Source organism: Rahnella sp. RcJ3, assembly GCF_009498575.1.
GTDB lineage: Bacteria > Pseudomonadota > Gammaproteobacteria > Enterobacterales > Enterobacteriaceae > Rahnella > Rahnella aceris.
In genome coordinates, this window is sequence record NZ_QSNX01000018.1 from 42549 (window position 1) to 96672 (window position 54124).

50 protein-coding genes and 1 tRNA gene are annotated in these 54124 nt (G+C 51.4%); 35 read left to right on the forward strand and 16 right to left on the reverse strand.

What is annotated here, in order from left to right; translation table 11 throughout:
* Positions 1-59 precede the first annotated feature (59 nt).
* A tRNA-Gly gene (locus DXU84_RS20100) sits at positions 60-135 on the forward strand.
* A gap of 314 nt (positions 136-449) precedes the next feature.
* Here the strand turns inward: DXU84_RS20100 and queG are convergent.
* Positions 450-1604 carry a tRNA epoxyqueuosine(34) reductase QueG gene (queG, locus tag DXU84_RS20105; RefSeq protein WP_153376576.1) on the reverse strand — a complete coding sequence of 385 codons (1155 nt, stop codon included), beginning with the start codon at positions 1602-1604 and terminating at the stop codon, positions 450-452.
* On the opposite strand from queG, the gene nnr reads away from it, so the two are divergent.
* The 15 genes from nnr to DXU84_RS20180 all read left to right on the forward strand — a co-directional run bounded on the left by nnr (position 1603) and on the right by DXU84_RS20180 (position 19952).
* Positions 1603-3117: a bifunctional ADP-dependent NAD(P)H-hydrate dehydratase/NAD(P)H-hydrate epimerase gene (nnr, locus tag DXU84_RS20110; protein WP_153376577.1), complete on the forward strand. Its 1515-nt coding sequence runs from the start codon at positions 1603-1605 to the stop codon at positions 3115-3117. The two genes, queG and nnr, sit on opposite strands and share 2 nt — an antisense overlap.
* 10 nt (positions 3118-3127) lie before the next feature.
* Positions 3128-3595: a tRNA (adenosine(37)-N6)-threonylcarbamoyltransferase complex ATPase subunit type 1 TsaE gene (gene tsaE, locus DXU84_RS20115; protein ID WP_013573759.1), complete on the forward strand. Its 468-nt coding sequence runs from the start codon at positions 3128-3130 to the stop codon at positions 3593-3595.
* Positions 3596-3602: 7 nt separating this feature from the next.
* Positions 3603-5369, forward strand: a complete 1767-nt coding sequence (amiB, locus tag DXU84_RS20120; protein ID WP_119261158.1) for an N-acetylmuramoyl-L-alanine amidase AmiB — start codon at positions 3603-3605, stop codon at positions 5367-5369.
* Positions 5370-5400: 31 nt separating this feature from the next.
* Entirely contained in the window at positions 5401-7320 is a 1920-nt protein-coding gene (mutL, locus tag DXU84_RS20125) for a DNA mismatch repair endonuclease MutL (protein WP_014411561.1), read from the forward strand.
* On the forward strand, positions 7313-8254 hold the full coding sequence (miaA, locus tag DXU84_RS20130; RefSeq protein ID WP_013573762.1) for a tRNA (adenosine(37)-N6)-dimethylallyltransferase MiaA: 942 nt from the start codon (positions 7313-7315) through the stop codon (positions 8252-8254). Before mutL ends, miaA begins: the two co-directional genes overlap by 8 nt.
* Positions 8255-8368: 114 nt before the next feature.
* A complete protein-coding gene (hfq, locus tag DXU84_RS20135) occupies positions 8369-8677 on the forward strand; it encodes an RNA chaperone Hfq (RefSeq protein ID WP_013573763.1) in 309 nt (102 codons plus the stop codon).
* Between the two features lie 98 nt (positions 8678-8775).
* Positions 8776-10080 (forward strand): ribosome rescue GTPase HflX, encoded by a 1305-nt coding sequence (hflX, locus tag DXU84_RS20140; RefSeq protein WP_013573764.1) that lies wholly within the window; start codon positions 8776-8778, stop codon positions 10078-10080.
* Between the two features lie 33 nt (positions 10081-10113).
* The gene (gene hflK, locus DXU84_RS20145; protein WP_013573765.1) at positions 10114-11412 is read left to right on the forward strand and encodes an FtsH protease activity modulator HflK; all 1299 of its coding nucleotides are present in this window, start codon (positions 10114-10116) and stop codon (positions 11410-11412) included.
* 2 nt (positions 11413-11414) lie between these two features.
* Positions 11415-12413, forward strand: a complete 999-nt coding sequence (gene hflC / locus DXU84_RS20150) for a protease modulator HflC (protein WP_013573766.1) — start codon at positions 11415-11417, stop codon at positions 12411-12413.
* A 98-nt stretch (positions 12414-12511) separates the two neighbouring features.
* Positions 12512-12712, forward strand: coding sequence for a DUF2065 domain-containing protein (locus DXU84_RS20155; protein ID WP_013573767.1), 201 nt, complete (start codon positions 12512-12514; stop codon positions 12710-12712).
* A gap of 144 nt (positions 12713-12856) precedes the next feature.
* Positions 12857-14155, forward strand: coding sequence for an adenylosuccinate synthase (locus DXU84_RS20160; protein WP_013573768.1), 1299 nt, complete (start codon positions 12857-12859; stop codon positions 14153-14155).
* Between the two features lie 227 nt (positions 14156-14382).
* Positions 14383-14808: a nitric oxide-sensing transcriptional repressor NsrR gene (gene nsrR / locus DXU84_RS20165; RefSeq protein ID WP_013573769.1), complete on the forward strand. Its 426-nt coding sequence runs from the start codon at positions 14383-14385 to the stop codon at positions 14806-14808.
* Between the two features lie 41 nt (positions 14809-14849).
* Positions 14850-17348, forward strand: coding sequence for a ribonuclease R (gene rnr / locus DXU84_RS20170; protein WP_112152034.1), 2499 nt, complete (start codon positions 14850-14852; stop codon positions 17346-17348).
* A gap of 92 nt (positions 17349-17440) precedes the next feature.
* Positions 17441-18184, forward strand: coding sequence for a 23S rRNA (guanosine(2251)-2'-O)-methyltransferase RlmB (rlmB, locus tag DXU84_RS20175; RefSeq protein ID WP_014411562.1), 744 nt, complete (start codon positions 17441-17443; stop codon positions 18182-18184).
* A gap of 136 nt (positions 18185-18320) precedes the next feature.
* Entirely contained in the window at positions 18321-19952 is a 1632-nt protein-coding gene (locus DXU84_RS20180) for an isovaleryl-CoA dehydrogenase (RefSeq protein WP_013573772.1), read from the forward strand.
* Here DXU84_RS20180 and bsmA read toward each other — a convergent pair whose 3' ends face one another.
* Both bsmA and DXU84_RS20190 read right to left on the reverse strand, forming a co-directional pair.
* Positions 19953-20264, reverse strand: coding sequence for a biofilm peroxide resistance protein BsmA (bsmA, locus tag DXU84_RS20185; protein ID WP_112152036.1), 312 nt, complete (start codon positions 20262-20264; stop codon positions 19953-19955). It abuts the gene before it with no gap.
* Between the two features lie 96 nt (positions 20265-20360).
* Complete coding sequence (locus tag DXU84_RS20190; protein WP_153376579.1) at positions 20361-22310, reverse strand: methyl-accepting chemotaxis protein; 1950 nt, start codon at positions 22308-22310, stop codon at positions 20361-20363.
* Between the two features lie 279 nt (positions 22311-22589).
* On the opposite strand from DXU84_RS20190, the gene yjfP reads away from it, so the two are divergent.
* The 5 genes from yjfP (at position 22590) to rplI (ending at position 24929) form a co-directional block, all read left to right on the forward strand.
* Positions 22590-23339: an esterase gene (gene yjfP / locus DXU84_RS20195; RefSeq protein WP_153376580.1), complete on the forward strand. Its 750-nt coding sequence runs from the start codon at positions 22590-22592 to the stop codon at positions 23337-23339.
* Between the two features lie 150 nt (positions 23340-23489).
* Positions 23490-23882 (forward strand): 30S ribosomal protein S6, encoded by a 393-nt coding sequence (gene rpsF, locus DXU84_RS20200; protein WP_013573776.1) that lies wholly within the window; start codon positions 23490-23492, stop codon positions 23880-23882.
* A gap of 5 nt (positions 23883-23887) precedes the next feature.
* The gene (priB, locus tag DXU84_RS20205) at positions 23888-24205 is read left to right on the forward strand and encodes a primosomal replication protein N (RefSeq protein WP_013573777.1); all 318 of its coding nucleotides are present in this window, start codon (positions 23888-23890) and stop codon (positions 24203-24205) included.
* A gap of 4 nt (positions 24206-24209) precedes the next feature.
* Positions 24210-24437: a 30S ribosomal protein S18 gene (rpsR, locus tag DXU84_RS20210; protein ID WP_002210155.1), complete on the forward strand. Its 228-nt coding sequence runs from the start codon at positions 24210-24212 to the stop codon at positions 24435-24437.
* A gap of 39 nt (positions 24438-24476) precedes the next feature.
* The gene (rplI, locus tag DXU84_RS20215; RefSeq protein ID WP_013573778.1) at positions 24477-24929 is read left to right on the forward strand and encodes a 50S ribosomal protein L9; all 453 of its coding nucleotides are present in this window, start codon (positions 24477-24479) and stop codon (positions 24927-24929) included.
* An 87-nt stretch (positions 24930-25016) separates the two neighbouring features.
* On the opposite strand, the gene DXU84_RS20220 is transcribed toward rplI, so the two are convergent.
* Entirely contained in the window at positions 25017-25727 is a 711-nt protein-coding gene (locus tag DXU84_RS20220; RefSeq protein WP_013573779.1) for a LysM-like peptidoglycan-binding domain-containing protein, read from the reverse strand.
* 255 nt (positions 25728-25982) lie between these two features.
* Here DXU84_RS20220 and fklB point away from each other — a divergent pair, with 255 nt between their 5' ends.
* A complete protein-coding gene (gene fklB, locus DXU84_RS20225; protein ID WP_037034256.1) occupies positions 25983-26603 on the forward strand; it encodes an FKBP-type peptidyl-prolyl cis-trans isomerase in 621 nt (206 codons plus the stop codon).
* A gap of 65 nt (positions 26604-26668) precedes the next feature.
* Here fklB and ytfE read toward each other — a convergent pair whose 3' ends face one another.
* Together ytfE and DXU84_RS20235 are read right to left on the reverse strand one after the other, a co-directional pair.
* Positions 26669-27334 carry an iron-sulfur cluster repair protein YtfE gene (ytfE, locus tag DXU84_RS20230; RefSeq protein ID WP_013573781.1) on the reverse strand — a complete coding sequence of 222 codons (666 nt, stop codon included), beginning with the start codon at positions 27332-27334 and terminating at the stop codon, positions 26669-26671.
* 123 nt (positions 27335-27457) lie between these two features.
* Entirely contained in the window at positions 27458-29407 is a 1950-nt protein-coding gene (locus tag DXU84_RS20235) for a bifunctional 2',3'-cyclic-nucleotide 2'-phosphodiesterase/3'-nucleotidase (RefSeq protein WP_153376581.1), read from the reverse strand.
* A gap of 198 nt (positions 29408-29605) precedes the next feature.
* Between DXU84_RS20235 and cysQ the strand changes: the two genes are divergently transcribed.
* The gene (gene cysQ / locus DXU84_RS20240) at positions 29606-30352 is read left to right on the forward strand and encodes a 3'(2'),5'-bisphosphate nucleotidase CysQ (protein ID WP_013573783.1); all 747 of its coding nucleotides are present in this window, start codon (positions 29606-29608) and stop codon (positions 30350-30352) included.
* A gap of 35 nt (positions 30353-30387) precedes the next feature.
* Here the strand turns inward: cysQ and DXU84_RS20245 are convergent, their stop codons facing one another.
* Positions 30388-30945, reverse strand: coding sequence for a YtfJ family protein (locus tag DXU84_RS20245; protein WP_121020152.1), 558 nt, complete (start codon positions 30943-30945; stop codon positions 30388-30390).
* A 309-nt stretch (positions 30946-31254) separates the two neighbouring features.
* Between DXU84_RS20245 and DXU84_RS20250 the strand changes: the two genes are divergently transcribed.
* The gene (locus tag DXU84_RS20250) at positions 31255-31461 is read left to right on the forward strand and encodes a DUF1107 domain-containing protein (RefSeq protein ID WP_013573785.1); all 207 of its coding nucleotides are present in this window, start codon (positions 31255-31257) and stop codon (positions 31459-31461) included.
* 113 nt (positions 31462-31574) lie between these two features.
* Here the strand turns inward: DXU84_RS20250 and DXU84_RS20255 are convergent, their stop codons facing one another.
* Complete coding sequence (locus DXU84_RS20255; protein ID WP_013573786.1) at positions 31575-32924, reverse strand: hemolysin family protein; 1350 nt, start codon at positions 32922-32924, stop codon at positions 31575-31577.
* A 228-nt stretch (positions 32925-33152) separates the two neighbouring features.
* Positions 33153-33788 carry a peptide-methionine (S)-S-oxide reductase MsrA gene (gene msrA, locus DXU84_RS20260; protein WP_014411565.1) on the reverse strand — a complete coding sequence of 212 codons (636 nt, stop codon included), beginning with the start codon at positions 33786-33788 and terminating at the stop codon, positions 33153-33155.
* A 329-nt stretch (positions 33789-34117) separates the two neighbouring features.
* On the opposite strand from msrA, the gene DXU84_RS20265 reads away from it, so the two are divergent.
* From DXU84_RS20265 to DXU84_RS20275, 3 genes are read left to right on the forward strand one after another with little or no spacing between them, the layout of a single operon-like run.
* Entirely contained in the window at positions 34118-35797 is a 1680-nt protein-coding gene (locus DXU84_RS20265) for an autotransporter assembly complex family protein (RefSeq protein WP_153376593.1), read from the forward strand.
* Entirely contained in the window at positions 35794-39609 is a 3816-nt protein-coding gene (locus DXU84_RS20270; RefSeq protein WP_153376582.1) for a translocation/assembly module TamB domain-containing protein, read from the forward strand. The genes DXU84_RS20265 and DXU84_RS20270 overlap by 4 nt, the downstream gene beginning before the upstream one ends.
* A gap of 31 nt (positions 39610-39640) precedes the next feature.
* Positions 39641-39994, forward strand: coding sequence for a gamma-glutamylcyclotransferase (locus tag DXU84_RS20275; RefSeq protein WP_013573790.1), 354 nt, complete (start codon positions 39641-39643; stop codon positions 39992-39994).
* Positions 39995-40095: 101 nt separating this feature from the next.
* Here DXU84_RS20275 and ppa read toward each other — a convergent pair whose 3' ends face one another.
* Positions 40096-40626, reverse strand: coding sequence for an inorganic diphosphatase (gene ppa, locus DXU84_RS20280; protein WP_013573791.1), 531 nt, complete (start codon positions 40624-40626; stop codon positions 40096-40098).
* 316 nt (positions 40627-40942) lie between these two features.
* Here ppa and DXU84_RS20285 point away from each other — a divergent pair, with 316 nt between their 5' ends.
* Positions 40943-42514 (forward strand): methyl-accepting chemotaxis protein, encoded by a 1572-nt coding sequence (locus tag DXU84_RS20285; RefSeq protein WP_153376583.1) that lies wholly within the window; start codon positions 40943-40945, stop codon positions 42512-42514.
* 123 nt (positions 42515-42637) lie between these two features.
* On the opposite strand, the gene fbp is transcribed toward DXU84_RS20285, so the two are convergent.
* The gene (gene fbp, locus DXU84_RS20290; RefSeq protein ID WP_013573794.1) at positions 42638-43642 is read right to left on the reverse strand and encodes a class 1 fructose-bisphosphatase; all 1005 of its coding nucleotides are present in this window, start codon (positions 43640-43642) and stop codon (positions 42638-42640) included.
* A gap of 167 nt (positions 43643-43809) precedes the next feature.
* Between fbp and mpl the strand changes: the two genes are divergently transcribed.
* Positions 43810-45195 (forward strand): UDP-N-acetylmuramate:L-alanyl-gamma-D-glutamyl-meso-diaminopimelate ligase, encoded by a 1386-nt coding sequence (gene mpl / locus DXU84_RS20295; protein ID WP_112152041.1) that lies wholly within the window; start codon positions 43810-43812, stop codon positions 45193-45195.
* A 297-nt stretch (positions 45196-45492) separates the two neighbouring features.
* Here the strand turns inward: mpl and yhcN (DXU84_RS20300) are convergent, their stop codons facing one another.
* The 3 genes from yhcN (DXU84_RS20300) to argR all read right to left on the reverse strand — a co-directional run bounded on the left by yhcN (DXU84_RS20300) (position 45493) and on the right by argR (position 47142).
* Positions 45493-45756 (reverse strand): peroxide/acid stress response protein YhcN, encoded by a 264-nt coding sequence (gene yhcN / locus DXU84_RS20300; RefSeq protein ID WP_014411566.1) that lies wholly within the window; start codon positions 45754-45756, stop codon positions 45493-45495.
* A gap of 201 nt (positions 45757-45957) precedes the next feature.
* Positions 45958-46221: a peroxide/acid stress response protein YhcN gene (gene yhcN, locus DXU84_RS20305; protein ID WP_153376584.1), complete on the reverse strand. Its 264-nt coding sequence runs from the start codon at positions 46219-46221 to the stop codon at positions 45958-45960.
* A 450-nt stretch (positions 46222-46671) separates the two neighbouring features.
* Positions 46672-47142 carry a transcriptional regulator ArgR gene (argR, locus tag DXU84_RS20310; protein ID WP_013573799.1) on the reverse strand — a complete coding sequence of 157 codons (471 nt, stop codon included), beginning with the start codon at positions 47140-47142 and terminating at the stop codon, positions 46672-46674.
* A gap of 464 nt (positions 47143-47606) precedes the next feature.
* On the opposite strand from argR, the gene mdh reads away from it, so the two are divergent.
* Positions 47607-48545 (forward strand): malate dehydrogenase, encoded by a 939-nt coding sequence (mdh, locus tag DXU84_RS20315; RefSeq protein WP_037034246.1) that lies wholly within the window; start codon positions 47607-47609, stop codon positions 48543-48545.
* Positions 48546-48588: 43 nt separating this feature from the next.
* On the opposite strand, the gene DXU84_RS20320 is transcribed toward mdh, so the two are convergent.
* A complete protein-coding gene (locus DXU84_RS20320) occupies positions 48589-48861 on the reverse strand; it encodes a helix-turn-helix transcriptional regulator (RefSeq protein ID WP_013573801.1) in 273 nt (90 codons plus the stop codon).
* 659 nt (positions 48862-49520) lie between these two features.
* Between DXU84_RS20320 and DXU84_RS20325 the strand changes: the two genes are divergently transcribed.
* Entirely contained in the window at positions 49521-49880 is a 360-nt protein-coding gene (locus DXU84_RS20325; RefSeq protein WP_013573802.1) for a DNA-binding protein, read from the forward strand.
* Positions 49881-49933: 53 nt separating this feature from the next.
* Here DXU84_RS20325 and ispB read toward each other — a convergent pair whose 3' ends face one another.
* A complete protein-coding gene (ispB, locus tag DXU84_RS20330) occupies positions 49934-50905 on the reverse strand; it encodes an octaprenyl diphosphate synthase (RefSeq protein ID WP_013573803.1) in 972 nt (323 codons plus the stop codon).
* A 259-nt stretch (positions 50906-51164) separates the two neighbouring features.
* Between ispB and rplU the strand changes: the two genes are divergently transcribed.
* From rplU to cgtA, 4 genes are all read left to right on the forward strand, one after another.
* Positions 51165-51476 carry a 50S ribosomal protein L21 gene (gene rplU, locus DXU84_RS20335; RefSeq protein WP_013573804.1) on the forward strand — a complete coding sequence of 104 codons (312 nt, stop codon included), beginning with the start codon at positions 51165-51167 and terminating at the stop codon, positions 51474-51476.
* A gap of 18 nt (positions 51477-51494) precedes the next feature.
* The gene (gene rpmA, locus DXU84_RS20340; protein ID WP_013573805.1) at positions 51495-51752 is read left to right on the forward strand and encodes a 50S ribosomal protein L27; all 258 of its coding nucleotides are present in this window, start codon (positions 51495-51497) and stop codon (positions 51750-51752) included.
* Between the two features lie 85 nt (positions 51753-51837).
* Positions 51838-52794 carry a DMT family transporter gene (locus DXU84_RS20345; protein ID WP_153376585.1) on the forward strand — a complete coding sequence of 319 codons (957 nt, stop codon included), beginning with the start codon at positions 51838-51840 and terminating at the stop codon, positions 52792-52794.
* A gap of 33 nt (positions 52795-52827) precedes the next feature.
* The gene (cgtA, locus tag DXU84_RS20350; protein WP_013573807.1) at positions 52828-54000 is read left to right on the forward strand and encodes an Obg family GTPase CgtA; all 1173 of its coding nucleotides are present in this window, start codon (positions 52828-52830) and stop codon (positions 53998-54000) included.
* The last annotated feature ends 124 nt before the right edge of the window (positions 54001-54124 follow it).

The window sequence follows — 54124 nt, forward strand, 5'->3', positions numbered from 1 at the left end:
GTTTCAAAGGCTGTGCATTTATAGCAAATGCCAGTACAGCAGATGTCAGACATCTCAATGCGGGAATAGCTCAGTTGGTAGAGCACGACCTTGCCAAGGTCGGGGTCGCGAGTTCGAGTCTCGTTTCCCGCTCCAGTTTTCTTCTTCAGTTCAAAATCATTTCTTAACGCTTTCTTCCTGCATTTTCTGTGCATAAATGACGTGATCATTACACGATTTGTAGTAATGTTTTAAACAGACTTATCCACAGGTTTAGTTGTTTTTTTACACTGTCTGTTTTTTGCGCCCGCCATATTGCCAAAATATAACTTGTTGATTTAAATCAATATAAATTTATAAAGAAACGTTATGACGATCACTTGCTCTTTTTTTTGCACTTGATTGGCAAAGCATTTTTATTTTTATGCACAGAAAATATCGCTTTTCTCATGCATTGCTTTGGGGAATGGTTATGCATCCCTTGGCAAACCCTTTTCCACTGCGCGGATCAGGCGTTTTTGCTGTGAAGTTTGCACTTCTATCCGATGTTCATTCCTTCTTTCTGTCTGCTGTGCGATTGCCCAACTGATATGTTCATCCAGCAACGCATTTTCCCCTTCCCGCGACTGTAAGGCATTAAGCACGTCTTCCGAATAGGGCGCATTGCCCAGCGCCACTGCAATATTGCGCAGCCAGCGCAGATGTCCGATACGCCGGATCGGCGAACCTTCCGTGATACGCAAAAATTTTTCTTCCGCCCAGCTAAACAATTCAATCAGCTCTGGTGCATGCAGCGCGGCGCGCGGGCTGAAATCTTCTTCATCCGTCAGTTGCGAATAGCGATTCCAGGGGCAAATCAGCTGGCAATCATCGCAGCCGTAGATACGGTTACCCATCAGCGCGCGGAATTCTTCCGGTATTGCGCCTTCCAGCTCAATGGTCAGATAGGAAATACAGCGGCGGGCATCGACGGTATAAGGCGCAACAATGGCACCGGTCGGGCAAGTGGTGATGCAGGCTACGCACTTTCCGCATTTCTCTTCCTGCGGCTGATCGACAGGCAGGGGCAAATCAATCAGTAGTTCGCCAAGAAAGAACCATGAACCGGATTCACGGTTAAGAATGAGTGAGTGTTTACCAACCCAGCCAAGACCGGCTTTCTCCGCCAGCGGGCGTTCCATCACGGGGGCGGAATCGACAAAAGGGCGAAAGGTGACGGTCTGATCAGCGTGTTCAGTACAATGCGCCTGAATCATATCGCCGAGTTTTTTCAGACGCTGGCGCAAGACTTTGTGATAGTCACGTCCAAGGGCATAGCGGCTGACGTAGCCGAGTTGCGGATTATTCAGGATTTTGGCAAAGGCCGCTTTGGCGGGTAAATAATTCATGCGCACGCTGATCACCCGCAATGTGCCGGGCAGAAGTTCATGCGGCCGTGCGCGTAACATGCCGTGGCGCGCCATCCATTCCATCTCGCCATGATATTGTTTATCAAGCCAGTCTTGCAGTTTAGGCTCTTCGGCAGATAAGTCTGTATCGCAGATGCCAACCTGCTGGAAGCCTAGCGATTGGCCCCATTGCTTGATATGTTGAGCCAGTTGAACGAGATCGAGAGGGAGTGTCATGACGAACCAACGTGAAAAACGAAACGAGGCGAGTTTACCACATTCTGTGTTTTCTGCTGACTGGCTGCGACAGGCTGAACGCCAGGCGGCGCAGGAAACGGGGATTTCTCTGTTTACACTGATGCAACGTGCGGCAAAAGCCGCTTTTTTACTGGCGCAGCGTGAGTTTCCGCAAACCCGCCACTGGCTGATTTTGTGTGGCCACGGTAATAACGGTGGCGACGGTTTTGAAGTTGCGCGTCTGGCGAAAACTGCAGGCATAAGCGTGACGCTGCTGGCCGTGGCAGGCAGCAAGCCGCTGCCAGAAGAGGCAGAAACAGCGCGGCAGGATTGGCTGAAAAGCGGCGGCACGGTTAACCCTGCGGACTTTGCATGGCCGCAGGACGCTGATCTGATTATCGATGGTTTGCTTGGCACCGGTTTATCTTCCGCGCCGCGAGCACCTTATGACGGGCTGATTGAAGCCATGAACTCGGCGTCTTTGCCTGTCATCTCTTTAGATATCCCTTCCGGTCTTGATGCGCAAACAGGTCAGACTGCGGGGAAGGCGGTTCACGCCACGCATACGATCAGTTTCATCGCCCTGAAACCCGGTTTACTGACCGGGCAGGCGCGCGACTACACCGGCAAATTACACTGCGATGCGCTGGGGCTGGAAAGCTGGCTGGGCGGGCATCTTGCTCCCTTACAACGGCTGGATGCGTCACAATTAGGCGCATGGCTGCACCCGCGTCGCCCTTGTTCTCACAAGGGCGAACACGGGCGTTTGCTGGTAGTGGGCGGCGATACCGGTTTTGCGGGGGCGATCCGCATGGCTTCGGAAGCCGCGTTGCGTAGTGGAGCCGGGCTGGTGCGAGTACTCACTCACAAAGAACATGCCGGACCGTTACTGACCGCGAGACCTGAGCTGATGGTGCAGGAACTCACCGCAGAGTCGCTCGATGAAGGGCTTGAATGGGCGGATGTGTTAGTCATCGGTCCCGGTCTGGGTCAGAAAGAATGGGGCAAACAGGCGGTAGAACGCGCAGAAAATTGGGATAAACCGGCCTTATGGGACGCTGATGCGCTTAACCTGCTGGCAATCAATCCGCGGAAACGGCAAAATCGTGTGCTGACGCCCCATCCGGGCGAAGCGGCACGTTTGTTAGGTTGCAGCGTGAACGAAATTGAAAGTGACCGCTTACTTTCAGCGAAGAAACTCACGGAGCGATATGGCGGCGTGGTGGTGCTCAAAGGTGCCGGCACTCTGATTGCCAGTGAGCGTGGCGAGATGGCGGTCGCGGATGTCGGCAATGCCGGTATGGCATCCGGCGGCATGGGCGACGTACTTTCTGGTATTATCGGCGGCCTGCTGGCTCAGAAACTGAATAGTTATGATGCGGCCTGCGCGGGCTCAGTAGTGCATGGTGCTGCCGCAGACGAAATTGCCCACCGGCAGGGAACTCGCGGTATGCTGGCAACTGATCTTTTAGCGGTGATTGCCCCGTTAGTTAATCCAGACCTGAAGAAATAGATATCACTGAATGAATCAACTTAATATCTCTTTACCCGACGAAGCGGCAACGTTGCAACTAGGTGCTTCCCTGGCGAAAGCCTGTGAAGGTTCAACGGTTATCCATCTTTATGGCGATCTGGGAGCCGGTAAAACAACCTTTAGCCGGGGATTTCTTCAGGCATTAGGGCATCAGGGCAATGTGAAAAGCCCGACCTACACACTGGTCGAGCCTTATCAGCTGGAAAAGATTGCCGTGTATCATTTTGATTTATATCGCCTTGCTGATCCGGAAGAACTGGAGTTTATGGGGATCCGCGATTATTTCGCACAGGACGCTATTTGTCTGGTGGAATGGCCACAGCAGGGGGCAGGTGTGTTGCCAGAACCGGATATTGAACTGACGCTGGATTATTCCCTGACCGGTCGCACCGCGAAGCTGGTGGCGGTTTCTGAATCTGGCATAAAATTGCTGCATCGTGTTCAACAGCAAGGATGATCACGCGATGAACTCACGTTTTACCTCTCTTTATATTTCAGCCGCGATGTTGTTATCGACGCTGATATTGTTTGCTGTGCTCGCCTCACCGGTTTTTGCAGCAGGCATGAAAAACATCAATGTTTCCAACGGTGCCACGCAATCTACCGTTACGATTACATTTGATGGCTCACCGGATTACTCTTTTTTCCCTCTGCACAACCCTGAACGCGTAGTGATGGATATCCGTCAGGACGGCGTGATGAAAGGCTTGCCGTTGAATTTCAACGGTCAGAATCTGGTGACGCGTGTGCGTGCCAGTACGCCGCCCAATGCGCAGAGTCAGCGTCTGGTATTTGAACTGAATCAGAAAGTCAGAACCAACGCCACTAAACAAAAAGACGGCGGCCAGTACACCGTGGTGCTGACCATGAACGCCTCTGCTCCGGCACGTCAGCGTGCACCGGTTGCCGTGGCGACCAACACGCCATCGCCAAATGCGGGCAAAATGATTACGCCTTCCGAAAAATCAAACCCGTTTACCAATGATCAGACTAAAGTCGTAGCTACTACGGTGGCGCCGGATAACTCACGCTCTTCTACCGTGTCGACCAGTGACAGCAGGATAATTGTCGCGATTGACGCCGGTCATGGCGGGCAGGATCCTGGCGCAATTGGCGCGGGCGGGCTGAAAGAAAAAAATGTCACCATCTCTATCGCCCGTAAATTACAGGCGATTCTGAATGCCGACCCGATGTTCCAGCCGGTCTTGACCCGCGACGGTGATTACTTTATTTCCGTCATGGGACGTTCCGATGTGGCGCGTAAGAAAAACGCTAATGTGCTGGTTTCCATTCACGCAGATGCCGCGCCAAGCCGCAGCGCGCGTGGTGCATCAGTCTGGGTGCTGTCGAACCGTCGTGCTAACAGCGAAATGGGTAACTGGCTGGAGCAGCACGAGAAACAATCAGAACTGCTCGGCGGCGCCGGGGATGTGCTGGCGAATACCGCTTCAGACCCGTATCTCAGTCAGGCAGTGCTGGATTTACAGTTCGGTCATTCACAACGTGTGGGTTATGACGTCGCGACCCGTGTTCTGCGCGAACTGCGATCCGTTGGCTCTTTGCATAAAGCGAAGCCTGAGCACGCCAGTTTAGGCGTGTTGCGTTCGCCGGATATTCCTTCCCTGCTGGTGGAAACCGGCTTTATCAGTAATTCAACTGAGGAGCGGCTGCTGGGCAGCAGCGCGTACCAGGATAAAATTGCGAGGGCTATCCACATCGGCCTGCGTAATTATTTCCAGTCGCATCCGATACAAAACGGCCCAAAGGTCGAAAACCGTCCGCTGCTGGCCTCATCAGCAGCGGCGGCAGACAGTAGTGCGACAACCCGCTCTGCCGTGAGTCAGCCAGGTCCGATTGAAGTGACTGCCGGGGCAGCCGGTGCCACGCAGATCCATAAAGTGACACGGGGTGAAACCCTGACCGGGATCGCGAACAGCTATGGCACGACAAATGCGGCACTGCGCGACCTCAATAAGTTGAAAAAAGACGGCGTCTGGGTCGGCCAGCGATTGAAAGTCCCTGCGGGAACCCGCACATCTTCAATAGCCGCAGCACCGGATTCGACAGCAAAAACGGCGAAGAAACCCGCGAAACATAAAGTGAAACGCGGCGATACGCTGTCGGCGATCGCCAGTAAATATGGTGTCAGCATGAACGACATCAGAACCGCAAATCATATGAAGTCTGGCGAGGTACAGCTCGGCCAAACCTTAACTATTCCACAGTCATAGGCGGGAATAACCGTCTGCCACAGGAGCCGCTATGCCGATCAAGGTACTGCCGCCGCAACTTGCTAACCAGATAGCAGCGGGCGAAGTTGTCGAAAGACCGGCTTCCGTGGTGAAGGAACTGGTGGAAAACAGCCTTGATGCGGGCGCGACGCGTATTGATATTGATATCGATCGCGGTGGCGCCAAGCTTATCCGCATTCGCGACAACGGCTGCGGGATTGGCAAAGACGATCTGGCGCTGGCGCTGGCACGTCATGCCACCAGTAAAATCACCTGTCTTGATGATCTGGAAGCAATCCTGAGCCTCGGATTTCGTGGCGAAGCGCTGGCCAGTATCAGCTCGGTATCGCGCCTGATTCTGACATCGCGCACCGCAGAGCAGAATGAAGCCTGGCAGGCCTATGCCGAAGGACGGGATATGGCGGTGACGATCAAACCGGCGGCGCATCCGCAAGGCTCGACGGTTGAAGTGCTGGATCTGTTTTACAATACGCCCGCCCGCCGTAAATTCATGCGTACTGAGAAAACCGAATTCACCCATATCGATGAAGTTGTCCGGCGAATTGCGCTGGCGCGCTTTGACGTTTCCGTCAATCTCAGCCACAACGGCAAACTCATCCGTCAGTATCGCGCGGTGAAAGACCGTTCACAGTTCTCCCGCCGTCTGGCCAGTATTTGTAGCCCGGCGTTTGTCGAGCACGCACTGGAAGTGGAATGGAGCCACGGTGATCTGGCGATCCGTGGCTGGGTCGCCGATCCGGCGGGTTCGCGCAGTCTGACAGATATGCAGTATTGCTATGTGAACAACCGCATGATGAAAGATCGCCTGATTAATCACGCGATCCGCCAGGCGTATCAGGATCAGCTCAAAGATGATCAGCAGCCCGCGTATGTGCTTTATCTGGATGTCGATCCGCATCAGGTGGATGTGAATGTGCATCCGGCAAAACACGAGGTGCGTTTCCATCAGTCGCGGCTGGTACATGATTTTATTTATCAGGCGGTGATGTCCGTATTGCAGCAGGCCGGGGCACCCGTTCTTGACGAGCCACAGCTTCAGGAAGATACGCCGCGCTGGCAGCAGGAAAATCGTCAGGCGGCGGGTGGCAATCATTTCTCGCAGCCGGCAGAACGCAAAGTGCCGGCATCGCGGGAAAACAATTCCCCGCGCGAAAATGTGTTTCCTCAAACTGCCCGCGCCAGCCAGCCACGTGAATCTGCTTATCGCAGCACGGAACCTGCTTACAATCCTTCAGAAAGCAAAGCTTACGGACGTTTGTTGCAGCCCGCGCCGGAGTCGTTTTCCTTACAGGAACCGGCACCTGCTGTGGCACAGCCCGCTAAGCCCGCCGTTTCAGTGGCCCGTACACTGACGGAACCGGCGCTGGAATCGCACAGCCAGAGTTTCGGGCGCGTTCTGACGGTATGTTCCGCGGAATATGCGTTACTTGAGCGCGGCAAACAACTGGTGTTGCTGGCGTTACCGGTGGCCGATCGCTGGCTGAAATGGGCGCAGCTGACACCACCCGAAGAAGGATTGCGGCCGCAGCCGTTATTAATTCCGCTGAAGCTGACAATGCAGAAAGAAGAGACCGCCGTGCTGGCGCGCCATCAGGCGTTATTACAGCATTTTGGTTTAGAAATGCTCAGTGAGTCACAGCGTGTGACGGTTCGCGCGGTACCTTTACCATTACGCCAACAAAATTTACAAAAGTTGATACCTGATCTGTTAGGTTACCTTGCTGTTCAGCAGGAGGTGACTTCTGATGCGGTAGCTATGTGGTTTGCCCGCCACTGCGGCTGCGAGCATGAGGTCTGGACGATTTCGCAAGCCATACAATTACTCACGGATGTTGAGCGTCTTTGCCCGCAATTGGTGAAATCGCCCCCGTCCGGCCTTCTGCAACCTCTTGATTTACAGTCCGCGCTGGCGGCTTTTAAGCATGACTGATTCTGAAAACAACGCACTTCCCCCGGCAATCTTTATTATGGGGCCGACCGCCTCAGGTAAAACAGCATTGGCGATGTCGCTGCTGAAACACCTGCCTGTCGAGCTTATCAGTGTCGATTCCGCCCTGATTTATCGCGGGATGGATATTGGCACGGCGAAACCCACGGCAGAAGAGCTGGCTGAAGCACCGCACCGGTTGATTAATATTCTTGACCCGACGGTGGCTTATTCGGCGGCTGACTTTCGTCGAGACGCATTACGCGAAATGGCAGAAATAACCTCGCGCAATAAGATCCCGTTATTGGTAGGTGGGACTATGCTTTATTTCAAGGCATTGCTTGAAGGTCTTTCCCCTTTGCCACCTGCTGATCCTGTCGTGCGCGAGCGTATCGAAAAGCAGGCTGCAGAACAGGGTTGGGAGGCGTTACATGACCAGTTGCGCAAAATAGATCCCGTTGCGGCTATGCGAATTCATCCGAATGATCCGCAGAGACTGTCCAGAGCACTGGAAGTTTTTTTTATTTCGGGTAAAACTTTAACGGAACTGACTAAAATTTCGGGTGAAACATTACCCTATCGCGTACATCAGTTTGCGATTGCGCCGACCCGCCGGGAATTATTACATGCGCGGATCGAGGAACGTTTTAGTCAGATGTTGTCCAATGGTTTTGAAGACGAAGTCAGAACGCTGATAGCCCGGGGCGATTTGCATACAGATTTGCCTTCCATTCGTTGTGTGGGTTATCGCCAGATGTGGTCATATTTGTCTGGTGAATTCGATTACGATGAAATGGTTTATCGTGGTGTTTGCGCGACACGACAGCTGGCCAAACGTCAGATGACCTGGTTGCGAGGTTGGGAGAGTGTCGAATGGCTCGATTCTGAGAAGCCAGAAGAGGCCTTAAACCGTGTAATTCAGGTTGTTAGTGCATAGGTTGGGTGATTGTGTACAATTGATCAGTACTCAGCGCGCAAATTTTTTATGTGATTTATTTTCGAGCCGATAGGCTCAAAGTTACAAACAACAAACTAATAAGGAAAAGATAGAATGGCTAAGGGGCAATCTTTGCAAGATCCGTTCCTGAACGCATTGCGTCGTGAACGTGTTCCGGTTTCTATTTACTTGGTGAATGGTATTAAGCTGCAAGGCCAGATTGAGTCTTTTGACCAGTTTGTCATTCTGTTAAAAAATACGGTTAGCCAGATGGTGTATAAACACGCTATCTCCACCGTAGTGCCTTCCCGCCCGGTGTCACACCATAGCAATAATCCAGGTTCGGGCAGCACCAACAATTATCACCAAGGTAGCACTCCGTCTGCGCAACAGCCGCAGCAGGAAAACGATGACGCTGAATAAAGCGCAACGTTGGTCAACCACGAAGGGGTTCATAAGTATTCCGATTATGCTTATGCACCCCCGGCTGGCGAATTTTTCCCAAATGAGAGGTCGCAAGCTTGTTTGACCGTTATGAAGCCGGTGAGCAGGCCGTACTGGTTCATATCTATTTCTCGCAGGACAAAGACACGGAAGACCTGAGCGAATTTGAATCGCTGGTATCTTCTGCAGGTGTAGAGGCGTTGCAAGTCGTCACCGGGAGCCGCAAGGCACCGCACCCAAAATACTTTGTCGGTGAAGGAAAGGCCCAAGAAATCGCAGATGCCGTCAAAGCAACGGGCGCCTCTGTCATCCTGTTTGATCACGCCTTGTCTCCCGGCCAGGAAAGAAACCTGGAAGCCTTATGCGAATGTCGAGTTGTCGACCGCACCGGATTGATATTAGATATTTTTGCCCAGCGGGCCCGAACACATGAAGGTAAGTTACAAGTAGAACTGGCGCAATTACGCCACATTGCTACCCGACTGGTTCGCGGCTGGACGCACCTTGAGCGGCAGGGCGGCGGCATTGGCGCGCGTGGCCCAGGTGAAACCCAGCTCGAAACTGACCGCCGTTTGTTGCGGGACAGAATCACTTTGATCCTCAGCCGTCTTGAAAAAGTGGCTAAGCAGCGTGAACAGGGGCGTCGTTCACGCGTTCGTGCGGATATTCCGACGGTGTCTTTGGTTGGGTATACCAACGCCGGGAAATCCACACTCTTTAACCGTATTACTCAGGCCGATGTCTACGTGGCCAATCAGTTGTTTGCTACGCTGGATCCTACGCTGCGCCGTATTATAGTGGCAGATGTCGGGGAGACGGTTTTGGCGGACACCGTAGGGTTTATTCGTCACCTGCCCCATGATTTGGTTGCGGCTTTTAAAGCAACGTTGCAGGAAACCCGACAGGCATCTCTGTTACTCCATGTGATTGATGCAGCGGACATCCGTGTTCAGGAAAATATTGACGCGGTGAATACGGTGCTGGCAGAGATCGAAGCAGATGAAATTCCTGCGCTGTTAGTGATGAACAAAATAGATATGCTGGATGACTTTGTTCCGCGTATCGACCGCAACGAGGAGAATTTGCCGGTCAGGGTCTGGCTCTCAGCCGTGACAGGTGAAGGTATTCCGTTGCTTTTCCAGGCATTAACGGAGCGACTCTCTGGCGAGATTGCGCAGCATGAATTGTGCTTACCGCCGGAAGCAGGCCGACTTCGTAGCCGTTTTTACCAGCTTCAGGCCATTGAAAAAGAATGGATTGAAGAGGATGGCAGTATTGGTCTGATGGTGCGAATGCCCATCGTTGACTGGCGTCGCCTCTGCAAACAAGAGCAGGAACTGGAAAGCTATGTCCGCAACCAGAGTCTGTCTGATTTGGCCTGAAGAACACCAATCATAGAATAATGGAGCTATAACATGGCGTGGAATCAGCCCGGTAATAACGGACAGGACCGCGACCCCTGGGGCAGCAGCAATAATAATAGCGGCAACTCTGGTGGAAATTCTGGTGGAAATAACGACAACAAAGGCGGCCGCAATCAGGGGCCACCTGATCTGGATGATATCTTCCGTAAACTCAGCAAAAAGCTGGGGGGCTTCGGTGGAAAAGGTTCAGGCAACAACAATAACAGCAACAATGGCGCACCAACGGGTTCCGGTCATGGGATGAGTGGTGGCCGGATTGTTGGCATCGCGGTCGCAGCGGTGGTGGTGATCTGGGCAGCAACGGGTTTCTATACCATTAAAGAAGCCGAGCGTGGCGTTGTGACCCGTTTTGGTAAGTTCAGCCATCTGGTTGAGCCTGGCCTGAACTGGAAACCGACCTTCATCGATCAAGTTCGTGCAGTAAACGTAGAATCGGTACGTGAACTTGCTGCGTCTGGTGTAATGCTGACGTCTGATGAGAACGTTGTGCGCGTTGAAATGAACGTGCAGTATCGCGTGACGGATCCTGAAGCTTATCTGTTCAGCGTCGCCAACCCTGACGACAGCCTGAGCCAGGCGACTGACAGCGCATTACGTGGCGTTATCGGCAAATACACGATGGATAAAATCCTGACGGAAGGCCGTACTACCGTGCGTAGCGATACCCAGCGTGTACTGGAAGAAACTATTCGTCCGTACAAAATGGGTATTACCATTCAGGACGTCAACTTCCAGACCGCGCGTCCGCCGGAAGAAGTGAAAGCTTCCTTCGATAACGCGATCGCCGCCCGTGAAAGAGAACAACAGTCTATTCGTGAAGCAGAAGCTTACGCGAACCAGATTCAGCCTCTGGCAAACGGTGAAGCACAGCGCTTACTGGAAGATGCTAAAGCCTATAAAGATCGTACGGTTCTGGAAGCGCAGGGTGAAGTGGCCCGTTTCTCCAAACTGTTACCTGAATATAAAGCCGCGCCGGAAATTACCCGCGAGCGTCTGTATATCGAAACCATGGAAAAAGTCCTCAGCCACACCCGTAAAGTGCTGGTGAGTGATAAAGGGAATAACCTGATGGTCTTGCCGCTGGATCAAATGCTGCGTGGAAATAACGCAGCAGCCAACGACACCAGCAAAAATGATGAAACAGGTTTGTTGCCTTCCGTTCCAGGTTTAACCAGCAGTAACAGTAAAAGCAGTGCCGATAACAGCAGTTCCCGTTCGTCTGGCAGTGTCATGGACCAGCGCCGTGCAAATGCACAGCGTGACGATACACTTCGCGTAGGGAGAGAATAACAATGCGTAAGTCATTTTTACTTATCGTCGTTGTGGTGCTGGTGGCGCTTTATGCTTCACTGTTTGTTGTTCAGGAAGGTCAGCGCGGTATTGTGCTGCGCTTTGGTAAAGTCCTGCGTGACAGCGATAATAAACCGCTGGTGTATGCGCCGGGCCTGCATTTTAAAGTTCCATTCGTGGAATCCATTAAAATGCTCGACGCGCGTATCCAGACCATGGATAACCAGGCTGACCGCTTCGTCACCAGCGAGAAGAAAGACTTAATCGTCGATTCTTACCTGAAATGGCGTATCAGTGATTTCAGCCGCTACTACCTGGCAACAGGCGGTGGTGATGTATCTCAGGCAGAAATTCTGCTGAAACGTAAATTCAGTGACCGTCTGCGTTCTGAAATTGGTCGTCTTGATGTGAAAGATATCGTGACCGATTCCCGTGGCCGTCTGACGCTGGATGTGCGTGATGCCCTGAACACCGGTAGCGTAGGCGATGAGCCTGAAGCGACCACCGAAGCCGATGATGCGATTGCCTCTGCAGCAAAACGTGTTGAGCAGGAAACTAAAGGTAAACAACCTGCGGTGAACCCGAACAGCATGGCGGCATTGGGGATCGAAGTGGTGGATGTACGTCTGAAACAAATCAACTTGCCGGAAGAAGTGTCCAGCGCGATTTACGATCGTATGCGTGCTGAGCGTAATGCGGTGGCATTGCGTCACATCTCTCAGGGTAAAGAAGAGGCGACCAAAATTCAGGCTGCTGCGGATTACGAAAGAACCCGTACCGTTGCTGAAGCAGAGCGTACTGCCCGTATCACCCGCGGTGAAGGAGATGCCGAAGCGGCGAAACTGTTTGCTGATGCGTTCAGCCAGGATCCTGACTTCTACGCATTCATCCGTAGCCTGCGAGCTTACGAGGCCAGCTTTAAGAGCGGCAACGACGTCATGGTGTTAAGCCCTGACAGCGATTTCTTCCGCTTTATGAAGTCACCTGAAAAAAATAAATAATTGCTTCTGCAATTTCCAAAAGGCCCTTCAGGGGCCTTTTGTCTTTTCTGAAATCCTTCTTTCTTTTTAGGGAAGGGATGTAATGAGAACGATTCATCATGAATGCGACAATCTGGCTGGCGCTGGCATTAGTTTTGGTTCTTGAAGGCCTGGGGCCGATGCTTTATCCAAAAACATGGCGAAAAATGATCCTCTCGCTGGCGAATCTTCCGGACACGGTTTTACGCCGTTTTGGTGGGGGTCTTGTGGTCGCAGGCTTCGTAATTTACTACATGTTGCGTAGTCGTCTGGGTGGATGAGGGTTTGTTACGCCGGGCTTGTCACGTCTCGCTGAGACCGGTAGCACGCAATTAAAATTTTTCCCGCAAACGTGTGCTAAAAGTGCTGGAAAGCACAGAATGAGATGTTAGAATCCTTTTTTAAGCAACCTGGTGATTCTTGAGATGGGTAAGAACGTCGTCGTACTCGGCACTCAATGGGGTGATGAAGGGAAAGGCAAGGTCGTAGACCTGCTTACTGAACGGGCTAAATATGTTGTGCGCTATCAGGGCGGTCACAACGCCGGTCACACTCTGGTTATCAACGGTGAAAAAACCGTTCTTCATTTAATTCCTTCTGGCATTCTGCGTGAAAACGTGACCAGCATCATCGGCAACGGTGTTGTACTGGCGCCTGACGCGTTGATGAAAGAAATGGGCGAACTTGAAGCTCGTGGCATCCCTGTACGCGAACGTCTGTTACTGTCTGAAGCTTGCCCGCTGATCCTGCCTTATCATGTCGCACTCGACATGGCGCGCGAAAAAGCGCGTGGCGATAAAGCGATCGGCACCACCGGTCGTGGCATCGGCCCGGCTTATGAAGATAAAGTAGCCCGTCGCGGTCTGCGCGTAGGCGATCTCTTCAACAAAGAAACTTTCGCTATCAAGCTGAAAGAAATCATCGAATACCATAACTTCCAGCTGGTGAACTACTACAAAGTAGAAGCCGTTGATTTCCAGAAAACGTTGGATGATGTGATGGCGATTGCCGACATCCTGACCGCAATGGTTGTTGACGTCTCTGAGCTGCTGGATGGCGCGCGTAAGCGTGGCGATCTGATCATGTTCGAAGGCGCGCAAGGCACGCTTCTGGACATCGACCACGGGACTTATCCGTACGTAACCTCTTCCAACACCACTGCTGGCGGCGTCGCTACCGGTTCAGGTATTGGTCCACGTTATGTTGATTATGTGCTCGGCATCGTGAAAGCCTACTCTACCCGCGTGGGTGCAGGTCCGTTCCCGACTGAACTGTTTGATGAAACCGGCGAATTCCTGCGCAAGCAAGGTAACGAGTTTGGCGCGACCACTGGCCGTAGCCGTCGTTGTGGCTGGCTGGACATCGTGGCGGTTCGCCGCTCTGTGCAGATCAACTCCCTGTCTGGTTTTTGTCTGACTAAACTGGATGTGCTGGACGGTCTGAAAGAAGTGAAGCTGTGTGTCGGTTACCGCATGCCTGATGGCCGTGAAATGACGACTACACCGCTGGCTGCTGAAGGCTGGGAAGGTATCGAGCCAATCTACGAAATCATGCCCGGCTGGACCGAAACCACCTTTGGGGTGAAAGAAGTCGAAAACCTGCCGCAGGCAGCGCTTAACTATATCAAGCGTATCGAAGAGCTGACTGAAGTGCCGGTTGATATTATCTCTACTGGCCCGGATCGTAGCGAAACGATGATTCTGCGTGACCCGTTTGATGCATAACAGTCAGAGCTGATTGTGTAAAAACGTCATAACCGGGCAAAATTGCCCGGTTTATTTTTTTCTGAATCCCTTCACTTGTTTACTTTCCATAAACCATCCACTATCTAAATGATTAGCTGCAAAGTTCGCGGCTGGTTTATCATCAAAGTGTCATAATAAACAATCATCTTCACCCTGTTGTCATTGCTGGTGTGGAAAGACCGGGTAATAGCTACCCAGAGGTATGTGTGCAGTTAACGAGTTTTACTGATTATGGTTTGAGAGCGTTGATTTATATGGCTTCGTTGCCTGACGATCAGATGACCAACATTTCGCAGGTCACCGAGGTTTACGGTGTATCGCGCAACCACATGGTGAAAATCATTAATCAGTTGAGCCGTGCTGGTCTGGTCACTGCCGTTCGCGGAAAGAACGGAGGTATTAAACTGGGCAAGCCCGCAGAGACCATTCGCATTGGCGACGTGGTGCGCGAACTGGAACCTCTTTCGCTGGTCAATTGCGCCAGCGACTTTTGTCACATCACGCCTGCATGCCGACTAAAACAAGTCCTGCACACTGCTGTAGAACATTTTCTTGATGAGCTGAATCAGTACACTCTGGCCGATATGGTCAAAGACAACTCAACGCTCTATAAATTATTGCTTGTTGAATGAAAGACTTTCAACAAACTGCTGATGACAACGGAGGAACCGCTATGTCACAAGATCCATTCCTGGAACGAGAAGCAGAAAAATACGAATCACCTATTCCCAGCCGTGAATTTATTCTGGAACATCTCGCGAAACGTGAAACCCCAGCCAGCCGGGAAGAAATTGGTAACGAACTGAATCTTTCCGGAGAAGAAGCGCTGGAAGCCCTGCGTCGCCGTTTACGCGCCATGGAGCGTGACGGCCAGTTAGTCTTTACCCGCCGCCAGTGCTACGCGCTGCCGGAGCGTCTGGACTTGCTGAAAGGCACGGTTATCGGCCATCGTGATGGTTACGGTTTCCTGCGCCTGGAAGGCGTGAAGAAAGACGATGTGTATTTGTCTGCTGAACAAATGAAAATGTGCATCCACGGTGACGTGGTCCTGGCACAACCAGTTGGAACCGACCGTAAAGGCCGCCGTGAAGCGCGCATCGTGCGTGTTCTGGTGCCTAAAATGAGCCAGATTGTGGGCCGTTACTTTACCGATGCGGGTGCCGGTTTTGTGGTACCCGACGACAGTCGTCTGAGCTTTGATATTCTGATCCCGGCCGATGCCATTAACGGCGCACGCATGGGATATATGGTGGTGGTCGAGCTGACACAGCGTCCGACCCGCCGTACCAAAGCGGTCGGTAAAATCGTTGAAGTCCTCGGCGATAAAATGGGCACCAGCATGGCGGTAGATATCGCCCTGCGTACCCATGAAATCCCGCACGTCTGGCCGCCACAGGTTCTCAAACAGGTCGAAGACCTGAGCGAACAGGTGCCGGAAGAAGCGAAAAAAGGTCGCGTGGATTTACGCAATCTGCCGCTGGTCACCATTGATGGTGAAGATGCCCGTGACTTCGATGACGCCGTGTACTGTGAGAAAAAACGTGGTGGTGGCTGGCGCCTGTGGGTGGCAATCGCCGACGTGAGCTATTACGTCCGTCACGGCACCGCGCTGGACGATGAAGCCCGCAGCCGCGCTACGTCGGTGTATTTCCCGTCACAGGTTGTGCCGATGCTGCCGGAAGTGCTGTCTAATGGCCTGTGTTCGCTGAACCCGCAGGTAGACCGCCTGTGTATGGTCTGTGAGATGACTATCTCCGCGCAGGGTAAACTGACCAGCTCTAAATTCTACGAGGCCGTGATGAGCTCTCACGCGCGTCTGACATACAACAAAGTCTGGCGCATCATCGAAGGCGACCCGGAACTGCGCGAGCAATATTCGCCGCTGGTTAAGCATCTGCTTGAACTGCACACCATGTACAAAGTGCTGGATCAGGCGCGTGCAGAACGTGGCGGTATCGCGTTCGAAACCGAAGAAGCGAAATTTATCTTCAATGCTGAGCGTCGTATCGAACGTGTCGAACCGACCGTACGTAACGATGCCCACAAACTGATCGAAGAGTGCATGATCATGGCGAACATTGCTGCGGCGCGTTTTGTTGAAAAACATAACGAACCGGCGCTGTTCCGCGTGCATGACCGTCCAAGCGATGACCATATCTCCGCGCTGAAAAGCGTGCTGGGTGAATTGGGTCTGGTGATGGGCGGCGGCATGAAACCTGAGCCGAAAGATTATGCTCAGATCATGGATGAACTGGCCGATCGTCCTGACCGCGAAATGCTGCAAACTATGTTGCTGCGTTCAATGAAACAGGCGATTTACGATCCGGAAAACCGTGGCCACTTTGGTCTGGCATTGCCTTCTTACGGGCATTTTACGTCGCCAATCCGTCGTTATCCGGATCTGGCATTGCACCGCGCGATCAAGTATCTGCTGGCGAAAGAGCACGGCACGTTGAAAGATCGCTGGACGCCAACCGGCGGCTGGCACAGTGATTACGAAGATATGTTGCAGCTCGGCGAGCATTGTTCGATGGCAGAACGCCGCGCGGACGAAGCCACCCGCAACGTGGCGGACTGGCTGAAGTGCGACTTCATGCAAGATCATGTGGGTGAAGTCTTCACCGGCATTATCGCCAGTGTCACCGGCTTTGGCTTCTTCGTCCGCCTCAACGATCTGTTCATCGACGGCCTGGTGCACGTGTCATCGCTCGACAATGATTATTACCGTTACGATAACATCGGTCAGCGTCTGGTGGGTGAATCCTCCGGTGCGGTTTATCGCCTGGGCGATACGGTAGAAATTCGTGTTGAAGCCGTGCATATGGACGAACGTAAAATCGATTTCGCGCTGGTTTCCAGCACCCGCAAAGCACGGGGTGAAGGCAAAACCGCGCGTGACCGCGCGAAAAAAGGTGGCGAACGTACCATGCGTTCTGCCGCGCCAGCTAATGCTGGCCGTCGCCGTACTGCTAAGAAAAACGTGAATTTTGAGCCGGACAGCGCGTTCCGCAAAGATGACGCAAAACCAGCCAAACCGAAGAAAGAGAAAGCGGTCAGTGCTGTGGGTAAAGACGGTAAACCGAAGAAAGCCAAAAAGCCTTCTGACAAAACTGCAAAAATTGCGGCGGCCACCAGAGCCAAGCGCGCGAAGAAAAAGCAGTCTGACAGCTAGTCCTTTCTGACGATTCTTCTATGATAGAATCGTCTGTAACCTTACTAAATTGCGGACAGCTTGCTGTCCGCAAGTCTATTTTAAAGAGCATCATGAGCGAAATTATCTACGGTATTCACTCCGTTAAAGCCTTACTCGACAACGATCCGCAACGCTTTCTGGAAGTCTTTATCCTGAAAGGCCGTGACGATAAACGCCTGAAACCGCTAATCGACGAGCTGGAAGCCAGCGGTATCGTGATCCAGGTGGCGAGCCGGCAGTGGCTGGATGAGAAATCCGAAGGTGCTGTGCATCAGGGGATTATTGCGCGTGTGCGCGAAGGCCGCCAGTATCAGGAAAATGACCTGCCTGCGTTGCTGGAAAGCCTCGATTGTCCGTTCCTGCTGGTGCTGGATGGCGTAACGGATCCACATAACCTGGGTGCCTGTCTGCGTACCGCGGATGCGGCGGGTGTTCACGCGGTGATTGTTCCGCGCGACCGTTCCGCGAAACTGAACGCCACCGCCAAAAAAGTTGCCAGCGGCGCCGCTGAAAACGTGCCGTTGATCAACGTGACCAATCTGGCGCGTACGTTGCGCGTATTGCAGGAACATAATGTCTGGATCGTCGGCACGGCCGGTGAAGCGGATCATGACCTGTTCCAGAGTAAAATGACCGGCCCGATGGCGCTGGTGATGGGCGCAGAAGGCGAAGGTATGCGCCGTCTGACCCGCGAACATTGCGACGAACTGATCAGCATCCCGATGGCGGGGAGCGTCTCTTCCCTGAATGTTTCCGTAGCCACCGGTGTTTGCCTGTTCGAAGCGGTACGTCAGCGCGGCCTGAAGAAAAGCTGATTGTCGTTTATTGATCCGCTGATTAAACGGGAGCCTCAGGGCTCCCGTTTGCATTTCTGCCTTTGTGATCTGTCCGCCTGTTAATTCCCCGTTTTTTACCATACTTACGCCATATCCTTTTAACAGGGAGCAGGCGATGGACTGGGAAACACACCGGGTTTTCAATCAACCCAAACCACTGAGTAACAGCAATTTATTCCTTTCCGACACCCCGTTGCGCGAAGCGGTTTCCCGCCAGCAGGCGGGCTGGGATGCCGATGTCCTGGCGTCCCTCGGGCAGCAGTTAGGCTCTGCAGAATCGCTGGAGCTGGGAAGGCTGGCGAATACCAATCCGCCCGATCTTTTGCGTTATGACACCACCGGTGAACGTCTTGATGACGTGCGTTTCCATCCTGCGTGGCATCTGCTGATGCAAGGGTTGATCGCCAACCGCGTGCACAATTTACCCTGGCAGGAAGATGCGCGTATCGGTTCGGTGGTGGCGCGTGCGGCGCGTTTTATTCTTCACGGTCAGGTTGAAGCGGGGACGTTATGCCCGGTGACGATGACATTTGGCGCGATCCCGTTGCTGCAAAAATATCTGCCGCCGGAGTTCAGTGGCTGGATGAAACCGCTGTTATCTGACCGTTATGATCCGCATCTGCAATCTGGCGATCAGAAGAAAGGCGTGCTGATCGGCATGGGCATGACGGAAAAACAGGGCGGCTCTGACGTGCTCAGCAACACCACGCGGGCGACGGCGCTGGAAGGACGCGGCAGCGGAAAACCTTATCATCTGGTGGGCCACAAATGGTTCTTCTCCGTGCCGCAAAGCGATGCGCATCTGGTGCTGGCGCAGACTGATGGCGGACTGTCCTGCTTCTTTCTGCCGCGCGTATTGCCAGACGGAACGCGTAATGCGATCCGCATCGAACGCCTGAAAGACAAACTGGGTAACCGTTCGAACGCCAGCAGCGAAGTGGAGTTTCAGAATGCCACCGGCTGGCTGCTGGGCGAAGAAGGCGAGGGCGTCCGCCATATCCTGAAAATGGGCGGTCATACGCGCTTTGACTGCGCGCTGGGCAGCCACGCTATGATGCGCCGGGCGTTGTCGGTAGCGCTTTACCACGCCTTCCAGCGGCAGGTTTTTGGTAAACCTCTTATCGAACAACCGCTGATGCGCCAGACGCTGAGCCGGATGGCACTGTTGCTGGAAGGGCAGACGATGTTGCTGATGCGTCTGGCTGCGGCGTCGGATGCGCAGGATAATCCGGCGGAAAAATTGTTATGCCGCCTGATGACGCCCGCTGCAAAGTTCGAAGTGTGCCGCCAGGGAATGCCGTTTGTGGCAGAGGCGATGGAAGTGCTGGGAGGGATTGGCTATTGCGAAGACAGCGAGTTGCCGCGTTTGTACCGTGAAATGCCGGTCAACAGTATCTGGGAAGGATCGGGAAACGTTATGTGTCTTGATGTGCTGCGCACGCTGAAAAAACTGCCTGCCAGCGCGGAAATGGTTCAGCAGATTTTGCATCAGGCGCGCGGACAAAACCGCGTCTTTGACCGGGCGTCGCGCCAGTTTTTACAACGGTTGCGCAGGCCGGAAGAAGCTCAGGGGCGCTGGCTTACCGGTCAGCTATTTAACCTGCTGACCGCGACGCAAATGCTGGAGTTTGCGTCGCCACCGCTAGCAGACGCCTGGTGCCGCCTGGTGCTTGATCCGCGTGGAGAAACGCTGTTGCCGGAACGTTTGTGCCAGTTGTTGCTTAACCGGGCGATCGGCGCTGAATAATCAGCGGTAGAGTGTGGCCTGTGAATACCAGCGGCCGGGAATAATAGTTTCGCTGTTAAACATGATCACATAGTAATGCGCACCCGCCGCATCGGCGCGGCGCTGCACTTCTGCTTCGGCATCCATCGGGCTGCCAATCACATCGACCGTGATGCTGCCAATTTTGGTGAGAGTGGAAGTCTGCGCACGGGTAATTTCCTGCGCTTTGGTTGTCACGGCAGGCGGCGGAACCGGCGTGGTTTGCATCAGATTACTGCAACCGCTTAGCGCAACCAGTAACAACAGCGCAGCGGAGATTCGGAGGGATTTCATCGTGATATCCGGTAAAAGGGCGATACCCTGAAGTGTAGCCCTTTCACCGGTGTGCTGGCGAGTCCGCGCGGTGTATATTGCCGCGCAATTCACGTCTTACCGTTCGGAAATTTTAAAGACGCTGACCAGTTGTGAGAGATGGCGGCCTTGTTCGCTGAGCGCCGCCGCAGTTTGCTGTGAATTCTCCACCAGCGTGGCGTTCTCCTGCGTCGCTTTACCAATCTGCATAATGGCAATGTTTACCTGTGAAATACCGGACGACTGCTCGTGCGAGGCCAGATCGATATCGCTCATCAGCACTTTGACCTGGCGAATACCCTGCAAAATATCGTTCATGTTTACCTGCGTTTTGGCTGCGCTCTGGTGGCCGTCCTCGACTTTGCTCAGGGAATCCGCGACCAGATTTTCAATCTCCTTCACCGCATTTGAACTGCGCTGTGCCAGCGCCCGGACTTCTGCAGCGACAACCGCGAATCCGCGCCCGTGCTCACCGGCTCTGGCGGCTTCTACGGCGGCGTTAAGGGCCAGAATATTGGTCTGGAAGGCGATGCCCTCGATGACGGTCGTGATATCCGCGATACGCGTTGAGGCGTGCTTAATGGCCTCCATGCTCTCAACCGACTGATTTACTGCATCAGCACCGACAGTGGCCGCTTTGTCGGTCTGTTGCACCAGTTGAGTGGCCTGTGTGGCATTGTCCGCCGTGTTCTGTACGGTAGCGGTGATCTGCTCCATGCTGGCTGAGGTTTCTTCCAGACTGCTGGCTTGCGTGCCGATCTGATGATTAATCTGCTCGCTGTCGTGCGCAAGTCCTTGCGTATTCATCATAATTTCAGAGGAAACCTGCCGGACTTCACCGACAATTTTTTCCAGCCCGTGGCCGATGCCGTCGATCGCATGCATCAGGGCACCAATTTCATCAACACGCTGGGTTTCAGCCCGCGCGCGCAGGTCACCGCTGGCATATTGTTGCGCAATACTCACGACGTCGCTCAGCGGGCGGCTGACCAGCTTGCGCGTCAGCCAGATAAACAGTGCAGCGAAACATGCCAGCGCCAGCAGGCTCACCATCAGGAAGTGATTACGCGTGCTGTTGACCTGTTCCACCAGGCTGTTTTTATCGGTACTGCCGACCACCACCCAATGCCAGGCCGGCACATTCGCATATACCATGAATTGCTGATGCTGGCTGGTTGCGTCAGTGTATTCACGCTGGCCTTTTGGCTGTGACATGACCTGCTGCAGTTCGCCTTCAGGCCACGCTGGCGTTTTTCCTTCATCAGTGAAGTGCACCAGATATTTACCGAGATCTTTACCGGGTGCGCTGTTCAGCACAAAGAAATAGCCTTTCTCGCCAATGCGTTTGGACAGGATCTTCTGGCGCATATCAGCATATTCCTGGGTGATATCCACACCCACAAATAAAATCCCAATCACGCTGCCCTGCGTATCGCGCACCGGCTGATATTTGGTGATGTATTTTTTGCCGAACAGCGTTGCCAGCCCGCTGAAAGGTTGCCCTGCCATAATCTGTGCGTAAGCCGGGCTGCTACTGTCGAGCAAGGTGCCGATGGCGCGGGTGCCGTCCTGTTTTTTCAGGGACGTGGTTACGCGGATAAAGTCATCGCCGCGGCGTGCAAACACTGTGGAAATTGCGCCGGTGCGCGCCAGAAAATCATCGGGGATTTTGCTATCCAGATTCAGTGGCGTACCGCCTGCTTTTATGACAGGTGCTGACTGATCGCCCACCATCATCGGGCTGGTAGTATCAAGTTCGAAATCCGATGGCAGAAAATGGCTGAACAGACGCGTATAGCTGTCCACTTCCGCATTCAGGCTGGCATTGTACATTTCGATCATGTCTACCACCCCGGTCACCTGCTCGGAAATGGCGTTAACGGCCAGTTCATTGACCTGCTTTCCGGCGGAGTGAGTCAGTGACAAAGTGAAAATAATAAATAAGGAACCGACCAGCAGGGAGGCGATGCTGGCCAGTTTTGCGCCAATGCTCCACCGTCGAAATGAGCGTTTTGATGCCGTTTTCATGGGTTTTTCCCGTTAGCTTCTGATAGCGCACTAACGGCGGAGAACGGGAAAGGATTAACGATCAAATGTAACTATTTATTTCATGTAAAATTGATCTGAATCAATGAAATAAATATAAATGCGTGAATTTGAATTAAGGTCAGCCAACTGAAAAATGCGGATTTTGAATAACGGGTTATAAATCATACGAAAAAGGTTGTGGTCGCCGTTTTGCAGACCCGTAGAATGTCAAAAATCACAGAGGCCGACATTTTTTCTAAATGCACAGGGGAAAGCACGATGGTTGAGATGTACGAAGAAAATATTGAAGGGATCCAGATCATTCATGCCGTGCCAGCCGGACAGTATCAGCAACAACTTCCGACGATTTTTTTCTATCATGGTTTTCTGTCTTCCAAAGAGATTTACTCATATTTCGGCTACACGCTGGCAAAGGCGGGTTTTCGCGTGATATTGCCTGATGCATTAATGCACGGTGCGCGCGCAGAAAACGACGAAGCGCGATGTCTGGCGAATTTCTGGAGCATTTTGCAGAACAACATTGATGAACTGGCGTGTCTGAAAGACGAGTTTGTCGGACGCGGTCTGGCGGATCCGCAGCGTTTAGGCGTCGCTGGCGTTTCGATGGGGGGCATGACCACCATGGCGGCGCTGATCAAATTCCCATGGATTAAAGCGGCGGCTAACCTGATGGGCTCTGGTTATTTCGCGCGTTTATCTCACCACCTTTTTCCAGCTTACAACGCCGGTGGCATTGTGCAGCGTGACGTATTTGAACGCGAAATCGCGCCTTTGCTGGGTCTGGATTTCACCGGGAAAGCGGCGTTAATCGCAGATATTCCGTTGTTTGTCTGGCACGGTGAAGAAGATGATGTGGTGCCTTTTGCTGAAAGCCAGCGCTTGCGGCAGGAACTGGCTGAAAGCGGTGCAGATGATAATCTGACCTTTATTTCTGAAGCTGGCGCGAAGCATAAAGTCTCGGTTCATGCGCTGGCAGAAGTCACGGCATTCTTCACTGCAAAGCTGTAGAGAAATTAATCTGCCTTTCTCCTTGAGTTTCCCACAGGCTGTACATATAATTGCGCGTCATTTTTTCGACCGCACACAAACACGTTCCTTGCTTCCATGGGCCGCGGTTGACCCTGACAGGAGGCTGAATAATCCGTAAGGAGCAATTCGATGCGTCATTACGAAATCGTTTTTATGGTTCACCCTGACCAAAGCGAACAGGTTCCGGGCATGATCGAGCGTTACAGTGCAGTAATCACTAACGCAGCTGGTCAGATTCACCGTCTGGAAGACTGGGGCCGCCGTCAACTGGCTTACCCGATCAACAAACTGCACAAAGCCCACTACGTTCTGCTGAACGTTGAAGCTCCGCAGGAAGCGATCGATGAGCTGGAAACTAACTTCCGCTTCAACGACGCCGTTATCCGTAGCATGGTTATGCGTACTAAACACGCGGTAACTGAAGCATCTCCAATGGTTAAAGCAAAAGACGAGCGTCGTGATCGCCGCGAAGACTTTGCTGAAGCTAACGATGATGCTGAAGCTGGGGATTCTGAAGAGTAATTGCCGTGACGGCGAATCGTCTGGTGTTGTCGGGCACTGTGTGCAAGACCCCCATTCGTAAAGTCAGTCCTTCGGGCATTCCACACTGCCAGTTTGTGCTAGAGCACAAATCGTCGCAGCAGGAAGCCGGATTTAACCGACAAGCATGGTGCAGAATGCCCGTGGTTGTCAGTGGACAAGCGTCACAAGCATTAACTCACAGTATAACGGTCGGCACGCAACTCACTGTGACCGGATTCATTAGCTGCCATCAAGGGCGCAATGGTCTGAATAAAGTGGTGTTACATGCCGAGCAGATTGATTTGATAGATTCTGGAGACTAGCCTAATGGCACGTTATTTCCGTCGTCGCAAGTTCTGCCGTTTCACCGCGGAAGGCGTTGTAGAGATTGATTACAAAGACATCGCTACACTGAAAAACTACATTACCGAAAGCGGTAAAATTGTCCCGAGCCGTATTACCGGTACTCGTGCAAAATACCAGCGTCAGCTCGCTCGTTGCATCAAGCGCGCTCGCTACCTTTCATTGTTGCCATACACTGATCGTCATCAGTAATCGGCCACTGTCTATTAACGACTTTGAGAGGATAAAGTAATGCAAGTTATTCTGCTTGATAAAGTAGCAAACCTGGGCAGCCTGGGTGATCAAGTTAACGTTAAAGCGGGCTACGCTCGTAACTTCCTGGTACCACAGGGCAAAGCTGTTCCTGCTACCAAGAAAAACGTTGAGTTCTTCGAAGCACGTCGTGCAGAACTGGAAGCCAAACTGGCTGACGTTCTGAACGCTGCTGAAGCTCGCGCAACTAAAATCAACGAACTGGGTTCAGTAACCATCGCGTCTAAATCAGGCGACGAAGGCAAACTGTTCGGCTCTATCGGTACTCGCGATATTGCTGATGCAGTAACTGCTGCTGGCGTTGAAGTTGCTAAAAGCGAAGTTCGTTTGCCGAATGGCGTTCTGCGTACCACTGGTGAACACGAAGTTGAGTTCCAGGTACACAGCGACGTATTCGCTAAACTGAACGTAGTTGTGGTTGCTGAAGCGTAATAGCGCTGAAGTTAACCTGTGAAACGCCGGCCATGTGCCGGCGTTTTGCTTTTCTGCATGATGAACAATGCAAAGATAAGAAGCCGATCAGTTACCGCGCTGGAAACTGCCGTCCGGCTGACGGGTAAACGTCACGGTAACATTTTGATCCGTTGTCACTTGCAGGGCCATGACCATCCCCTGCGCATCACGCTGTATCTTCACTTCCTGCCCGGTTTTCAGGGTACTCAGTGGTTTGTCCGCCCCTTCTACCCGTGCCATCGAAAATACGTCATTTACTGCCATATTATTATCGCGGAACAACTGCGCCAGCGTCTGACCCGACTGCACCTGATAACTGCGCCACGTGCCGCTGTTGTCATTACTCTGCGGCTGAACAGGCTCAGGCTGCGCCATTTGCGTCGTGCGGCCCTGATCGTTACGCAAATCGGCCTGCATCGGGATACTTGCCGGTTGTTGCGGTTGCGACGGCGCATAGGTGTTTTCTGGCGTATAGGGCCACAGTAATGCCAGCAGGATGACCAGCACCGCCAGAATAATGCCGCGGCGGTGCGCATACGGCAGGGGCGACAACCAGTGGAAATCGTCGCTCATGTGCCAGATTTTGCTCAGCAGCGTTTTGCCCCGGGCGGCGGCGGAAGTACCGGTTTCCGTTTCTGCAGAAGTGATTTCACTCTCGCTTTCACTCTGCGGTGCTGTGGTGTCTCGCATCGGCCTTTTCATAATGGCAATCCAGGATCTCAACATGGGTTGATAAATACGGATGGCTTTCCTTCTCCTGGGCGGGATTCTGCCCATGACGACCTCTCTTGTTAACTGTCGTAATATCGACTGCCTGTTGCTGCCTAGTATAGCCGTTTAACTGCTTGATGCGGAAAGGGACAAAGCACAAATATCACCCGAACGATGTCGTGAATGGCGTCAAATGCGAAAAATTTACCGAAAAGGGAAAGGAACTGCGCCTGCCGTCATGTTGCCTCACAGAGAATTTTACCCAAAAGCCTTGCGCTGCTATGCTGCGCGTTCGACATTTTTAAGAGCTAAGGAAATTTCATGACTACCCCTTCATTTGACAGCGTAGAAGCGCAGGCAAGTTACGGTATCGGCCTGCAGGTCGGTCAACAGTTGCAGGAATCAGGTTTGCAGGGTTTAGAGCCTGACGCACTGCTGGCAGGCTTACGCGACGCGCTGGAAGGGAATACGCCAGCCGTTCCTGTTGATGTGGTTCACCGCGCACTGCGTGAAGTCCACGAACGTGCTGATGCTGTTCGTCGTGAACGCCAGGAAGCTCTGGCTGTTCAGGGTCAGGAATTCCTGGCTGCAAATGCACAGCGCGAAGGCGTGAGCAGCACCGAGTCTGGTCTGCAATTCTCTGTCATCACCCAGGGCGAAGGCACCATTCCGGGCCGTCAGGATCGCGTACGTGTTCATTACACCGGTAAACTGATCGACGGTACCGTGTTTGACAGCTCCGTACAGCGTGGCGAGCCGGCTGAATTCCCGGTCAATGGCGTGATCGCAGGTTGGATCGAAGCACTGACCCTGATGCCTGTCGGTTCTAAGTGGGAGCTGTATATCCCGCATAACCTGGCTTACGGCGAACGTGGCGCGGGGGCTTCCATCCCTCCATACAGCGCGCTGATCTTCGAAGTTGAGCTGTTGGAAATTCTGTAATTCCTTCCGGATAGCAGAAACAAGAAAGGGCGCATATGCGCCCTTTTTTACCTCTGAAACCTGAATTATTCGCCACGCAGCGCGCGCGGGAACAACAGGTTGTTTTCCAGATGGATATGCTCCATCAGGTCGGTGATGAATTCGTTGATCCCGGCGTACAGCGCCCGCCAGGTCACACACGCCCCTTCCGGCGGCGTCACGTTATTGGTCAGACGTTTAATCTCTTCAAGAATCTGCCCCGCATCATCGTGCTCACGTTCCATGACTGAAATCGGACCGGCAGCCTGACGGCCCATTCCGCCGCGGATCATCGGGAACAGGATCTGTTCTTCTTTCATCATATGGCTGGTCAGTTCTTCCAGAATCAGTTGCAGCTGAACCGCCAGACCGTGGGGACAAGGCAATTTGTCACCGTGTACCCGTTCCACTTTCTCTGCCATCAGAACCAGTTCAGGCAGCTCCTGACGGTGGCGGTCATGGTAGCGAGGAATAATAAAATCGATAATTTGCGCCAGCGGTGCGGTTTTCCAGTCAGTGGAGGTATCCGGCAGCCGGGCAATTTCAGCAATCTGCTGTTCGATGAGATCAATATCCAGCTCTTTTTTGGTGACGGCGCGCAGCAGGGTTTGTTTACCGCCACAGCAGAAATCGAGATCGTACTGACGGAACAGACGGGTAGCGCGCGGAATGGCAACAGCCAGAGCGCCAAGGGGTTGGTCGCGATAGTCCATGATGAAGCCTCGTTAAATGAAGGAATTTATAACATGCATTATAAATACATGTTTAAGGCGCGGCTATAGCTCAAAGGAAGTACAGAAAGAAAAAACGCCCCGGGCGGGGCGTTTGACAGGGCATTATTTTTGCAAATCGACCTGATAAATCTCAAAACCTATGGCATCGGTGCCTTTGGCCATCATCGGGTATTGCGCGTGAGACTGAATAAAGGCCGCCGCTTTGTCGCCAGGAGACGTTTCGAAACGGATATCCAGCGGTTGCGGTGCTGCAATTTTCGCCAACTTCCAGTTGTTGTCCGCCGTTGGCGTGACCGCGCCTGCTTTTTTGGTTTCGGCACTGATGTACGCCGCAACCACGGAACGGTTTTCATCCGGTGACGCGAAAGCAATGTGTTTATCGCCGGTGCCTGCGAATTTTCCGCCGTAAGCCCGGTAATTATTCGTGGCGACCAGGAAGGTGGCTTTCAGGTCTATCGGCTTACCGTTGTAGGTCAGGTTTTTAATGCGTTCTGCATCTTTATTAATCAGTGCGCATTCACCATCGAATTTTGCCGGCTGGCTGACATCAACTTCATATTTCACGCCGTCGATAACGTCAAAATTATAAGTACGGAAGCCATCCCAGTTGATCAGCGGTTGTGGTTTGGTGCTGTGAATATCGATTTGATTAAACTGTCCGGCAGAACATTCCAGCCAGTCTTTGACTTCCTGTCCGGTGACTTTCATCACCACCAGTGTATTCGGATACAGATACAAATCTGCCGCATTGCGGAAAGTCAGCTCGCCTTTTTCCACTTCCACGAAACTGGCCGGATCGTTTTTACGTCCGCCGACTTTAAAGGGTGCAGCAGCAGAAAGTACCGGCAGATCGGCTAAATCCGGGTCGCCCTGAATGAAATGTTCGGTATAGGCTTTCTGCGCATTATTGACGATTTGTACCGTCGGGTCGTCCTGAACCAGTGCCAGATAGCTGTACATGTTGTCGGTGGATTTGCCGATTGGCTTACTGACAAATTTACGTGTTGCGTCATGAGAAGGGGCGAGCACTTTCACCAGACTCTGATCTTCCGCCGCCAGAGATTTCTTCTGCTCTTTATCGTAAATCGGGCGCGCTTCAGCTTTAGCCGTTTCGACTTTCCAGCTGCCACTGTCGTTGTTCAGCACCATATCCACGACACCAAGATGGTCGCCCCACATGCCGGGCATCACGGCAGGAACACCATTCAGCGTGCCTTGTCTGATGTCCGCGCCTTTGATGCTGGCGAATTCCTCACTCGGGAAAACCGCGTGCGCATGGCCGAACATAATGGCGTCGATGCCTTTCACCTGGCTCAGGTAATACACCGAGTTTTCTGCCATGGTTTTGTATGGGTCGCCGGAAAGACCAGAGTGCGGGATGGCGACAATGATGTCGGCACCTTGCTTACGCATTTCGGGGATCCACTTTTTAGCGGTTTCGGTGATATCCGCCACAGTGACTTTGCCTTGCAGATTAGCTTTGTCCCAGACCATGATTTGCGGCGGCACGAAACCGATATAGCCGATGCGGAGATTATGGGTTTTACCTTCCCGGTCTTTTACCGCGTTATCGGTGATCAGGAATGGTGTGAACAGCGGCTTACCGGTTTTATCATCAATGACGTTGGCATTTACGTAAGGAAACTTCGCCCCGGCCAGCGCTTTTTTCAGATAATCCAGACCGTAGTTAAATTCGTGATTACCGAGATTACCGACCGCATAATCGAGTGTATTCATCGCCAGATAAACAGGATGGACGTCGCCCTGTTTCAGGCCTTTCGCCGCCATGTAATCGCCCAGCGGGCTGCCCTGTATGATGTCGCCGTTATCGACTAATACTGAGTTGGTGACTTCGTTCCGTGCCGCATGGATCAGGCTCGCGGTGCGCACCAGTCCAAATTTATCGGTCGGTTTATCTTTGTAGTAATCGAAGTCCATCATGTTGCTGTGCAGGTCCGTGGTTTCCATAATGCGCAGATCCACCTGTGACGCCTGAACGGATGCTGCCGTCAGTACCGCCAGCAGGGATAACGTCAGATGACGTTTATTCATTGCCTTGCCTCCAGAGAAAGGGATGATGCCCGTAAGAGAAAACCGGATATGTATCTCAAAATTTGCTGAGAATGTAATCAGTTGTCATGGATAAATGTGAGATGTAACAGCTTTATGACGTGTTCACATTACGGGATGGCTATTCGCGGCAAAAAAAACTAGGCTTGAGAAATGAGAATCAAAGCACTGAGGTAAACGATGTTAGAGCAAATTTGTCAGTTAGCGCGCGATGCGGGTGACGCGATCATGGCGGTGTATGACGGTGAACAACCGCTTGATGCGCGCCATAAAAAAGACGATTCGCCGGTCACCGCAGCAGATATTGCAGCGCACAACGTGATTAAAGCCGGCCTGCAAACGCTGGATCCGCAAACGCCGATGCTGTCGGAAGAAGACCCGCAAAGCTGGAGCGAGCGTCAGAACTGGACGCGCTACTGGCTGGTTGATCCGCTGGACGGTACCAAAGAATTCCTGAAACGTAACGGTGAATTCACCGTTAATATCGCACTGATCGAAGACGGTATCCCGGTGTTAGGCGTGGTGTACGTGCCGGTGACCAAGGTGATGTACAGCGCCGCAGAAGGCAAAGCCTGGAAAGAAGAGCAGGGCGAACGTCAGCAGATTGCAGTGAAAGAAGCGCATCCGCCGCTGGTGGTCGTCAGTCGTTCACACTTCAGTAATGACCCTGAATTGCAGGATTACCTGGCGCAACTGGGCGAACATCAGACGGTAGCGATCGGCTCGTCGCTGAAATTCTGTCTGGTGGCTGAAGGTGCGGCACAACTTTATCCGCGCTTCGGACCGACCAATATCTGGGATACCGGCGCCGGTCATGCTGTCGCGCTGGCTGCCGGTGCGCAGGTACATGACTGGAAAGGGCAGACGCTGAACTACGTGCCACGCGAATCGTTCCTGAATCCGGGCTTCAGAGTGTCTTTATTCTGATATGACACCCCGGTTTACGCCGGGGTTTTTACGTTTTATTCTTTTACCAGCTGATCCACCAGCGTAATCACCTGCTGGACTTCCTGCGGTGACAACTGCCCGTCTTTGGCGAATTTAATTACCCCGTGTTTATCCAGAACCACCACCGCTGAACTTTCCGGTTGCAGGTCCCATGCCTTTTTCACCGCACCGTTGCTGTCGACAATTACCTGCGACCACGGGAATTCACGTTTGCCGCTTTCTATGCTTTTACGCACAAACATGCCGGTACCGATAATAGCGTCGTCGGTATTGACGATAGTCGTGGTCTGATAACGGTCATGCGGCAAATTCGCGGCCCTGATCGCGGTAATTAGCGGTTCGTTCAGGGCCTTGGCGCTGCTTCTTCCCGCCATGTGCTGCACAATACGCACTTTTCCAGGAAGTTTTGCGCTGTTCCATTTGCTGTAACTGAATGCATCCTTAACGTCATTCAGTTCGCCTTTATCATCCACCCCGACCGGTGCCAGACGCTGGCCGACGGTAAAGTTGTGGGCAGATGCAAAAAGCGAAAATGTCATAAAAGTGATCACAAAAAGACTTCTTAAAAGCATAGATTCTCCGGGGCGCAAAAGAACAGTCACGCCAATCATAGGACGCCCTAAGTGGTCTGTCCTGTTGGTATGTTAAATTTGTGTTGCTGATTACAAAATTGCCACATAAAGCAGGGTTATACTGTGTTTGAATGTCAGGGTTTAAGACAATACTGAAAATCAATGTAAAAGCAGTTAAATCCACTGGCAATACCTGAGTGCCCTGCTATGTTATAGGTCTCTTCACTGCAAAACACTTTTCTGTCCCGGTATCTGTCGCCTTGCGACGTGGCCGGTACCTGCAGTGATTTAACGGAGAACAATAGAAAAATGAGAATATTCCAGCGTTACAATCCGATGAAAGTCGCAAAGTACGTTAAGACACTGTTTCGTGGACGTTTGTATATCAAGGACGTCGGCGCTTTTGAATTCGACCAAGGCAAGATCCTGTTGCCTAAGGTACGCGATAAGCGCCACTTTAGCGTGATGTCTGAAGTTAACCGTCAGGTTACGCATTTGCAGGCAGAAATGGGCTAAGTGTGCCCTGCGTGTTGTCACTGCTTTATAGCAGTGTGCGCAAAAAGAAACGGCTCCCTGAAGGAGCCGTTAGTGTTTCTGGCGTTTGAATTTTCCACGCTTGAAAAAGCGCCTTACCCCTGCGCTTTCTTGTCGTCTTTAATTTCCTGCGGCGTTTTTGGCAGCAGCGGTGCAGCAGGCTGGTCGACAATACGCGTCACCAGCAACTGATCAATCTTATAGCTGTCGATATCGACCACTTCAAATTTGAAGCCGGAGAATTTCACAAAATCCGTACGCTTAGGGATCTTGCGCAGCATGAACATCATGAAGCCGCCGATGGTTTCATAGTTACCGGATTGCGGGAATTCTTCGATATGCAGCACGCGCATCACGTCTTCGATTGGCGTACCGCCTTCAACCAGCCATGAATGCTCATCACGGGCCACAATCTGTTCTTCCATACCCTGACCCACCAGATCCCCCATCAGCGTGGTCATCACGTCGTTAAGCGTGATAATACCCACCACCAGCGCATATTCGTTGAGGATCACGGCAAAGTCTTCGCCTGCCGCTTTGAAGCTTTCCAGTGCTTCGGAAAGCGTCAGCGTATCCGGCACAATCAGCGCATTGCGGATTTGCACACCGCTGCTCAACATTAAGCTCTGATTACCCAGCACACGGTTCAGTAAATCTTTCGAATCAACATAACCGACGACCTGATCAATATGACCGTCACACACCAGGAATTTGGAATGCGGGTGTGTGGCGATTTTCTCTTTAATACTTTCTTCGCTTTCACGCAGGTCAAAATAAATCACGCTTTCACGCGAGGTCATTGACGACGGAACGGTACGGGATTCCAGCTCGAACACATTTTCAATCAGTTCATGTTCCTGCTTACGCAGTACGCCCGCCAGCGCACCGGCTTCAAAGACGGCATAAATATCGTCGGAAGTGATGTCGTCGTTACGCACCATGGGCAGCTTGAACAGACGGAAAATCATGTTCGCCATACCGTTGAAGAACCACACCATCGGGCGGCAAATCATCAGACAGAAACGCATCGGGTTGACTATACGGACGGCAACCGACTCAGGTGAAATCATACCGATGCGCTTCGGTGTCAGGTCAGCAAACAGAATGAACAGGCTGGTGACCAGCACGAACGAAAAGATAAAGCTGATTTGATCCGCCATTTCAGGCGACATAAAGCGGATAAAAAAGGTCCGGAAAGCCGGGGAAAATGCGGCATCACCCACGATACCACCGAGGATGGCGACGGCATTGAGGCCAATCTGCACCACGGTAAAGAACAGGCCAGGGGTTTCCTGTAACTTCATGACACGGGAGGCATTGACGTTTCCTTCGTCTGCCAACTGTTTGAGTTTTATTTTGCGGGAAGCGGCCAGCGATATCTCTGACAGCGAGAAAAAGGCACTGATCGCGATTAATAAGAGAATCAGTAAAATACTGTTTAACATAATCTATCCGTTTAACACCGGAATTAACCGGCAGAGAAAGGCACTCATTATTTTTGTTGCTTAAAGAACACCCTTTTTAAAAAAACATTAAAAAGCTGTTCAGAAGAAAAAAGCGTTAAGGATGAAAAACAAAGATAATTGCCAGAAATAGTTTTCAAGGGCCACTTTTGTGACCCGCATAGTATAGCAGCAGCACTGAGACTGCCGCCAGCGCTTAAAAATCCCGCATTATTGCGGCGGCAGACAGACGCCTATGCCGCCTAATCCGCAGTAACCTTCCGGGTTTTTGAACAGATATTGCTGATGTTCATCTTCCGCATAATAGAACGGCAGGGCTTCGGTGATTTCCGTGGTAATAGTGCGCTTATCGTTCGCTTCGTCCATCGCCTGCTGGAAACTCGCCAGACTTGCCAGCGCCTGATCCTGTTGTTCTGCGCTCAGCACATACAGCGCGGAGCGATATTGCGTGCCAATATCGCCGCCCTGACGCATACCCTGCGCCGGGTCGTGATTTTCCCAGAAAATCTGCAACAGTTTTGTGTAGCTGATAATCGCCGGGTCAAAGACTACGCGCACGACTTCCGCATGACCGGTCTGGCCGGTACACACTTCTCGGTAGGTCGGGTTGGGAGTGAAACCGCCGCTATAACCGGCTGCCGTACTGTAAACCCCTTCCTGTTGCCAGAACAAACGCTCTACGCCCCAGAAGCAGCCCATCGCAAAAATCGCGACTTCCATGTTGTCAGGAACATGCGTCATTGAGTGGCCACTTACTGCATGAAGGGTTGCCACCGGCATCGGGGTTGTACGGCCAGGTAACGCTTCTGCCTGCGTGACAGACTGCGTTTTATCGGAAAGTTGCACCACAGAAAACTCCAGTTGTTGCTTTAGTGAACGAGGTTTGTCACAAAAGGTTTGTACGAATAACAACGACCAACAGGTCAGTGTTAGTTGTATCTGATTGCGTCTTTGCACACAATACGAAGGACGTTGCTTCGTCGTTGAACATTTTCAGGGGATTAGCACTAAAATGCTTTCATCAGACTTTAAAAAGATGAATCTGCCAAAGATGGGCAGATAATCTCCGGCGGGCATCTGATATTTTAACAGGACAGTAAAATTTAGCAGGAGTGCGTGTGCCACGATATCGTGAACTGGGTTTGTTATTTGTACTGCTGGCCCCCTCACTTTCCATGGCAGCGAAGGTGCGTTTGCAACTGGAAGGCCTGGATGGCGATTTAGAAAGGAACGTCCGCGTCCGTTTATCAGCCATTCAAAGCGATGAAGTCGGGGCTAACGGACGGTTCCGTGCCCGCGTCAGTGCCGCTATTGAACAGGGTTTACGGCCGCTGGGGTATTATTCGCCGACCATCGATTTTGATTACCGCGAAACACCGCCGCCGGGGCGTCCGGTGTTGATTGCCAAAGTGACACCAGGGTTACCGGTGAAAATCGCTGGCACGAGTGTCGTGATTGAAGGGCAGGCAGACAAAGATAATGAATTCGAACAGCTCAAACAGCGTGATGTGCCTGCGGTAGGGACGATTTTAAACCACGGGACGTACGATAATTTCAAAAGCTCACTGACCGGCATTGCCCTGCGCAAAGGTTATTTTGACGCCACGATGCGTAAAAGCCAACTGGGCGTCATCGAAGACGAGCACAAAGCGTTCTGGGACATTCAGTTCGACAGCGGCGAGCGTTACCGCTTCGGTGATGTGCATTATCAGGGATCGCAGATCCGTGATGAATATCTGCAAAATCTGGTGCCATTTCATCAGGGTGATTACTACACCACGGCGCAACTGGCTGAGCTTAACCGCCGCCTGTCTGCTACCGGCTGGTTTAACTCTGTTGTCGTGTCCCCGGATTTCACGGATGCCAAAGCCACGAAAACCCTGCCGCTGAATGCCGTGGTGTCGCCGCGCACCGAGAATACCATCGAAACCGGTATCGGTTATTCCACGGACATTGGCCCGCGGGTGACGGCCAACTGGAAGAAACCATGGGTTAACGATCGTGGCCAGAGTTTTGAAACCTCAACCACGCTCTCCGGCCCGGAGCAGTCTTTAGATCTCAGTTATAAAATTCCGCTGCTGAAATCCCCGCTGGAGCAATATTACCTGGTGCAGGGCGGTTTCAAACGTGAAGACCTGAACGATACCAATTCAGATTCCACCACCGTCAATCTGGCGCGTTATTGGGATCTCTCGAGCGGCTGGCAGCATGCGGTCAATCTGCGCTGGAGCCTTGATCACTTTACGCAGGGTAGCGTGACCAACACCACCATGCTGATTTATCCGGGTGTGAGCCTCAACCGTACGCGTCAGCGCGGCGGTCTGATGCCAACCTGGGGCGATTCTCAGCGCTACTCTCTTGATGTGTCCGATACTAGCTGGGGTTCTGACGTCGATTTCGCCGTGATTCAGGCGCAAAACGTCTGGATCCGCACCCTGGCTGACAAGCACCGTTTTGTGTTCCGCGGCAATCTGGGGTGGATTGAAACCAATGACTTCGAACGTGTGCCGCCATCCTTGCGCTTCTTCGCCGGTGGTGACCGCAGTATCCGTGGTTACAAATACAAATCCATTTCTCCACGTGATGACGAAGGCAAGCTGACCGGTGCGTCCTATCTGGGCACCGGTTCTGTGGAATACCAGTACAACGTGACCGGAAAATGGTGGGGCGCCGTGTTTGTCGATTCCGGTGAAGCGGTTAATGACATTACACAAAACGATTTTAAAACCGGCGCGGGTGTGGGTGTGCGCTGGGCTTCACCGATCGGCCCGGTGAAATTAGATGTTGCCGCTCCGGTTGGCGACAAAGATGAGCATGGATTGCAGTTTTACATCGGTTTGGGTCCGGAATTATGAGTTTATTTAAAAAAATCTGCCTGGGATTCCTGATTTTCCTGGTGCTGTTAATCAGCCTGGTGGCCTTTCTGGTCGGCACACAAACCGGTTTGCACCTGATGATCAACGGTGCCAACCGGTTCGTACCGGGCCTGAACATAGCCAGTACCGAAGGTGGATGGCGCGACCTGACACTGAAAGGCGTGCATTACGAAATGCCGGGTGTGGACGTTAAAGCCGGGGAGTTTCACCTTTCCCTCGATTTCTCCTGCCTGAAAAACAGCGCGCTTTGCGTCAATGCGTTGCGGGTGAAAGACGTGAATGTGGTGGTCAATACCAAAGAAATGACGCCAGCCGCCGCGCAACCTGAGCCGGAAAACAGCGAGCCGCTAACCAATCTCAGCACGCCGTATCCGATCACGCTGCGTTTGCTGACGCTGGATAACATCAATATTACGCTGGATGACCGGGCTATTTCGCTGGCGTCATTCCGCACAGGGGCGCACTGGGAAGGCCGCGCAATTCAGCTGATGCCAACGCGTATCGGCGGATTACTGATTGCGCTGCCGAAAACGCCGGTCAGCCCGTTACCGGACGTGGTGCAGGCCGCGCAGGACAAAGCCGTCGAAAAAGCGACGGGCAAACCGGCACAACCGCCGGTGGTCGTGCCGGAGAAACCGCTGGGTGAAACATTGCAGGAGTTGTTTGCTAAACCGCTGCTGCCTGAGTTACCGGATTTCCGTCTGCCGGTTGATCTGGATATTCAGCAAATTCTCGCCGAAAACCTGCGTCTCACCGGCGATACCGATGTGCTGATCACCCGTTTCGAGCTGAAAGCCAGTACGCAAAATCAGATTGTAAAACTGGATAAACTGATGGTGCGCTCGCCACAGGGTTCCGTGGATGGTATGGGGCAGGCGACGCTCAACCAGAACTGGCCGGTCGATATGACCCTCAATACCGCCGTGAATATCGATCCGCTGAAAGGGGAGAAGATCAAACTGAAAGTCGCGGGCGGGCTGCGCGATAAGCTGGATGTTGGCCTCAATCTTTCCGGCCCGGTGCGTGCTCAGCTGGCCTTGCAAACTCAGCTGGCGGAAGCCGGTTTGCCGTTGGATCTGCAACTTACCAGCGATGCGCTGCAATGGCCGCTGACCGGCACGCCGCAGTATCAGGTGAAAGGCTTCAAATTTAACGTGAGTGGTAAAGCGACCGATTACGCGCTGTCACTGCGTTCAGATTTCAAAGGCGAGCAGATACCGCCTGCGACGCTGACCCTTGACGGTAAAGGCAACGTGGAGCAGTTCAAACTGAGCCTGCTGCGCCTTGCCGCGCTGGAAGGCAATACCGACCTGACCGGCGTGGTGGACTGGAGTAAAGCCATCAGCTGGAACAGTGAACTGAAGCTGACCGGCATTAATACCGCTAAACAGTATCCTGACTGGCCGGCGAAATTGCAGGGCAAGATCACCACGCGCGGCAGCCTGTATGGCGGCACATGGCAGATTCAGGTGCCGGTGCTGGATCTGACCGGTAACGTGAAGCAAAACGCGGTCAAAGCGCAGGGTAATGTGCGCGGCAACAGTTATGGGCAGTGGGATATCCCGCAACTGCATCTTGAACTGGGGCGCAATAATCTGGATGTGAAGGGGACGCTCGCTGATACCTGGAATCTCGACGCTAAAGTCGATGCCCCACATCTTGACGGTGCATTGCCGGGTCTGGGCGGTGTAGTGAAAGGAATGCTGCAACTGCGCGGTGATCTCAAGGCACCGAAGCTGCTGGCGGATATAACAGCGACGGGCCTTAAATGGCAGGCGCTGACGGTGCGCCGCGTGGATATTAAAGGCGACGTCAGCTCTACCGATCAGATCCAGGGCAATTTTAGTGTACGCGTTCAGCAGCTTAAACAGGATGCGCTGGATATCACTGACATTAATCTCGAGGCCAAAGGTAACGAGAAAAAGCATGAACTGACGTTGAAAGTCGATGGCAAACCGGTTTCCGGCCGTCTGGCGCTGAGCGGCAGTTTTGACCGCGCCACCGAGGAATGGAAAGGCGACATCACCAATACCTTGTTTGATACGCCAGTCGGGCAATGGCGACTGAACCGTTCGATTGTACTGGATTACTTTAATAAAGAGCAACGGATCACCGTTGGCCCGCATTGCTGGCAAAACCCGGACGCTGATTTGTGTGTACCGAAAACGATTGATGCCGGTGCCAGCGGGCAGGCGAGCGTGGTGCTCAACCGCTTTGACCTGGCGATGATCAAACCTTTCCTGACCGATGACACACAGCTGAGCGGCGTGTTCAGTGGGAAAGCCGATGTGAGCTGGAAAGCGGAAGGCGGACTGCCGCAGGCCAGTGTTTCACTGGTGGGTAAAGGCGTGAAAGTTCAGCAACTGGTGCAGGGCAGCCCGCTGCCGGTGGCGTTTGATACGCTGAATCTGAACGCCGGGCTGAACAACGGTCGTGCCAGTCTCGACTGGCTGATTAAAATCACCCACAACGGTCAGCTTGACGGCAGCATCCAGATTGCCGATCCGCAGGGAAAACGTAACCTCAGCGGTAATGTGAATATTGCCCGTATCTCGATGGCCTTGCTGCAACCCGCGCTGATGGACGGCGAAAAAGCCTCGGGTATTTTGAATGCCAATCTGCGCCTCGGCGGTAACGCACAGAAACCGCTGGTGTTTGGCAGGCTTGCGCTGACCGGTGTTGATTTCGACGCGCAATTTATGCCGTTTGATATCACCGATGCCAATATCGGCATTAATTTCAACGGTATGTCATCCATCATGGAAGGGGTGATCAAAACCGCGCAGGGTCAGCTTGAGCTGAACGGTAACGCCGACTGGAGTGAAATTAATGCCTGGCGCGCCCGCATCGCGGCGAGAGGCAACAAAGTGCGGGTTTCCGTGCCACCGATGGTACGTCTGGACGTTTCACCGGATTTAGTGTTTGATGCCACGCCGCAGTTGTTCTCGCTTAACGGAACCGTTGATATTCCGTGGGCGCGCATTACGGTGCAGGAATTGCCGGAAAGTGCCGTGGGCGTGTCGTCGGATGAAGTAATGCTCAACGACCAGCGTCAGCCTATCGCACCGGCTTCTGCTTCTATTCCGATCAACAGCAATCTGATGGTGAACATTGGTAAAGATGTTCGTCTCGATGCCTTCGGTCTGAAAGCCCGGCTGGAAGGTGCGCTGAAAGTGGCACAGGACAGCCGCGGCCTGGGGCTGAACGGGCAAATTAATATTCCGTCCGGGCGCTTCCATGCCTACGGGCAGGATCTGATTGTACGTAAAGGCCAGTTGCTGTTCTCCGGCCCGGCGGACCAGCCGCTACTGAATCTGGAAGCGATCCGTAACCCGGACGCGACAGAAAACGATGTGGTTGCTGGTTTGAGAGTTACCGGTGAGGCCGATGCGCCTAAACTTGAGATATTCTCAGATCCGGCGATGTCACAGCAGGAAGCCTTGTCCTACCTGCTTCGCGGGCAAGGATTAGACAACTCCGGCGGTGACAGTGGCGCAATGACTTCCGCTCTTATCGGGTTAGGGGTTGCACAAAGTGGTAAACTTGTGGGTAAAATCGGCGAGGCATTCGGTGTCAGCAATCTGGCGCTGGATACTCAGGGCGTGGGAGACAGCTCCCAGGTCGTGGTCAGTGGTTATGTTTTACCGGGTTTACAGGTGAAATATGGCGTCGGGATATTCGACTCGCTGGCAACGCTCACTCTGCGCTACCGGTTGATGCCCAAGCTTTACCTGCAGGCTGTATCGGGCATCGATCAGGCATTGGATTTGCTCTATCAGTTTGAGTTTTAATTCATGTGACTTTTACTATACGAATATAAACATGCGAATAATTGTTTACGGTAGCTTACGACGCAAGCAAGGCAACAGTCATTGGATGACGAATGCTCAATGGTTGGGTGATCATGAGCTGGAAGGTTACGCCCTGTATAATCTGGGTCACTATCCTGCTGTTATACCAGGGGAAGGCAAAGTCTATTGCGAAGTTTACCGCATTAACTCGTCCATCATGGCTGAGTTAGATGAGCTGAAAAGTAATACGAAAGATTATCGTCGTGAGCTGATTTCGACACCTTATGGCAGCGCCTGGATTTACCTCTATATTCGTTCACTGGATGGTGTGCCGAGAATTGAGGGTGGTGACTGGGTTAAGCGTAACGAAGCAGTAAGTGAGTAATCTGAGCAAGGTCGTCGGAAAATAATCGTTGTCTGACAACGCTTAATACATAAAAAAACACCGCCATCTGGCGGTGTTTTTTTGTTCAAACGGCAGAAAACTTATTTGTTTTTAGCACGTTCGAAAGAGGTCACGATTTCAGCTTTTGCAGCAGCAGCATCAGCCCAACCGTCAACTTTTACCCATTTGCCTTTTTCCAGCGCTTTGTATTGCTCGAAGAAGTGGGTGATCTGGCCGCGCAGCAGTTCTGGCAGGTCGTTCACATCTTTGATGTGATCGTATTCTTTGCTCAGTTTGGTGTGCGGAACGGCAACCAGTTTCGCATCTTCACCGGCTTCGTCGGTCATTTTCAGCATACCGACAGGGCGGCAGCGGATCACAGAACCTGGTTGCAGCGGGTACGGAGTTGGAACCAGAACGTCAACCGGGTCGCCATCCAGAGACAGCGTGTGGTTGATGTAACCGTAGTTGCACGGATAGAACATCGCAGTAGACATGAAACGGTCTACAAACAGCGCGCCGGTATCTTTATCCACTTCGTACTTGATTGGATCTGCGTTTGCAGGAATTTCGATCACTACGTAGATATCTTCTGGCAGTTCTTTGCCCGCCGGGACATTCAGTAAGCTCATTGTTGGTTTCCTTCATTGAACCAGGAATAGAGTGCCGCACATTATAGCCAACTCTCCCGCGATTTCCCGCCCTTTTCGTCGAATCGTCTGCGCGCATTTCCCGGCATGACCTGCTGTTGAACCTCGGCTAAATCTTCCGTATTGGCAGTAAAATTTACTGATCCGATACTTTTCCGCGTAACTGCCTGTTTTTGCTTTTCTTATCAAGATATTCGAGCGATTGCCGATAACAATATTCAAACAAAAAATCAGGATTAACCTGATCCCTACCCATCTGAAGTATCTCCTTTTCACCTGAATGGCTGGATAACACCGTATGTTGAATAAGTTGAGCGTAAAAGCCGGTCTGATTGGCCTGCTGGTATTTATGACGTTAATTCTCTTGCTGGTGAGCGTACTGGGGGCGAATGCCATCCGGCAAAGTGCGACATCACTGCAAAAAATTAACCAGCTTCAGGGCGATGAACTTGGTTCACTGGCCGACAGCTACAGTTTCTCGTTGCGCACGCGTGTCGCCAGCGGCGTGGCGGTACGTCAGCTGGAAATTGGCATGATGGATGATGCGAAAAATACAGCGGACCGCATGAGCGGTTATATCAAACAAGCCGATACCGATCTGGCGAAATTTATCAGCATCCAGGATGACACTCAGCAGGGCAGAGATTTATCCGACGCAGTAAAGAAAACCTACGATGCCTATAAAGCTAACGGCTTAGTGCCGCTGCTGGCAGCAATTCAGGCGCAAAGTGCAGACGGTTATTACGATGTGCTGGAAAACAAAATCACGCCTTACAGCAATGCTTATGATAAAGCGCTGGCGGATTTCCGTGCCTATGCCGTAGATAATACCAATAACCGGATTGAACAGGCCCGCGCCAATGCACGTATCCAACTGACGGTGATTGCCACCAGCTTCATCATTGCGCTGATTATCGCGGTGCTGGCATGGTTCGCCTTGCAGAAGATCATCATGCATCCGCTGACATTCTCCATTGCGCAACTGGAATACATCGCCCAAGGCGATCTGACCCATGAAATTGATGATTCCCGTAATAACGAAATGGGGCGTTTACTGAAAGCGATGAAGCAAATGCAGGATTCGCTGGCGCTTTCTGTCGGACGCGTACGCGATGCCGGGAATCAGATCGATGTCGGTTCCCGCGAACTGGCTGCCGGTAACGTCCATCTGGCGCAGCGCACCGAAGAATCCGCTGCATCGCTGGAAGAAACTGCCGCGAGCATGGAGCAACTGACCTCAACCGTGCGCATGAATGCCGCGAACTCTGACCAGGCCAATCAACTGGCGCAAAGCGTGTCAGTCATTGCCAACAAAGGCAGCGAAGTCGTCCATCAGGTAATGGATAAAATGCAGGGCATCACCGATAGCTCAAAACGTATCGGCGACATTATTACGGTCATCGACGGCATTGCCTTCCAGACCAATATTCTGGCGCTGAATGCGGCAGTCGAAGCCGCACGTGCCGGCGAGCAGGGTCGTGGTTTTGCGGTGGTGGCGGGTGAAGTACGAAGCCTGGCGCAACGCAGTGCGCAATCGGCTAAAGAGATTAAAGAGCTGATTGTGGATTCTGAAAGCCGGGTTTCTGAAGGTTCGGATATGGTGAGATCTGCCGCAAACACCATGCTGGAAATCTCCAGCGAAGTGACTCGAGTGACCAGCCTGATGCGTGAGATTTCCATCGCGACGACCGAACAAACGCACGGCATCGAACAGGTGAACGTGGCGATTACGCAGATGGATCAGGTAGCGCAGCAAAACGCCGCACTGGTGGAACAGGCGACAGCGGCCACACGTTCACTGGAAGAGCAGGCGCAGTTACTGGCAAAAAGCATGGCGGTGTTTAAACTCAATCGAGCCGATCATTTCTGAAAAAATCCTGAGCGGTAAACAATAAAAAAGGTGGCTTTTAAGCCACCTTTTTATGTTTGGGTCAATGCAAAGCTACACAGGTATCACATTCATTCTTTGATGATTTTTTGATGCGTATTTCAGTTATTCATCAGGGAACTGGGCAATGAAGCGCTCCGCGTCTTCCACCATTGAACTGTTGCCCACAAAGAATGGTGCACGTTCATGCAGTTTCTGCGGGATGATATCCAGGATACGGTTTTTACCGTCACTGGCTTTACCGCCAGCCTGCTCGGCCAGGAAAGCCATCGGGTTGCATTCATACAGCAGACGCAGTTTTCCGTTCGGATGGCTGGCGGTGCTTGGATAAATATAAATGCCGCCTTTCAGCAGGTTGCGGTGGAAATCTGCCACCAGCGAGCCGATGTAGCGTGAGGTGTAAGGGCGTTGCGTCGCTTCATCCTGTTCCTGGCAATACTTGATGTATTTTTTAACGCCAAGCGGGAATTTAATGTAGTTGCCTTCGTTGATCGAGTACATGTTGCCCTTTTTAGGGAAACAGACTTTTTCGTGAGAGAGGCAGAAAACACCAAGTGAAGGATCGTAGGTAAAGGCATGAACGCCTGCGCCGGTGGTGTAAACCAACATGGTGGAAGAACCATATACCACATAACCTGCGGCGACCTGGCGGTTTCCCGGTTGCAGGAAGTCAGCTTCCGTCACCGGCTGACCCAGCGGAGTCGTACGGCGGTAAATCGAGAAAATTGTCCCGACAGAAACGTTAACGTCGATGTTTGAAGAACCATCCAGCGGATCCATCAAAATGACGTATTTTGCATTTTCAGCGCGTTCACCTTCGAAAATGACAATCTCATCTTCTTCTTCTGACGCGATACCGGCAATCTCACCACGCGCCTTCATCGCGGCTTTTAATTTTTCATTTGCGTACAGATCAAGTTTCATCTGCACTTCACCCTGCACATTCTCTGCACCACTGGTACCCAGAATGTCGACCAGACCCGCTTTGTTGATATCACGGTGAATGATTTTAGCGCCGAGTTTAATTGCTGAAAGTAACGCTGTCAGTTCACCAGTTGCATGTGGAAAATCTTGCTGCTTCTCAACAATAAATTCGCCTAACGTTTTCATGACACTTTCCCTGAATCGAGGATAGATAACGGTACGTTAATAAAAATTTCACAAGAGCGTGAGCAGTTTAGCCCAAATATATGGACGAATCATAGGCAAATCCATTTCTTCTGGAGGATTCTGAGCGGTAGAATAGCGGCTGACTTAAAGGCATTAATGGAAAATATATGCGCATTCATATTCTTGGGATTTGCGGCACGTTTATGGGCGGGCTGGCGATGCTGGCTCGTGCACAGGGGCATCAGGTAACCGGTTCGGACGACAACGTTTATCCACCGATGAGTACGCTGCTGGAAAATCAGGGGATCGACCTGATCCAGGGGTACGATCCTGCCCAGTTAGATCCTCAGCCGGATCTGGTGATCATCGGCAACGCGATGACGCGCGGCAATCCTTGTGTCGAAGCGGTGCTGGAGCTTGGGATCCCTTATGTCTCAGGCCCGCAATGGTTACATGATCATGTTCTGCCAGAGCGCTGGGTTATTGCCGTTGCGGGGACGCACGGTAAAACCACCACTGCCGGCATGGTAACGTGGATCCTCGAAGCCTGCGGTTATGAACCGGGCTACGTCATTGGCGGCGTGCCGGGCAATTTCGAGGTGTCTGCGCGTCTGGGCAACAGCCCGTTTATCGTGCTGGAAGCTGATGAATACGACTGTGCGTTCTTCGATAAGCGTTCCAAGTTTGTTCATTACAGCCCGCGTACGCTGATCCTCAACAATCTCGAATTCGATCACGCTGACATCTTTGATGATCTGAAAGCGATTCAGAAACAATTCCACCATCTGGTGCGTCTGGTGCCGGGCAAGGGAAAAATCATTCTGCCGGAGCACGACACACCGCTGAAACAAGTGATGGCGATGGGGTGCTGGAGTGAGCAGGAATTTGTCGGTGATGCCGAAAATTGTGTGTGGGATGCTAAGAAACTGACGCCAGATTCCAGTACTTTCGAGGTTTATTTGCACGGCGAAGCGGTCGGGCAGGTGAAGTGGAATCTGGTTGGCGAGCACAACATGCATAACGGCCTGATGGCGATTGCTGCGGCACGCCATGTGGGCGTGAAGCCGGAAGATGCCTGTAAGGCATTGGGCGATTTCATTAATGCCCGTCGCCGTCTCGAATTGCGCGGCGTAGAAAATGATGTCAGCGTGTACGACGATTTTGCTCACCATCCGACGGCTATTCTGGCAACGCTTTCTGCATTGCGTAGCAAAGTCGGCGGAACTGCACGTATTCTGGCCGTGCTGGAACCCCGTTCAAACACCATGAAAATGGGCATGAGTAAAAATGAACTGGCACCTTCCCTGGGACGTGCTGATGAAGTTTTCCTTTTACAGCCGCAGCATATTCCCTGGCAGGTGGCCGAAGTGGCTGAACACTGTATTCAGCCTGCTCACTGGAGTGCAGACGTCGATTCACTGGTCGATATGGTCGTTAAGGCCTCTCAGCCTGGCGATCATATTCTGGTGATGAGCAATGGCGGTTTTGGTGGTATACATGGAAAACTGCTTACGGCCCTGGCTGCAAAAGCGAAAGCGTCACAAGATCAGTAAAATCATATTTTTATAGTGAATAAGCACAGCAGTTGCTGTGCTTTTTTTATGCCTGTGATCCGCCGTGTTAAGGTTTTCTCAGGCAAAAAAAGCCCCCGAAATTTTGAGGGCCAAAGGGTGTCGTCGGACAGGACGACGAGGGTATCGTTAGCAAGAGAGTCGGGCAGTGGCAGTGTCAACGCTCTTCCCAGCCTCAACAGCGCTTATTTTCGCTGGTCTGTGGCTGTTGAAACCCGGTAACGCTAATTTATGAAATAATAAAACAGCGGTTTTATATCAGTAACTTACTCAGAAATGTTATTGATAGATTTCTGCTGTCGCGTGATAAGCACCGTCGTTATGGGCTTCGATCACACGGAAAGATTTTGCGCCCTTGCTCTCAGCTTTATCAGACAGCTGCTGGCGGATATCCATTGGCACGCCGTTGACGCCGCTAACGCTGACCATGCCCATCGGTTGCAGATTTTCTGCCTGTTGGTTTGTCACAAGCTGTGCGGCAGAGGCACCAAAAGAAACAACAGACAACAGGCTAAGTGCGGCAATAGTGGTAATAATTTTCATGATGGTTTCCTGAATTCACAGACGTTGGTGCTTTTCATCAGAGAGCAACGTCGATTGAGATTTGGATTTATCAGGACTGTAATATCGTGTTCTGGAGCGCATAAAGCGTGCGGGAACGTAGATGGTGCAGTGACAAATCCTTCTTAATGCGCATAGCGCGGGCCTGAGTCATTCAGGCCCCTTCGCTTCGTTTACCCGAAATTATTGGTAAATTTCTGCGGTCGCGTGGTAGTTACCTTCTTCACGAACTTCGATAACACGGAATGCTTTAGCACCTTTGGCATCGGCTTTATCTGACAGTGCCTGACGGATATCTGATGGTGCACCGGCTATGCCGCTGACGCTGATCATCCCTGTAGGCTGCATTGTTGCGGCTTGTTCTTGTGTAACAGGTTGTGCTGCAAAAACGCCAAATGACAATGCAGAGAGAATGCTTAATGTTGCGATGGTAGTTTTAACTTTCATGATTTTGACCTCGTCGATTTTATTATGTTTCCAACAACTGGTGCTTCACACCACGGAAATGAGTATACATCTAGTCACGCCATAAATTAATAGCTCGCTAATAGTTATTTGGGTTGTTATATGTCAGCTATCTTTGTTTTTAATAACAAAAAGGCATAAAAAGTGGATGAAAAACGTTCGTTTCGTGTTAATTTTTAGTAAAATCAATGGAGTGAGTGAATTTGACTATTTGTGCTTATTCTTGCGGTGAATCACACCCTGGAAATATTTGTGTGACGGAATTTCGTAGGTTGTAGCGAGATTTAACAGAAAGGCGGTGCGTTTGCGGTTTTTTTGAGAAACGGAAGGCAGCAATAAAGGAAGGGAATAGCGTTGAATGAGGTCAGAGAAGGTAATCTTCTGACCTCAGGCACAGAATGAAAGCGACAGGAGGTGCAAAATGTTGCAGCCCTAGAGCTCCTGCTCGAACAAACTGAGGATCGCATCGTGCAACTGTTTGACGCTAAATCCGCGGGCCGGTGTCGTGAAGATCGTATCATCACCGGCAATTGTTCCGAGGATCCCTTCGGATTTACCCAGGGAATCGAGTAAACGCGCGATCAGTTGTGCGGCTCCCGGGCTGGTTCGGATCACCACAACGGCATCGTTATGGTCGATATCCAGCACAAGATTCTTCAGAGGACTGGTGGTTGTCGGCACGCCAATTTCAGCGGGCAGGCAGTACACCATTTCCATCTTCGCATTACGAGTTCTGACAGCACCAAATTTTGTCAGCATCCGTGAGACTTTTGACTGATTGATATTTTCGAAACCATCATCCTGAAGTGCGACAACGATTTCGCCCTGAGAGCTGAATTTCTCTTCCTTCAACAGTGCCTTGAAGGCTTTGATCAAATCTTCCTGTTTAGCAGGATTACGCATTTTGCACCCTGGTCTCTGAATCATAGTGGGGCTGATTATGCAGATAATTGAATTTTTATGCAACAGAGGTTAATTGCAAAAATCATGAATTAAGCTTGGAACAAGGAATGTAAGTGCCGCTGTTTTAAGCTCAATTTAATGAATATGCCAAAATTGTGCATTGCGGGTGAACTGTGTTGCACAAGGGATTTAATGTGATGATCTCGATTCAGCTCTCACATTGGACCGAATTTAACCATTTATTAACCTGGCCTATTTTGTGGTGCTATTTTTAATGATGAAGCTTTCCGATAAAAAGTCACTAAAAGCGGAAAAAGGTCATCTTAGAGATGTTTTTTTACTTTCTAAACGACCAACCTCAGATTCTCTGCAGGTGAGCGATTGTTTTTAACAGCGTAAGTGATTAAGGTCACACCAATTAATTACACGACACTTATAAGTTAATGATAAAAAAGGAGTATAGGATGAAAGTTGCAGTTCTAGGTGCTGCGGGTGGTATCGGTCAGGCCCTCGCGCTTCTGCTCAAGACCCAGCTACCTTCCGGTTCCGAACTCTCATTATATGATATCGCACCGGTCACTCCGGGTGTCGCCGTCGATCTCAGCCATATCCCTACCGCGGTCAAAATTAAAGGTTTCTGTGGTGAAGATGCTAAACCGGCTCTGGAAGGGGCTGACATCGTCCTGATTTCTGCGGGGGTGGCACGTAAACCCGGCATGGATCGTTCAGACCTGTTTAATGTGAATGCCGGGATCGTGCGGAATCTGATCCAGCAAGTTGCCAGTACCTGCCCGAAAGCCTGCATTGGTATTATCACTAACCCGGTAAATACCACGGTCGCGATTGCGGCTGAAGTATTGAAAAATGCGGGCGTCTACGACAAAAATAAACTGTTTGGCGTAACGACTCTGGACGCAATCCGCTCCAATACTTTTGTCGCTGAGCTGAAGGGTAAGCAACCTGAAGATATCGAAGTGCCAGTTATCGGCGGGCACTCTGGTGTGACGATTCTGCCTTTATTGTCTCAGATCCCAGGTGTCTCTTTCACTGAAAGCGAAATTGTTGCACTGACTCAGCGCATTCAGAATGCCGGAACGGAAGTGGTAGAGGCCAAAGCCGGTGGCGGTTCTGCCACGCTTTCAATGGGGCAGGCTGCAGCACGCTTCGGGCTTTCATTGATGCGGGCGATGCAGGGTGAAGAGAATGTTGTGGAATGTGCCTATGTTGAAGGTAAAGGCGATTATGCGCGATTTTTCGCACAACCGGTTCTGCTAGGTAAACATGGCATTGCAGAGCTTATCGATATCGGTCAGCTCAGTGCTTTTGAGCAGCAATCGCTGGATTCGATGCTGGATATTCTTCGCAAAGATATCGAGCTTGGTGAGCAGTTTATTAATAAGTGAACATTGAACAAAGCCGCCGGTTAACGGGCGGCTTTTGTTTTTCTTAACGCGGTGTTTCATTGGTCGGGCGGCAACGGCGTTCAATGATTTGCAACGTTTTGGGATCAAAATACCGGCTAGGCCAGATCAGTGAGGGATGGATACCCAAAGCGCCTGCGATAAGCAATTCTCCTTTTGGCCATGGCCGTGATAATGCATTTGAAAGTGTCGAAGAGCTCAGGCCTGCTGATCGTGATACTGCTGCGAGTGTGGTGCCCTTCTTTCTCAGTGCTGCAATAATATCAGCCTGGTGCCAGTCTTCATTCCTTGTCATCATGATCTCTTCCTTCTGAAAAATGATTTTCAATAAATACGCTATTAAACATACTTTTAAAAATTGCTCATACTACTCATATAAACCATATCAATGTTTCCTAAAATCCATTATTTTACTTATTTAGAAAATACATTCTTATTTTGATTTAGACAAACAAGTAAATTCCTTTTGCTTTTTGTGATTTGTGTCAGTTTATAATTTTATTATTGTATTTTTTTAAAGTGAAAACGTAACTGGCATGTGTTTTTTTGAACAAATACATTGATAGGGTTAATTAACCAATTGAATTTTAGTTATTTAAATTATGATTTAAGGCGGTTTTTCTTGCTTTTTTAGATGGCTATCTACTTGTTGTAATTTGCTTTTTTTAATTTTCCTCTTATTTTAGTTTAAGATTTTATTTAAACTGCTTTCCGAAAAAAAATTTAATCAGTTCACCCGGCTGTTGATAAACATAATTCATGGAAGCATTTACATACATCTATAGACTCACTCCAAAAAATTGAATATCTTCTTTCTGTCAAATAGGTGTTTTTCTAAATGACTTATGTTAATACCACCTTTTATATAAACGCTCATTACCAGAAAATATCAGCATTACCCTCATGGATGTATAACAACGATCTTTCTTACTTACTTAATAAGAAACAAGGAATGTTATGAAAAAAGAGTGGTTTGCAGCAAAGGAACTGACCGGAAAAGAAGGACTGCCGACGTCAACCCAAGGTGTGCATGGGATGGCTCGCAGATTGTGCTGGATTAAACGCCGCAGGCTGGGCGTTCAGGGACGTGCAGTGGAATATCACATCGACAGCTTGCCCGGTAATGCCGCCGCCAGTTTATCGATGAATGAGCGTTCTGCTGAATATGTGTATACGTCACATCAGGACCCACTGGCGATCTGGATCGAAAGTTATAAGCAACTGAGAGAACCTGAACGTGAAACGATGATCTCATTCATTGTGAGGGAAGGGATATCTGAGTTGCTCAACAGATTACGTGAGCCTGAAAAAAACTAGCGCAATAATGCCTGTCGCGCCTGCTTTATTCTGGCAGGTACGACAGGCAAATATCAGAAATCGCGTTTTACAGACATATGCGCGAGGCCTTCAAGCGCAGAGCGATATTCGGACTCCGGGAGCACCTGAAGCGCCTGGATGGCTTTATCAGCTTCTTCTTCAGCACGCTGGCGGGTGTAAGCCAGAGAGCCCCACTGATGCATTGCTGCCAGCACGGGTTCCAATAAATGGCGCCCGTTACCCTCTTCGATAGCTTTGCGGATCATAGCGGATTGTTCGGCATCACCGTGCTGCATCGCATGCAGAAGGGGCAACGTCGGTTTTCCTTCATCAAGGTCATCGCCAGTGTTTTTGCCCAGCGTTTCGCCATCAGCATCGTAATCGAGCAAATCATCAATCAGCTGGAAAGCGGTGCCCAGATAACGACCATAATCTTGCAAAGCTGTAATCTGCTCATTGTTTCCGCCCGCCAGCATGGCAGAGGCTTGCGACGCGGCTTCAAAAAGACGCGCAGTTTTGCTGTAAATCACCTGCATGTAACTGGCTTCTGTGATGTCAGGATCATTGCAATTAATCAGTTGCTGCACTTCGCCTTCTGCAATCACATTCACCGCTTTTGCCATCAGAGCCAGAACAGGAAGCGATTCAAGATCTGTCATCATTTGAAATGCGCGGGTGTAGATAAAATCGCCGACCAATACGCTGGCGGCGTTGCCAAATGCGGCGTTCGCAGTGGCCTTTCCCCGACGCATATCTGATTCGTCAACCACATCGTCATGTAACAGTGTGGCGGTATGAATAAACTCAATCAGAGCAGCGACTTTGATGTGTTTATCGCCCTGGTAGGATAGTGCTTTGGCTGCCAGTACTGCTATCATCGGGCGGATACGTTTGCCGCCGCCACTGATGATGTAATATCCCAGTTGATTGATGAGAGAAACCTCTGAATTCAACTGTTCAAGGATGGATGCATTGACTGCAGCCATGTCGTCCTGGGTAAGATCAATAATCTGTTCTAGGTTCATTGTGTTTTTTCAGCTGTTGTTCTCTTCACCGCAATGAGGTCTGGCTCACATTGGCACATGGCGCTAACTGTAAAGGGGATTGTACTTGAAAAACAGTGTAGATAAATGATATCGGAAGAACTGCGCTTTTTTTCTTCTTTTGTCGTCATTGTACTCTTGTCTTATGCTGATTTTTTGCGTAGAATTCGCGCCCTATTGTGAATATTTATAGCGCCCTCTGGACTATACAAAGTTGAGTGCGCGGAAAGCGGAGTTTTATATGTACGCGGTTTTCCAAAGTGGTGGTAAACAACACCGTGTCAGCGAAGGACAGACTATCCGTCTGGAGAAGCTGGACGTTGCAACTGGCGAAGCTATCGAGTTCGATCAGGTTCTGATGATTGCAAACGGTGAAGAAATCAACATCGGTCTGCCTTTAGTGGCTGGCGGTGTAATCAAAGCTGAAGTCGTTGCTCACGGTCGTGGCGAAAAGGTCAAAATCGTTAAGTTTCGTCGTCGTAAACACTATCGTAAGCAGCAGGGCCACCGTCAGTGGTTCACTGACGTTAAAATCACCGGCATCAGCGCTTAAGATTAGGAGAGCGGAACAATGGCACACAAAAAGGCTGGCGGCTCCACACGTAACGGTCGCGATTCAGAAGCTAAACGTCTGGGCGTAAAACGCTTTGGCGGCGAAGCAGTACTGGCAGGCAGCATCATCGTTCGTCAGCGCGGCACCAAATTCCACGCTGGTATCAACGTGGGTTGCGGCAAGGACCACACTCTGTTTGCTTTGGCTGACGGTAAAGTCAAGTTCGAAGTTAAAGGCCCGAAAAACCGTAAGTACATCAGCATCGAAGCTGAATAAGTTTTTCGCGTCTTAGTAAATAGATGTAAGCCCCGCAATTCGTTGCGGGGCTTTTTACATTCTGGTTAGCCCATTCTGGCGGGATATGGATACGAAATCACAGGCACCTGTCGGGATTCTGTTGGCGCTGATTACTGCCATGAGCTGGGGCTCTTTGCCTATCGCCATGAAGCAGGTTCTGGTGGTGATGGATCCCTTTACTGTGGCTTGGTATCGGTTTTCGATGGCGGCCGTTGTGCTGGGTTGCATTTTGGCCATGAGGCGAAGGCTGCCTCCGAGAGCGATTTTCAGGCGACCGCGCTGGCTGGTTTTAGTGCTGATTGCAACTTGTGGATTACTGGGAAACTTTGTTCTTTTTAGTTCTTCTTTGCAATTTCTTAGCCCGACGGCTTCTCAGGTTATCGGACAGCTTTCTCCGGTCGGTATGATGGTGGCCAGCGTAATCATCCTAAAAGAAAGGATGCGCGTTACGCAGGTTATTGGCGCCAGTATGTTAATTTTTGGGCTGATATTGTTTTTCAATACCAGTCTGATTGAGATTTTCACCCGTCTGACGGATTACACTTTGGGTGTGATTTTTGGCGTCGGGGCAGCAACAGTTTGGGTGATATACGGTGTGGCGCAAAAGGTTTTACTGCGTCAACTGGCTTCACCGCAAATCCTTTTTTTGCTGTACACTTTATGTTCTATCGCATTGCTCCCGCTGGCCAGCCCTGCGGTGCTTTCACAGCTCAGCGGCTGGCAGTTTGCCTGCCTGTTGTTTTGCGGCGCGAATACCTTGGTAGGATATGGCGCCTTAGCGGAAGCGATGGCGAGATGGCAGGCAGCTCAGGTAAGTGCATTAGTGACACTCACGCCGCTGTTTACCCTGCTATTTTCAGATTTATTGGCACTTGCCTGGCCTGACTTTTTTGCTGTACCAGTACTTAATTTTATTGGTTATCTGGGAGCATTTGTGGTGGTGGCGGGTGCAATGTTTTCCGCAATTGGCCATCGATGGTGGCCACGTCGGACAGAGCAAAACCTGGTAGCTAAACTTTAGCTGCCCGGCGAATGATTTACGGAGACAGAACAAATGAAGTTTGTTGATGAAGCCACGATTCTGGTTGTGGCCGGTGATGGCGGTAACGGGTGCGTCAGCTTCCGCCGCGAAAAATACATTCCACGTGGCGGCCCTGACGGTGGCGACGGTGGTGATGGCGGTGATGTGTACCTCGTTGCTGATGAGAACCTCAATACGCTGATCGATTTCCGCTTTGTGAAATCTTATCGTGCTGAGCGCGGTACTAACGGTCAGAGCAGCGACTGTACTGGTAAACGCGGTAAGGACATCACCATTAAAGTGCCTGTGGGAACGCGAGTTCTTGACCAAAGCACTGGCGAAGTCCTGGCCGATATGACCAAAAATGGTCAGGTTAATATGGTCGCTAAAGGCGGTTTCCACGGACTCGGTAACACCCGTTTTAAATCTTCCGTGAACCGTTCACCGCGTCAGAAAACCATGGGCACCAAAGGTGAAGAGCGTGATATCGCACTCGAACTGATGCTGCTTGCCGATGTAGGCATGCTGGGTCTGCCAAACGCAGGTAAATCGACGTTTATCCGCTCCGTCTCTGCAGCGAAGCCGAAAGTGGCTGATTATCCGTTTACCACACTGGTGCCAAGCCTCGGTGTTGTACGTATGGATCACGAACAAAGCTTCGTGGTTGCAGACATCCCCGGTCTGATCGAAGGGGCTTCTGAAGGCGCTGGTTTGGGTATCCGCTTCCTGAAGCACCTTGAGCGTTGCCGCGTTCTGTTGCACCTGATCGACATTGCGCCGATCGATGAATCTGATCCGATCGAAAATGCCAAAGTCATCATCAATGAACTGAAGCAATACAACGCCAAGCTGGCTGAAAAGCCGCGCTGGTTAGTGTTCAATAAAGTTGATCTGATCGAGAAAGAAGAAGCTGAAACGCGTGCTAAAGCGATTGCTGATGCATTAGGCTGGGAAGGTAACTATTACCTTATTTCCGCTGCAAACCGCGAAGGTGTGAATGCATTGTGTTGGGACGTGATGAAGTTCATCAACGAAAATCCTAAGCACATGGCGATTGAAGAAGCGGCACCCGAGAAAGTTGAGTTCATGTGGGATGATTATCACCGTGAACAACTGGCTGAAGTGGAATCTGAAGCCGACGACGACTGGGATGATGACTGGGATGAAGATGACGACGAAGGCGTAGAAATCATTTACGAACGTTAATCCCGTGTATTAGCGTTTCATCGCTGAAAGAAAGGCTGCCATTGGCATAATGCCGGTCACTTAAGGTGACCGGCATTGTTTTTTAAGGGATATTTTGACCTTTTTTCTCTCACTTCCCTCGCAT

Bases quoted from the DNA above. Each gene is read 5' to 3' on its own strand.
- rplI (WP_013573778.1), top strand. From the start codon at position 24,477: ATGCAAGTTATTCTGCTTGATAAAGTAGCAAACCTGGGCAGCCTGGGT.
- bsmA (WP_112152036.1), bottom strand. From the start codon at position 20,264: ATGAAATCCCTCCGAATCTCCGCTGCGCTGTTGTTACTGGTTGCGCTA.
- DXU84_RS20275 (WP_013573790.1), top strand. From the start codon at position 39,641: ATGCGAATAATTGTTTACGGTAGCTTACGACGCAAGCAAGGCAACAGT.
- rplU (WP_013573804.1), top strand. From the start codon at position 51,165: ATGTACGCGGTTTTCCAAAGTGGTGGTAAACAACACCGTGTCAGCGAA.
- rpsF (WP_013573776.1), top strand. From the start codon at position 23,490: ATGCGTCATTACGAAATCGTTTTTATGGTTCACCCTGACCAAAGCGAA.
- tsaE (WP_013573759.1), top strand. From the start codon at position 3,128: ATGAATCAACTTAATATCTCTTTACCCGACGAAGCGGCAACGTTGCAA.
- DXU84_RS20235 (WP_153376581.1), bottom strand. From the start codon at position 29,407: ATGAATAAACGTCATCTGACGTTATCCCTGCTGGCGGTACTGACGGCA.
- DXU84_RS20190 (WP_153376579.1), bottom strand. From the start codon at position 22,310: ATGAAAACGGCATCAAAACGCTCATTTCGACGGTGGAGCATTGGCGCA.
- DXU84_RS20180 (WP_013573772.1), top strand. From the start codon at position 18,321: ATGGACTGGGAAACACACCGGGTTTTCAATCAACCCAAACCACTGAGT.
- DXU84_RS20250 (WP_013573785.1), top strand. From the start codon at position 31,255: ATGAGAATATTCCAGCGTTACAATCCGATGAAAGTCGCAAAGTACGTT.
- rnr (WP_112152034.1), top strand. From the start codon at position 14,850: ATGTCACAAGATCCATTCCTGGAACGAGAAGCAGAAAAATACGAATCA.
- rlmB (WP_014411562.1), top strand. From the start codon at position 17,441: ATGAGCGAAATTATCTACGGTATTCACTCCGTTAAAGCCTTACTCGAC.
- fklB (WP_037034256.1), top strand. From the start codon at position 25,983: ATGACTACCCCTTCATTTGACAGCGTAGAAGCGCAGGCAAGTTACGGT.
- queG (WP_153376576.1), bottom strand. From the start codon at position 1,604: ATGACACTCCCTCTCGATCTCGTTCAACTGGCTCAACATATCAAGCAA.
- mutL (WP_014411561.1), top strand. From the start codon at position 5,401: ATGCCGATCAAGGTACTGCCGCCGCAACTTGCTAACCAGATAGCAGCG.
- hfq (WP_013573763.1), top strand. From the start codon at position 8,369: ATGGCTAAGGGGCAATCTTTGCAAGATCCGTTCCTGAACGCATTGCGT.
- DXU84_RS20155 (WP_013573767.1), top strand. From the start codon at position 12,512: ATGAATGCGACAATCTGGCTGGCGCTGGCATTAGTTTTGGTTCTTGAA.
- mpl (WP_112152041.1), top strand. From the start codon at position 43,810: ATGCGCATTCATATTCTTGGGATTTGCGGCACGTTTATGGGCGGGCTG.
- yhcN (WP_153376584.1), bottom strand. From the start codon at position 46,221: ATGAAAGTTAAAACTACCATCGCAACATTAAGCATTCTCTCTGCATTG.
- mdh (WP_037034246.1), top strand. From the start codon at position 47,607: ATGAAAGTTGCAGTTCTAGGTGCTGCGGGTGGTATCGGTCAGGCCCTC.
- DXU84_RS20160 (WP_013573768.1), top strand. From the start codon at position 12,857: ATGGGTAAGAACGTCGTCGTACTCGGCACTCAATGGGGTGATGAAGGG.
- DXU84_RS20220 (WP_013573779.1), bottom strand. From the start codon at position 25,727: ATGGGCAGAATCCCGCCCAGGAGAAGGAAAGCCATCCGTATTTATCAA.
- DXU84_RS20345 (WP_153376585.1), top strand. From the start codon at position 51,838: ATGGATACGAAATCACAGGCACCTGTCGGGATTCTGTTGGCGCTGATT.
- cysQ (WP_013573783.1), top strand. From the start codon at position 29,606: ATGTTAGAGCAAATTTGTCAGTTAGCGCGCGATGCGGGTGACGCGATC.
- nnr (WP_153376577.1), top strand. From the start codon at position 1,603: ATGACGAACCAACGTGAAAAACGAAACGAGGCGAGTTTACCACATTCT.
- rpsR (WP_002210155.1), top strand. From the start codon at position 24,210: ATGGCACGTTATTTCCGTCGTCGCAAGTTCTGCCGTTTCACCGCGGAA.
- ytfE (WP_013573781.1), bottom strand. From the start codon at position 27,334: ATGGACTATCGCGACCAACCCCTTGGCGCTCTGGCTGTTGCCATTCCG.
- yhcN (WP_014411566.1), bottom strand. From the start codon at position 45,756: ATGAAAATTATTACCACTATTGCCGCACTTAGCCTGTTGTCTGTTGTT.
- fbp (WP_013573794.1), bottom strand. From the start codon at position 43,642: ATGAAAACGTTAGGCGAATTTATTGTTGAGAAGCAGCAAGATTTTCCA.
- DXU84_RS20320 (WP_013573801.1), bottom strand. From the start codon at position 48,861: ATGATGACAAGGAATGAAGACTGGCACCAGGCTGATATTATTGCAGCA.
- ispB (WP_013573803.1), bottom strand. From the start codon at position 50,905: ATGAACCTAGAACAGATTATTGATCTTACCCAGGACGACATGGCTGCA.
- amiB (WP_119261158.1), top strand. From the start codon at position 3,603: ATGAACTCACGTTTTACCTCTCTTTATATTTCAGCCGCGATGTTGTTA.
- DXU84_RS20325 (WP_013573802.1), top strand. From the start codon at position 49,521: ATGAAAAAAGAGTGGTTTGCAGCAAAGGAACTGACCGGAAAAGAAGGA.
- hflC (WP_013573766.1), top strand. From the start codon at position 11,415: ATGCGTAAGTCATTTTTACTTATCGTCGTTGTGGTGCTGGTGGCGCTT.
- cgtA (WP_013573807.1), top strand. From the start codon at position 52,828: ATGAAGTTTGTTGATGAAGCCACGATTCTGGTTGTGGCCGGTGATGGC.
- DXU84_RS20270 (WP_153376582.1), top strand. From the start codon at position 35,794: ATGAGTTTATTTAAAAAAATCTGCCTGGGATTCCTGATTTTCCTGGTG.
- ppa (WP_013573791.1), bottom strand. From the start codon at position 40,626: ATGAGCTTACTGAATGTCCCGGCGGGCAAAGAACTGCCAGAAGATATC.
- miaA (WP_013573762.1), top strand. From the start codon at position 7,313: ATGACTGATTCTGAAAACAACGCACTTCCCCCGGCAATCTTTATTATG.
- DXU84_RS20285 (WP_153376583.1), top strand. From the start codon at position 40,943: ATGTTGAATAAGTTGAGCGTAAAAGCCGGTCTGATTGGCCTGCTGGTA.
- hflK (WP_013573765.1), top strand. From the start codon at position 10,114: ATGGCGTGGAATCAGCCCGGTAATAACGGACAGGACCGCGACCCCTGG.
- DXU84_RS20265 (WP_153376593.1), top strand. From the start codon at position 34,118: ATGGCAGCGAAGGTGCGTTTGCAACTGGAAGGCCTGGATGGCGATTTA.
- DXU84_RS20245 (WP_121020152.1), bottom strand. From the start codon at position 30,945: ATGCTTTTAAGAAGTCTTTTTGTGATCACTTTTATGACATTTTCGCTT.
- argR (WP_013573799.1), bottom strand. From the start codon at position 47,142: ATGCGTAATCCTGCTAAACAGGAAGATTTGATCAAAGCCTTCAAGGCA.
- DXU84_RS20255 (WP_013573786.1), bottom strand. From the start codon at position 32,924: ATGTTAAACAGTATTTTACTGATTCTCTTATTAATCGCGATCAGTGCC.
- rpmA (WP_013573805.1), top strand. From the start codon at position 51,495: ATGGCACACAAAAAGGCTGGCGGCTCCACACGTAACGGTCGCGATTCA.
- yjfP (WP_153376580.1), top strand. From the start codon at position 22,590: ATGGTTGAGATGTACGAAGAAAATATTGAAGGGATCCAGATCATTCAT.